Origin of the sequence: Pseudomonas sp. A25(2017) (assembly GCF_002001065.1) — a bacterium.
Taxonomy (GTDB): Bacteria; Pseudomonadota; Gammaproteobacteria; order Pseudomonadales; family Pseudomonadaceae; genus Aquipseudomonas; species Aquipseudomonas kilonensis.
This window is the reverse complement of sequence record NZ_MUOA01000061.1, coordinates 1-57,671: the sequence shown is the minus strand read 5'-3', so window position 1 is coordinate 57,671 and position 57,671 is coordinate 1. Positions and strand designations below refer to the sequence as shown.

Annotated in this window: 33 protein-coding genes and 1 pseudogene (1 of these 34 running past the window's edge); 13 read left to right on the top strand and 21 right to left on the bottom strand. The window is 59.6% G+C overall.

Translation table 11 applies throughout. The annotated features are described in order from the left end of the window. The 4 genes in view from bcsA to bcsC are tightly spaced (at most 4 nt apart) and all read left to right on the top strand, a layout consistent with a single transcriptional unit that may run on beyond the window. On the top strand, window positions 1–584 hold the end of the coding sequence (bcsA, locus tag B0E42_RS13940; protein WP_018612959.1) for a UDP-forming cellulose synthase catalytic subunit. Its footprint begins 2,011 nt before the window's first position; only the last 584 of its 2,595 coding nucleotides appear in the window; its start codon lies off the left edge, out of view; its stop codon occupies window positions 582–584. After that, complete coding sequence (gene bcsB, locus B0E42_RS13935; RefSeq protein WP_077506668.1) at window positions 581–2,863, top strand: cellulose biosynthesis cyclic di-GMP-binding regulatory protein BcsB; 2,283 nt, start codon at window positions 581–583, stop codon at window positions 2,861–2,863. Before bcsA ends, bcsB begins: the two co-directional genes overlap by 4 nt. Window positions 2,864–2,867: 4 nt before the next feature. Next, window positions 2,868–3,983: a cellulose synthase complex periplasmic endoglucanase BcsZ gene (gene bcsZ, locus B0E42_RS13930; protein ID WP_077506667.1), complete on the top strand. Its 1,116-nt coding sequence runs from the start codon at window positions 2,868–2,870 to the stop codon at window positions 3,981–3,983. Next, window positions 3,971–7,447, top strand: a complete 3,477-nt coding sequence (gene bcsC / locus B0E42_RS13925; protein ID WP_077506666.1) for a cellulose synthase complex outer membrane protein BcsC — start codon at window positions 3,971–3,973, stop codon at window positions 7,445–7,447. The genes bcsZ and bcsC overlap by 13 nt, the downstream gene beginning before the upstream one ends. Before the next feature lie 40 nt (window positions 7,448–7,487). Here the strand turns inward: bcsC and leuA are convergent, their stop codons facing one another. From leuA to B0E42_RS13865, 11 genes and pseudogenes are all read right to left on the bottom strand, one after another. After that, window positions 7,488–9,182, bottom strand: coding sequence for a 2-isopropylmalate synthase (gene leuA / locus B0E42_RS13920; RefSeq protein ID WP_077506665.1), 1,695 nt, complete (start codon window positions 9,180–9,182; stop codon window positions 7,488–7,490). Window positions 9,183–9,408: 226 nt separating this feature from the next. Beyond that, a complete protein-coding gene (locus tag B0E42_RS13915; RefSeq protein WP_077506664.1) occupies window positions 9,409–10,344 on the bottom strand; it encodes an AraC family transcriptional regulator in 936 nt (311 codons plus the stop codon). A 21-nt stretch (window positions 10,345–10,365) separates the two neighbouring features. Further along, complete coding sequence (locus B0E42_RS13910) at window positions 10,366–11,199, bottom strand: oxidoreductase (protein ID WP_077506663.1); 834 nt, start codon at window positions 11,197–11,199, stop codon at window positions 10,366–10,368. A gap of 99 nt (window positions 11,200–11,298) precedes the next feature. Next, a complete protein-coding gene (locus B0E42_RS13905; protein ID WP_077506662.1) occupies window positions 11,299–12,780 on the bottom strand; it encodes a hypothetical protein in 1,482 nt (493 codons plus the stop codon). Window positions 12,781–12,830: 50 nt separating this feature from the next. Further along, a pseudogene (locus tag B0E42_RS13900) lies at window positions 12,831–13,250 on the bottom strand (NYN domain-containing protein); the annotation flags it as partial. Window positions 13,251–13,450: 200 nt separating this feature from the next. After that, on the bottom strand, window positions 13,451–13,993 hold the full coding sequence (locus B0E42_RS13895) for a hypothetical protein (protein ID WP_174599578.1): 543 nt from the start codon (window positions 13,991–13,993) through the stop codon (window positions 13,451–13,453). Between the two features lie 211 nt (window positions 13,994–14,204). After that, window positions 14,205–15,239, bottom strand: a complete 1,035-nt coding sequence (locus tag B0E42_RS13890; protein ID WP_053185574.1) for a hypothetical protein — start codon at window positions 15,237–15,239, stop codon at window positions 14,205–14,207. Window positions 15,240–15,755: 516 nt separating this feature from the next. Further along, window positions 15,756–16,058, bottom strand: coding sequence for an immunity protein YezG family protein (locus tag B0E42_RS13880; RefSeq protein WP_053185568.1), 303 nt, complete (start codon window positions 16,056–16,058; stop codon window positions 15,756–15,758). After that, on the bottom strand, window positions 16,048–25,452 hold the full coding sequence (locus tag B0E42_RS13875) for a hemagglutinin repeat-containing protein (RefSeq protein ID WP_256578305.1): 9,405 nt from the start codon (window positions 25,450–25,452) through the stop codon (window positions 16,048–16,050). The genes B0E42_RS13880 and B0E42_RS13875 overlap by 11 nt, the downstream gene beginning before the upstream one ends. A 24-nt stretch (window positions 25,453–25,476) precedes the next feature. Beyond that, window positions 25,477–27,183 carry a ShlB/FhaC/HecB family hemolysin secretion/activation protein gene (locus tag B0E42_RS13870; RefSeq protein WP_077506661.1) on the bottom strand — a complete coding sequence of 569 codons (1,707 nt, stop codon included), beginning with the start codon at window positions 27,181–27,183 and terminating at the stop codon, window positions 25,477–25,479. A gap of 254 nt (window positions 27,184–27,437) precedes the next feature. Beyond that, window positions 27,438–28,058: a hypothetical protein gene (locus B0E42_RS13865; RefSeq protein ID WP_077506660.1), complete on the bottom strand. Its 621-nt coding sequence runs from the start codon at window positions 28,056–28,058 to the stop codon at window positions 27,438–27,440. Between the two features lie 370 nt (window positions 28,059–28,428). Here B0E42_RS13865 and katG point away from each other — a divergent pair, with 370 nt between their 5' ends. Further along, the gene (gene katG, locus B0E42_RS13860; RefSeq protein ID WP_077506659.1) at window positions 28,429–30,693 is read left to right on the top strand and encodes a catalase/peroxidase HPI; all 2,265 of its coding nucleotides are present in this window, start codon (window positions 28,429–28,431) and stop codon (window positions 30,691–30,693) included. Window positions 30,694–30,790: 97 nt separating this feature from the next. Here katG and B0E42_RS13855 read toward each other — a convergent pair whose 3' ends face one another. Further along, a complete protein-coding gene (locus tag B0E42_RS13855; RefSeq protein ID WP_077506658.1) occupies window positions 30,791–31,624 on the bottom strand; it encodes a phosphatase PAP2 family protein in 834 nt (277 codons plus the stop codon). A gap of 8 nt (window positions 31,625–31,632) precedes the next feature. Then, window positions 31,633–32,340 carry a histidine phosphatase family protein gene (locus B0E42_RS13850; protein WP_077506657.1) on the bottom strand — a complete coding sequence of 236 codons (708 nt, stop codon included), beginning with the start codon at window positions 32,338–32,340 and terminating at the stop codon, window positions 31,633–31,635. Window positions 32,341–32,641: 301 nt separating this feature from the next. Between B0E42_RS13850 and B0E42_RS13845 the strand changes: the two genes are divergently transcribed. Genes B0E42_RS13845 through B0E42_RS13825 form a run of 6 tightly spaced genes read left to right on the top strand, consistent with a single transcriptional unit; the run spans window position 32,642 to window position 48,426 of the window. After that, window positions 32,642–34,561, top strand: coding sequence for a methyl-accepting chemotaxis protein (locus tag B0E42_RS13845; protein WP_077506656.1), 1,920 nt, complete (start codon window positions 32,642–32,644; stop codon window positions 34,559–34,561). Window positions 34,562–34,586: 25 nt separating this feature from the next. Further along, on the top strand, window positions 34,587–37,319 hold the full coding sequence (locus tag B0E42_RS13840; RefSeq protein ID WP_256578303.1) for a Tc toxin subunit A: 2,733 nt from the start codon (window positions 34,587–34,589) through the stop codon (window positions 37,317–37,319). 30 nt (window positions 37,320–37,349) lie between these two features. After that, complete coding sequence (locus B0E42_RS13835) at window positions 37,350–41,153, top strand: neuraminidase-like domain-containing protein (RefSeq protein WP_077506654.1); 3,804 nt, start codon at window positions 37,350–37,352, stop codon at window positions 41,151–41,153. Then, window positions 41,150–45,616, top strand: coding sequence for a SpvB/TcaC N-terminal domain-containing protein (locus tag B0E42_RS13830; RefSeq protein ID WP_077506653.1), 4,467 nt, complete (start codon window positions 41,150–41,152; stop codon window positions 45,614–45,616). Before B0E42_RS13835 ends, B0E42_RS13830 begins: the two co-directional genes overlap by 4 nt. Then, window positions 45,613–46,188, top strand: coding sequence for a hypothetical protein (locus B0E42_RS31490; protein WP_256578302.1), 576 nt, complete (start codon window positions 45,613–45,615; stop codon window positions 46,186–46,188). Before B0E42_RS13830 ends, B0E42_RS31490 begins: the two co-directional genes overlap by 4 nt. A 9-nt stretch (window positions 46,189–46,197) precedes the next feature. Continuing rightward, window positions 46,198–48,426, top strand: coding sequence for an RHS repeat-associated core domain-containing protein (locus B0E42_RS13825; RefSeq protein WP_256578301.1), 2,229 nt, complete (start codon window positions 46,198–46,200; stop codon window positions 48,424–48,426). A 109-nt stretch (window positions 48,427–48,535) separates the two neighbouring features. On the opposite strand, the gene B0E42_RS31485 is transcribed toward B0E42_RS13825, so the two are convergent. From B0E42_RS31485 to B0E42_RS13800, 5 genes are all read right to left on the bottom strand, one after another. Next, window positions 48,536–48,775 (bottom strand): plasmid stabilization protein, encoded by a 240-nt coding sequence (locus B0E42_RS31485; RefSeq protein ID WP_077506652.1) that lies wholly within the window; start codon window positions 48,773–48,775, stop codon window positions 48,536–48,538. Window positions 48,776–48,849: 74 nt separating this feature from the next. After that, window positions 48,850–49,218 carry a glyoxalase superfamily protein gene (locus tag B0E42_RS13815; RefSeq protein WP_077506651.1) on the bottom strand — a complete coding sequence of 123 codons (369 nt, stop codon included), beginning with the start codon at window positions 49,216–49,218 and terminating at the stop codon, window positions 48,850–48,852. Between the two features lie 124 nt (window positions 49,219–49,342). After that, entirely contained in the window at window positions 49,343–50,815 is a 1,473-nt protein-coding gene (locus B0E42_RS13810; protein ID WP_077506650.1) for an amidohydrolase family protein, read from the bottom strand. Between the two features lies 1 nt (window position 50,816). Continuing rightward, window positions 50,817–51,677, bottom strand: coding sequence for a MurR/RpiR family transcriptional regulator (locus B0E42_RS13805; protein ID WP_018613046.1), 861 nt, complete (start codon window positions 51,675–51,677; stop codon window positions 50,817–50,819). Window positions 51,678–51,704: 27 nt separating this feature from the next. Next, a complete protein-coding gene (locus tag B0E42_RS13800) occupies window positions 51,705–53,054 on the bottom strand; it encodes a gluconate:H+ symporter (protein ID WP_018613047.1) in 1,350 nt (449 codons plus the stop codon). A gap of 367 nt (window positions 53,055–53,421) precedes the next feature. Between B0E42_RS13800 and B0E42_RS13795 the strand changes: the two genes are divergently transcribed. After that, complete coding sequence (locus B0E42_RS13795; RefSeq protein WP_018613049.1) at window positions 53,422–54,867, top strand: SulP family inorganic anion transporter; 1,446 nt, start codon at window positions 53,422–53,424, stop codon at window positions 54,865–54,867. A gap of 124 nt (window positions 54,868–54,991) precedes the next feature. Here B0E42_RS13795 and B0E42_RS13790 read toward each other — a convergent pair whose 3' ends face one another. Both B0E42_RS13790 and B0E42_RS13785 read right to left on the bottom strand, forming a co-directional pair. Beyond that, window positions 54,992–55,903: a LysR family transcriptional regulator gene (locus B0E42_RS13790; protein WP_077506649.1), complete on the bottom strand. Its 912-nt coding sequence runs from the start codon at window positions 55,901–55,903 to the stop codon at window positions 54,992–54,994. Window positions 55,904–56,098: 195 nt separating this feature from the next. After that, on the bottom strand, window positions 56,099–56,689 hold the full coding sequence (locus B0E42_RS13785; RefSeq protein ID WP_077506648.1) for an NAD(P)H-dependent oxidoreductase: 591 nt from the start codon (window positions 56,687–56,689) through the stop codon (window positions 56,099–56,101). A gap of 199 nt (window positions 56,690–56,888) precedes the next feature. On the opposite strand from B0E42_RS13785, the gene B0E42_RS13780 reads away from it, so the two are divergent. Further along, window positions 56,889–57,203, top strand: coding sequence for a putative quinol monooxygenase (locus B0E42_RS13780; RefSeq protein ID WP_024617827.1), 315 nt, complete (start codon window positions 56,889–56,891; stop codon window positions 57,201–57,203). On the opposite strand, the gene B0E42_RS13775 is transcribed toward B0E42_RS13780, so the two are convergent. Continuing rightward, a partial coding sequence (locus B0E42_RS13775) for a TSUP family transporter (RefSeq protein ID WP_168188521.1) occupies window positions 57,193–57,671 on the bottom strand: 479 nt, incomplete at its 5' end. The genes B0E42_RS13780 and B0E42_RS13775 overlap by 11 nt on opposite strands.

The window sequence follows — 57,671 nt, the reverse complement described above, 5'->3', positions numbered from 1 at the left end:
ACAACCTGCTGATCATCGGGGGCGCCATGGCGGTCGCCGCTGAAGTACGCCAGGTTCGCCAGACCCACCGGGTATACGTCAAGTTGCCCGCTGCAGTGCGCCTTGAGAATGGTCACTGTTATCCAGGCATGTTGCAGGACTATTGCGACGGTGGCGCAGGCATCCAGCTCGACACCCCACAGTCGCTGGCGGTGGGTGGGAGCATCTCGCTGATGATGCAGCGCGGCACCCGTGAATTCGTGTTCCCGGGCTACATCAGCCGCAGCCACAAGCACTTCATCGGTATCAGCTTCACCGGCCTCAATGCACAACAGAATGTCGATTTTGTGCAGTGCACGTTTGCCCGCGCCGACGCGTGGCTCAACTGGGGCGAGAAATTCACCCCGGATCGCCCGCTGCACAGTTTTGTGGACGTTCTCAAACTGGGCGGTACCGGTTACTACCGCCTCTACGAATACCTGCCTGCCTGGATCCGCCGCATCGCCGGCCCGCCGTTGCGAATATCGCGCTGGCTGGCCAGTTTTCTGCCGCGCATGCCGGCAGTTGCCCCAACTCTCAACTCTCGATCAGTGAGCGCACCATGAGCCGCTACTTCAGCAAAACCCTTGTTGCCAGTCTGGCGCTCCTGGCCACCGTTTGTGCCCAGGCCGCCACCGCACTAGCGCCGGCCGCGCCAGCCGCGGTCAGCAACGTACCAAGCTGGAACACCGCGTACAGCTTCGAACAGCTGGGCCGTCCCGCCGACAGCCTATTGCTGGGCATCCACAATAGCGACCAGATCGAGTTCAGCCTGCGTCGTGATCGTATTGCCAGTGACGCGAAACTGCAGCTGGAGTACACGCCATCGCCTTCGCTGCAGCCACAGATCTCGCATTTACGTGTGTATCTCAACGACGTGCTGATGAGCGTTGTACCGATCGAAAAGGACCAATTGGGTAAGAGGGTCAACCAATCGGTAGCCCTGGACCCGCGACTGATTTCGGACTTCAACCGCGTACGCTTGGAGTTCGTCGGCCACTACACCGATGTCTGCGAAGATCCGGCCAACAGCACGCTATGGCTGAACGTTGCGCGCAGCAGCCAGATCCAATTGCAGGAGCAGGCACTCACACTCAAGAACGACCTGGCCTATTTTCCGATGCCTTTCTTCGACACTCGGGGCCAGGACAAGCCGGTCCTGAATGTGGTCTTGGCCGATGCGCCGACCTTGGGCGAGCAGCGTGCAGCCGGGATCCTGGTGTCCTATTTCGGCAGCCTGGCCGCTTGGCGTGGTGCGCAGTTCCCGGTTCTGTTCGACCATCTGCCGCCGGCCGATGAACACCATCGCGCCAAGTCGGCCATTGTCTTTGCCACCAACGATCATCGTCCGTCCTTTCTGGCTGACACAGACAAGTTCCCGGCCGTGGATGCACCCGTTGTACAGATGATCGACAACCCGCAGGATCCCTACAGTAAAGTGTTGCTGGTATTGGGTCGCAATGAAGATGACCTGGCTGTAGCGGCCCGCGCCCTGGCCTTGGGCGCAGGCGCGTTCCGAGGCTCGAGCGTGACGGTCAACAAGGTCGAGCAGCTCAAGCCTCGGGTGCCTTATGACGCGCCGAACTGGATGCGCACGGACCGCTCGGTACGTTTCGCCGAGTTGATCAAGTACCCCGAGCAGCTTCAGGCCAACGGGCTGCAGCCACGGCCCATCACGGTGGACGTGAATCTGCCGCCTGACCTGTTCGTCTGGCGTAACCAAGGGATTGGGCTGCAAACCAAGTTCCGTTACACGCCACCGTCGGTCAACGACGAATCGCGCTTGAGCATCAGCCTGAACAACCAGTTCATCACCAGCCTGGCGCTGCAAAGCAAGACCGACAGCCGCCTGGAGGAGCTGCGCCTGGCGGTGTTGTCCAACGAGTCGGCTAACCACAGCGACAAGTTGCTGGTGCCAGCGCTGAAGATTGGCGACCGTAACACCCTGCGTTTCGACTTCAACTTCGCCAGCACCTTTGGCAGTGCCCAGCGCGACCGTTGCCAGACTTCGCTGCCGGTGAACAACCAGGCCGTGATTGATGAAGAGTCGACCATCGACCTGTCCGGTTACTATCACTACATCGCCATGCCCGACCTGCGCGCCCTTGCCCGAAGCGGTTTTCCATACAGCCGTATGGCTGACCTGTCGCAAACCCTGGTGATGGTGCCGACCCACAGCAGTGCTGTGCAACTGAGTACGGTGTTCGAGACCATCGCCGGAATCTCTGCGCGCTCAGGCCTGCCAGCGTTTGGCCTGCGGCTGTCGGACAACTGGGACGACGCCAAGGCGGATGTCGATCTGCTGGTGTTCGGCGCCATGGCGCCGGGCGTGGGCGATGGTGCCGATGCCAATCTGGTGCTGAACAAGACGCGTGCCTGGCTACTCAAACCGTCCCACGAACAGAGCGGCAAGTCGACCCGCGCCGGTCAGTTCAGCGATGAACGCGACCTGGGTGCCAACCGCATCGACGTCAGCGCCCAGGCACCGATCGCCGCCATCGTTGGCTTGCAGTCGCCGTATCACCCACAGCGCAGCATCGTGGCCTTGCTGGCGAGCGATGACGCCGATTACCAACTGCTGCGCGACACCCTGGGCGACGTGGGAAAAATGGACGCCGTTGCCGGTTCCGTGGCGCTGATCCGCAGCAGTGGCGTAGACAGCAGTTGGGTGGGCCAGCAGTACTTCGTCGGCCACCTTCCGTGGTGGCTGCTGCTCTGGTACCAATTGTCCGAGCACCCGATCCTGCTAGCGGTCATGGCCACCATCAGTGTGCTGCTGACGGCATTCCTGCTGTGGCGCGCACTCCGTTGGGCTGCCCGTCGTCGCCTGGCTGGTCAGGAGTAGTCGGGTGAAAGCTTTCTTCGCGCTGGCCTTGGCCGCGTTGATCGTAGCGCCTGGCGTTGCCGGTGCTACTGAATGCGCTTGGCCGGCCTGGCAGAATTTTCGTCAGGCGATGCTCAGCTCGGACGGACGGGTCATTGACCACTCCTCGGAGCAGTTGATCTCCACGTCCGAAGGACAGAGCTACGGGCTGTTTTTCGCCCTGCTGGGCAATGACCGCGATAGCTTCGCCAAAGTGCTGCGCTGGACTCAGGACAACCTGGCCGGCGGAGACCTTAACCGGCAGCTTCCGGCATGGCAGTGGGGGCGCGACAACGCTGGCCGCTGGCAGGTACTGGATAGCAATAACGCCACCGATGCCGACTTGTGGATCGCCTATAGCCTGCTGGAAGCCGGGCGCCTGTGGCATCAACCGGATTACCTGGCCTTGGGCCGCAGCCTGCTCTGGCGCAGTGCGGCACAAAGCCTGCGCAAGCTACCAGGCCTGGGCCTGATGCTGTTGCCCGGCGACTCCGGATTCGAAAACGCCGAGGGTTGGCGCCTGAATGCCAGCTATCTGCCGCCGCAATTGCTGGCACGCTTCGCCCTCGAAGCACCGATCTGGGCGGAGCTGGCCAGCAACACCGAGCGTCTGCTGATCGAAAGTTCACCCAAGGGCCTGGTACCCGACTGGCAACTGTGGAAACCCGGGCAGGGTTGGGCCGTGGACAGTCAGAAAGGCAGCGTTGGTAGCTATGACGCCATTCGTGTCTACCTCTGGCTGGGCATGCTGGACAAGGATACCCCCGGGCGCACCCGGTTGATCGAACACTTCAAACCCATGCTGGACCTGACTGCGCGGCGGGGCCACGTTCCGGAAAAAGTCGACACACTCACCGGTCTTGACAATGGCGCCGGCCCGGTTGGTTTCAGTGCTGCATTGCTGCCCTTGCTGGCTGCCAGCCCGGACAGCGTGGCGGCCCTCAAGACCCAACGCCAACGCCTGCAACAACAGCCGCCCTTGGCAGATGCCTATTACAACCAATCGCTGACGCTGTTCGGGCAGGGCTGGGACCAACAACGTTATCGCTTCGATAAGAACGGACGCCTCGTGCCAAACTGGATTGCCGCATGCAAAAAATGATCGGTTTCGGGCTGCTGCTGAGCAGCGTTTATGGGGTCGCCCTGGGCGAGCCTCTCAGCCCGCCCGACCAGCAGCAATGGCTGCTGGAGCAGGTCCGCATTGGTGAGGCGCTGTACCGCGAAGACCTGGTCCATGACTCGCTGGCTCGTCTGGAGCTGATCGCCCCGGACAATGCGCAGGTGAAAGTTGTCGAAGTCCGCCAGGCACTGCTGCAAAAAAATCAACCGGAAGCCGAACGCCTGGTCGCCCAACTGCGCCAACAGGCGCCAGGCACGGCGGCCCTGCGTCAGGCCGAGAGCTTGCTGAAAAGGCACGGTGCCGACGGTCAACGGGCCCTGCAGGAGGCGCGCCTGCTGGCCGTCGCCGGCCGCTTTGAAGACGCAATCAAGGCCTATCGACAGTTGTTCGGCGATGACATGCCGGACTTTGCCACGGCTCTGGAATATCTGAATGTGCGTAGCGGCATCAAGGCCGAGCGCCCTGTCGTGATCGAGCAGTTGCGCGAACTGGACCGGCAGTACCCCGGCAATGCCTCGCTGCGCCAAACCTTGGCCGGCCTGCTGTTTGCCGAAAAGCGTGATCCTGAGGCGCTGGACGTCCTGCATCAATTGGCTGGCGATCCGAACGCCAGCGACAACGCTGCCGAGCGCGAATACAACTATTGGCTCGAACAACCGGTAGGGCCCGAAACCGCGCAGGGCTGGCGAGTGTTTCTGAAGCTCTATCCCAATACCAGCTTGCGCCATGACGCGACTAAACAGTTGCAAGAGCAGGAGCAATACCTGGCTGATCCGGCCTGGCAGGCCGGAGTCAAAGGCAAGGCATTGCTTGAGGCCGGCAACAACGTCGGCGCTGAAGCCAGTTTGCGTCGGGCGATCAAACGTTACCCGCAAGACTCCAGCCTGCTCGGTTCGCTGGGTGTTTCGCTGATGCGCCAGAACAGGCACGAAGCGGCATACCACGCTTTCGTCAAAGCCTCGTCCATCGAGCAAGACACCTTCTGGATGACCAAATGGCAGGATCTCAAGGCTGCCAACTATCAGTGGATGCTGCTGCAAAAGGGTGATGAAGCCCTTGAGCGAAAGGATTATCCCGTTGCAAAAAAATGGTACCGGCAGGCGAACCGAGCCAAGCCAAACGACCCGGCGCCGCTGATCGGCTTGTCCTACGTTGCCCAGGGCGAATCCGATGACATCACCGCAGAAGCCTTGCTGGTGCGTGCGCGCAAGCTCGATCCGAGCAATGCAAGCACGGTGCGTGCGATGGTCCGCCTGTACCAGTCGCAATCACCGGAAAAGGCCGAGCACTACCTCGACAGCCTGACGCCCAAGGAACAGCAAGAGTTCCAAAGCGTGCGTCGGGAACTGACGCTGGATCGCCTCAATGCGCAGGCCGATGGCGCTACCCGGCGCAGCGATTGGGCACAGGTGACGGTAGCCTTGAGCAAGGCTCGCGTGCTGGACCCGGACAATCCCTGGTTGGTGTACCGCTTGGCCAATGCCCAACGCGAACTTGGTCTCAATGCCGAGGCCGATCAAAGCTTCCACGGGCTGTTACAACGTCGGGGCCAGAACGCCGACGCGCGCTATGCCCACGGCCTGTTTCTGGCCAATGCCGAGCGTGACGGCGATGCCATGGGCACTCTGCAACAGATCCCCCGTGCCGCCTGGAGCGACAACATGAACGCGCTGTGGGCTCGTCTGCAGCGTCGCCAGTTGCTCGCGAAGGCTCGAGCGCTACGCGACGGCGGTCATGAGGCCCAGGCCGAAGCGCTGCTGATGCGCGCGCCGACCACTGACGACTACCTGACCCTGGCCGACTGGGCGCAGCAGCGTGGCGACCTGGTACAGGCCGAAAGCCGCTATCGCAAGGTGCTGACCAGCGTGCCGAAAAATGCCGAGGCCCAACTCGGCCTGAGCGAAGTGCTGATCGCCAGCGGTCAACCGAACGCCGCCAAGGTCAGTCTTATGGCCGTGTCGGCGCCGGTACCGACGGATGTGTCGTTTCAGCGCCGGCTGGCCAATGCCTGGGCGTCGCTGGGCGACAAGACGCGTGCGAACGCGCTGTTCGCGCAGTTGCTCAAGACCCCGCAAAGTGATCCGTTGGTCTATCGGGATGCGGCGCGTCTGCTGTCCCGAGAAGAGCCGCAGCGGGCCCTGGATGACTATGCGCGCAGCATGGGCGCGGCAAGGATGATCGAACCGCCACAGGCCGAACCGCGCGACAACCGCGCCATGACCTTGGCCAGCCGTGCCAGCGACAGCGATGACTGGTTGAAGCGCAGCATCCGCAGCGACGTCGACGAGCTGTACCAAAAGCAGAATCCGACGGTGAACCTGTACCACGACCTCGCCTGGCGCACCGACAACAGTTCCTCGGGGGTCTCGGACCTGACCACCCAAACCACCATCCTGCGCATCGACGCGCCGGTGGCGCAAGGGCAGGGCTTTGTCCAGGCTGAAGACATCAATCTGGATGTCAGCAATTTTTCCAGCAGCGACCGGTTCGGCTTGTGCGCGGTGGTGGTGAATGGCTGTACCAGCGCTTCGCAGAGCGTGCGCGGCACCCAGCTGGGCATGGGCTGGCACGATGATCGATGGGCCTTCGACCTTGGCCACACGCCACAAGAATTCACCGTGTCGAACTGGGTGGGCGGTGTCACCTACAGCGGCGACTGGAGCAGCCTGGACTATCGCCTAACGGCATCGCGACGCCCCCTGACCAACTCACTGGTGTCGTATGCCGGTGCGGTCGATCCGGTCACCGGAACCCAGTGGGGCGGCGTCACCGCCAACGGCTTCACCTTGGGCCTGAGCCATGACCGAGGCGCCAAGGATGGCGTGTGGGCAAGCCTGAGCAGTCATTGGTTAGTGGGGCAGAACGTTGAGAACAACCAACGGCGCACAGCCATGGGCGGTTACTACTATCGCCTGGTGGAACGTGCCGACGAACGTCTGCGCACTGGCCTGACCCTGATGTACATGGGCTTCGACAAGGACTTGAGCGAAGACACACTCGGCCAGGGCGGCTACTACAGCCCACAGCAGTACTACTCGGTCAGCGTGCCGGTGAACTACGCCTGGCGTAACGCTGACTGGTCGGCCCTGCTCGAAAGCTCAGTGGGTTGGTCGTTCGCGAAAATCGACGGCTCTGATTTCTACCCCAAAGACAATCGCGAAGCTGATCTGCAGAGCCTGCTGGCGCAATCGAACAAGACGCTGGTGGACAACCCGTCCCTGACCAAGAGTGGCAGTAGCAGCAACGGCTACAATTTACGTGTCCAGGGCCTCGTGGAGCGTCGCCTTTCCGATAACCTGGTCCTGGGCGCCGGCATCACCTGGCAGCACAGCGAAGGCTACGCCCCAAGCCGGGCCTTGCTTTACTTGCGCTACACATTTGACCCTTGGCAAGGCAACCTGCCGCTACCGGTGGAGCCGATCTCGCCTTATGCGGATATGCGCTAGAGCGCCACAGCAGCGGCGCCGGGCTGTACACGCAACCCTGTCAGCAAGGCACCGCAGCGCGCATCACGCTGAGCAGCCCCAGGCGTGCTGCGTGATTGACGGCGCTTGTCACCGCCTTGAGCGACGCCAACAAGCTACTGCCGTCGCGCGCGGCGCCGAATAGCAGCCGGTTATTCACGCGAATCTCGACATAGGCCAGTGCTTCGGCCTGAGCCCCATCGCGAGCAGCGTGCTCATGATAATCGGCGATATCGAAGTGAACGCCACGCTGGGCAAATGCATCGACCAGCGCCGCCAGCGGACCGTTGCCCTCACCGCTGAGGTCGAACTGGGTGCCACCCATGTCGAGCACGCCCTCCAGGTAAGTCACGGCGCCTTCGCTGACCAATTTAGGCTGCAACAACGTGTAGGGCTTGCCCTCCTCCAGATAATGCCGGGTAAAGCACGCAAGGATCATCTCGCTACTGATCTCCTGGCCCGATCCATCCGCCTCTTGCTGGACCAGGGTGCTGAACTCCATCTGCAACCGGCGCGGCATCACGACCCCATGCTGTTCCAGCAGATAGGCCACGCCGCCTTTGCCGGATTGGCTATTGACGCGAATGACCGCCTCATAACTGCGCCCCATATCCGCCGGATCAATAGGCAGATAAGGCACTTCCCAGAAGCCATCGGGATTGGCCTGGCGCACTGCAAAGCCTTTCTTGATCGCGTCCTGATGCGACCCTGAAAAGGCCGTGAACACCAGCTCGCCCGCATAAGGATGGCGAGGATGCGTGGGCAACTGATTACAGTATTCCACCTCGCGCTGGACGTGGAGGATGTCCGAGAAATCCAGCTGCGGATCGATACCGCTGGTGTAGAGATTCATGGCCAGGGTGAGGATATCGACATTGCCGGTTCGCTCACCGTTACCAAACAGCGTGCCCTCGACCCGTTCGGCACCGGCCAGGCAGGCCTGCTCGGCGGTGGAAACCCCGGTGCCCCGGTCATTGTGCGGATGGACGCTGATGATCACGCTGTCACGACGGCTGAAATGCCGGCAAAACCATTCGATCTGATCGGCGAAGACATTGGCCGTGGAGACTTCGACGGTCGTCGGCAGGTTCAGGATCATCTTGTTGGAAGGCGTTGGTGCGAAGACGTCCGTCACCGCCTCGCAGACTTGCAATGCGAAATCCAACTCGGTGAAACAAAAAGTCTCGGGGGAATACTGGAAGGTCCACTGCGTCTCGGAATTGTCGTCCATGTGCTGTTTGATTTCGCGAGTGGCCTGTGTGGCAATCTCGATGCACCCGGCGCGGTCAACACCGAATACCACGTCTCGAAACACCGGTGCGGTCGCGTTGTACACATGCACGATAGCGCGGGGAACGCCCTTCAATGCCTCAAACGTGCGCTCGATGAGATGGCTGCGGGCTTGCGTCATGACCTGAATCGTCACGTCATCGGGAATCGCACCGGTTTCGATAAGTTCGCGCACGTAATCAAAATCGGTCTGCGAAGCGGCTGGAAAGCCTACTTCGATTTCCTTGAAACCGACCTTGACCAACAGGTCGAAGAAACGACGCTTGCGTTCGGCATTCATCGGCTCGATCAAGGCCTGATTGCCATCGCGCATATCGACGCTGCACCAGCTAGGCGCAACGGACTGGACCCGGCCGGGCCATGTGCGGTCCGGCAGATCCACGGTGGTGAAATGTCGATATTTGCTGGAAGGATCCTTCAGCATCATGGCGTTTATCCTTTTTGATACGTCCATAGGTGGGCAGGCTCGGCATCTGACGCCACCGAACATTGGATCCAATCATAAATGAACATAACTTGAGGCAAATTGCGTAGTCACATCAACAGAATGAGAAAACAACAATAAATAACCAATAAGATTTAATACTGCGGTTACTTATGCTCAATCTATAAATTTTTGAACAATTTCATCCCCGGCAGGATCCAGCCCACCGCTAATGCGACGAAACATAAACAGACGGCTCAGCAGGCGCCGGCAACGCATAAGTCGCCTTCATCCATTCAATCTCCGCCTGAGGTGTTCGCCCGAACATCCGCTTGAACTCGCGGCTGAATTGCGAGGCGCTTTCGTAGCCGACGTTGAACGCCGCCGTCGAGGCGCTCATGGTGCTGCGCAGCATCAGTAATCGCGCCTGGTGCAGGCGTGTCGATTTCAAGTACTGCATGGGCGTGGAGTCCGTCACGCTGCGAAAGTGCAGGTGAAAGTTGGGGATGCTCATGTTGGCTTCGTGGGCGAGCGTTTCGACGTCCAGGTGCTCGTGGTAGCAGCTGTGGATCTTGCGGATCGCCCGGGTGATCTTGCCGAAGTGCCCCTGGCGACTGAGCGCGGCGCGCATCGAGCCGCCCTGCTCGCCGGTCAGGATCCGGTAGTAGATTTCCCGTACCAGTGACGGCCCGAGTATTTGCGCTTCGCCCGGGCGACTCATGGCTTCCAGCAAACGCAGCGTCGAGCTGCGCAGCAAATCGTCCATGGGCGAGGCGTACATACCTTTGGGTTGGGCATCGCTGGGGCCGAGGGTCTCGTCCACTTGCAGCATCAACTCGCTGGCCAGTTGTAAGTCGAGGCGCATGTAGACCGCCAGCATGGGCTCAGCTTCGGTGGCGTCGGTCTCCATGGTGAACGGAACCGGGACAGACACCACCAGGTAGTGCTGGGCGTCATACACGTAGACGTCCTCACCCAGATAACCGCGCTTGCGCCCCTGGCACAGGATCACGATACCGGGCTCATACAACACCGGCGTGCGCGTCAGCGGCCGGTTCGAACGCAGAAAACGGATGTCCTCCAACGCGCTGAGGTTGTAGCCCTCGACCGGCGCAAGCTGTTCCATCAAATGCACCATGCGCGAGGTGTTTGAGGCCTGAGTCATTGATGCCCCTTTGCTGGCCGCTCAACCGTCGGTCGAACGGGTCAGCGCTTCCCATTGATCGATCTCACTGGCCGCACGACTGAGTTTGTCGCGCACCAGGTTCAGTGCATCGCTGCCCAACAACACATGCGCAGGAGGCGTCGGGCTGGCAATGATCTGCAACATCGCTTGCGCCGCTTTCCGAGGATCGCCCAGTTGCTTGCCGCTTTTTTCCACGCGCGCTTTACGTATCGGATCGAAACTGGCGTCGTAGTCGGCAATGCTCCGCGCCGTACGCTGCATCGAACGCCCCGCCCAGTCGGTGCGAAACGAACCAGGCGCCACCGCGGTCACGAAGATGTTGAACGGTAGCAGCTCCTTGCTCAGCGTATCGGAGAAGCCTTCGAGGGCAAACTTGCTCGCGCAGTAATAGGAAATGCCCGGCATGGTAATCGTGCCGCCCATGGAAGTGATATTGAGGATATGACCGGCACGGCGCTGGCGAAAATACGGCACGAAGGCCTTGGTCACCGCCACCGCGCCAAACACGTTGACGTCGAACTGGCGACGCATCTCCTCCAGCGGCGATTCTTCGAAGATGCCTTCATGGCCGTAGCCGGCATTGTTGACCAGGACATCGACCGGGCCGTAAGTGGTTTCTATCTCCGCCACCGCGCTATCGATTCGGTCGAACTCGGTGACATCCAGGATCACGCCATGGGCACGCTCCGTGGAAAGTGCTTCGAAGGCCTGCAACGCCGCCTCACTGCGCACAGTGCCGATGACACGGTGGCCTGCTGCGAGCGCCTCTTGCGCCAGGGCGATGCCCAAGCCACTGCTCACGCCAGTGATGAAGAGGTTTTTTCTGTTGTGCATGGTGAACTCCAATGGATAAACAGGAGGCCATGGTAACGATCGAAAAATGACCCACCTATGCCGGTTTGCCTTGGGGCATTGCCTATTCCTATCAGCGCGTCAGATGCCCGGACCTGTCACGTGGGCTGGCAACCCGGCCAAGCGGTCCCAACCGTTTGCATCGATCCCGACGCAGTTGGGCAACCACAGTGTTTGCAGCGGAAGCTGCTCCAATACAGGCACCACGGCCGACGTGATCCGCGATTCCCCTGGATCAGCCCCGAGTGTCAGGTCCCGCAGCGGCATGCCGGCAAGATGGGCCACCCCGGCGTCAGTCAGCCAAGGGCTGTCATACAAACCCAGGCGCTGCAGGGGCAGGTCTCGCAAACAAACCAGGTCGGCATCGCGCAGGTTCAGGCCGCTTATTTCAAGTTGCTCCAACGGTAGTCCCAACTCGGTGAGCTTGCGCAAAACCTTACCGTCGACACCCTGGCAAAAGCTCAGGTTGAGCCGCTTCAGCGGCAGGCCGACCAGTTGTTTCAGCTCCTTCCAAGTGATGTCGTTCAAGGACAGCTCCAGGGACTCCAACGCCAACCCGCGCAGATCACTCAACGTACTGGCGCAGACGCCCTGCACATCGGAGAGTCCCAATCGCTTGAGCGGAAAGCCGTGCAGTACATCGAGCCGCTCGATCACTTGGCGTAGGCACTTGAGGTCCAGCTCCGCGAGCGGCATTCCCTCCAGCACTTCAAGATCGTCTTCGCAGATGAACGCAGAGTGCAGCGAGAGACTTTCCAGGGGCAGGCCCCGAATCGCCTGCAACACGCTCTCGCTTGCATAACAGTCATCCAGACTCAACGAGCGCAATCCCGTCAGGTCGCGAAGCCAGGACGGATCATCCAGGATCGCGCCGCTGCCACTGAGGGACAACTGTTCAAGGGGATGACTTGCCAAGTGCGCCATGCCACGGGACGTCAGCTCGCCCACGCGTTGCAAGGTCAGGGAGCGCAGCTTGAGGCGAGACAGTGCACGAAGGCCGTCGTCGGTCATCTCATCGCAACGGTTCAACGACAGTTCCTGCAACGGGCTGTCGCTCAGTTGACGGAGGAAACTGTCATCGAAGTCCTCGCCGTAGGTTTGCAACTTCAGCCGACGCAAGCGTGCGGGCGACGGGAGGCAATTGGCGTTATCGTCGCGGGAAAAATTACTGACCTCCAAGGTTTCGAGAGCATTGGCGGGCAAACGTTGCCACATCTGCGGGCCGCAGATGAACCTCGGGCTGTTGAGCACCAGCGTGCGCAAGGGCAGCCCGGCCAAGGCGTCACACCACTGCGGCTCAGCGTTGTTCAACTCCAGACGGTCGACCGGCAGGCCACGCAGTTGCGACAGCCATGGACCGGGGCGATTTGTATGGGCTGTGGTGTTCAGTTGAGCCATGACCACGTTAGCCGCCGGATCGCCCAGGCCCGCCGCGACGCGCAAACCTTCCAGTGACGCCTCCCCGGTATCGAGCAGATCGCGATAGAGCGAAGCGCGTGTGGTGGTGTCATCGGGGTTGGCGGCGAGTTGGGTGATCAGAGCGTTGCGGTTGGGGGTTGGCACGGTTTACTAATCCAAATTGAGCGAGCGCTGGGTGTGCTGCGAAACGGGGTTCATCTGCCTGTTGTTTGTGGGTGCACAGCGCCCTGAGATATCAATCCAGGATCAGGTTCCAGATCACCAGCAACGGCAATCTCAACATTCTCATATAGCTGCGCCGCACTCTTCGTCCGAGCATCCCACCAGTCGGGCCGAGTGGTAACCGATTGGCCGGTGACATCTCTAATGAGACGGACGATATCGAAAGAGCGAAGGCCATCTACGTGCTCGCTTAAGCTCCCAGTCGTATTGGCCCACATCGGATCAAGTACGAAATCGATTCCCTTCATCCTCGCCAGTTTCGCAGCCGGCACAAAATCTGAATCACCAGCGACCAAAACGATGACATCAGTGAGCTTTTCAAGGGCGAGAGTCGTGATGTCCATGCCTAACTTGGTATCGACAGTCTTCTGTTCGACTTTGTAATGGAAATCGCAAAAATGGGGACAGATTTATTTATAAATCGAGCAAAACCAACAAGCCTGCCCACTCTGCACTCCGCAAAATAAACCTTCCCCTTTTTGCTCCCTTTTTGCTGCGAAGTGAGGAGGCTGCCTAGATGATTCCCAGATTTATTTTAGAGTCTAGGAAACAAAAAAACCTCCCCTTTTCTCCATTATATCTGTGGAAAGTATCAGGCGTCGCCCCTGAGCCCCCTCGTATCTGTTGCATCGTCACGATATACAAGGAGACTGCCCTTGGGCCAGCTACCTACCCAGCCACACGGCCACCCACCGCTTAAATAAGCGGAAAATATTCCCTCAAAAAAATTATTAGTCTTACCTTGAACAGCTCGACTATACAGACAGCACTTTAGATCCGAGACAACATCATCCAATAGTTCTCTATGCTTCGGGGAGAGCTGCTTTTGAACTGAGTGACTCAACTCACCCAAAAGTTCGGATAGTTTAATATCCATCTCAGTATATTTTTCGCCCCAACCGTAAACAACATCCCAAACCTCACTCATTTTCTCAGATCTTAAGTCAGCCCAAGTGAAAAATTCTTCCCCATAGACCTGACCCCAAGCATATTTTTTTGCCGTTGCAAGATCAGAAATTTCGGCATTCCCCAAAACAACTTGATTGACAGACCTCAAGAGCAACCGATTTTTTACAAAGCCAATAACTTCATTTACCAGATTGCTATTTTCACCCAACTCTACTTCCCTAACCATTTCAACCACACCTCTGTCTTAGCGCCGTCGACGTTGCGGACAGCGAAAAAGGGGACGGATTTATTTAATAACTGAGCAAGCAAATAAATTCGTCCCCTTTCTCCTACATGAATTACTCTCCTTAGGTATATAGATACAGAATTAGCAACAAAAACAAACGAAAATATTATGGAGGACCACATCCTCATATAAACGCATCTCAAATCTTAAGTCAGAAACTGAAACGGTCCTCAAATACTGTCTGCCCCCCAATTCTGACGACACATTGCCGTGCCACCTCGACGGGTACTACCTTGCCTAAAACCGGCATCATGGCCTTGTAGAACACCTTGTCACAGGCTTCATCTTTACTAAACGGTTGGGCTCTGCCCTCAGCGTCCGCAGTAATGTGGCAGCCCGCGACTAAATCAGCTGGCAGGTCTTTAAAGGCGACAGGCTTTTGAGTAGTGCCCGCCTGCGCCTCGATCATTTCATTGCAACCACCGGTTACGGCCCCTTCCTTAACGGTTTTTACAAAAGCAACGCGCTCGTAATCGGTACCGCTGAAAACAGTCTGGTCGTTGACGCTAACGCGATACTGCGAAGGCTGGAGCATGATGGACTTGATGCAAAACTGTGTTGTGACCGGCTGATTATTCACCGAGGCCGTTGCCGACTTGCAGCCCGGGACTGCGTTGGCGAAGCCACCGTTTTGCGCGCTACCTACGACAGGAATACGCTCCTGAGGCTGCGTGATGTCATAGGCGTTCAGTTCACAGCCCCCACCCACAAACTGGAGTTCCACCAGATAAACCTTGCCTTTCTCCGGCGTGAAAATGGTGCTGATCGGACCGCAACGATAACCGCGGTTGATACTTTCGCCAGTGGCGTAACCCGATACCTCGAATGGCTGATCGGGATCAGCTTGCACTTCCAACTGAGGAAAATGCTTCAAGGTCGCGCTGTGGGCCGTTTCGTTGAGCTTGGCAATCCAGCCGAACACTTTGCCGCGACCGGAATCCACCACTGTCCCCTGCACATCCATACGCCGGTCTGGGTCCGTCGCTCGCCTGATTGCAAATTCCACAGGGACGACATTGCCCGTCGCTTTCATGATCACCTTGGCGTGCTGGGCGTCTACGGTCACTTTGTTTTGGTGCAGTTGGATGCCGTCGTTGAGCACGGTGGGGGAAGAGTCTCTGACGTTGGATTTACAGCCTGGCAACGTCAGGATCAGGCTCAACATTAGTAGTGATGCTTTCTTCATGAGTAACTCCAAGTACATCCTAAAAAATTATAGATCTGGAGAAAAGTGGACAGTTTTTTTAAAACCGAGAGAATTCAATAAACTCGCCCCTCAGCACCTTATAAAATAAATCCGTCCCCTTTTTCCTTTTTCTCTCACTCCCCCCGCCCGGAGATAAAAGACTTAACGTAGTCCCAACGAGTAACAACCCAGTACAATGCAAATATCCATGACAGAGGGAACCCGAGCCAAATAAAAACCCAACTTGAATCAGTCTGAAACAACAGTGAAATTAACACTGCAACTATCATCGCAAGAAAAGTACTCACCCCCCACACGATAGCCAACAATGAAAAAGCCAGCACCACCACACTAATAAATCTGTTTCCTCTCATTCGCGGTCTCATTAGGAAAAAGGGGACGGAAAAAAAAGGGGACCGATTTATTTATCAACGTACAAACCAATAAGCCTGCTCACCTCATAAAATAAATCTGTCCCCTTTCGATCCCTTTTTGCTGGTATCGTGCATTTAAGCGTCAGTAATTAAATTTCGTTTTCACCTCACCCTCACGGCGATAGGATATTGCGAAAGAAAGCCATTCCTCACCTCGCGCCTTGCCCTCTGCCCTCAACTCCTTTATTAGCCTATACAGTTTTGCACTATTAAAATCGGTATCAGCATCGGTTACTTCAACACCATCTTTCTCAACAGTCAGCACCGACTCCATATACCCTTCACCCACCTCAACCTCATAACAGAAATAGTCATAACCAAAAACTATTCCAGATTCAATCAAAGAAAATATTTCCTTCACAATTTCTAAATCTTTAGTAACCATTACTCACCTCTGGAATTTTGCCAGCTTCATTTTCAAAGGATACCGTTCGACTTTTACCATCGATAGTATAGGTCAACTCCATAGTATCCGGCCTTAGCGAAGCTGGATTTTCACGCTTAAATTTTATAAACGTTGGCCCTATAGTTTTTGATGGATCATTCAACGCCTCACGCATCCTGTTTTCATAATAAACTTTATATGCCGAACTGTTAAAGTTTCTATCTTGAGGAAACAAATTATAACCATCACAGGTGCCACCCTGACTACACGCTTGAGCATGCCCACCAACGTCCGTTTCGCGCCCTTCCTTACCTGCAGCCGTCTGCCTCGAATCCCTTGGGACTTTGACATTAGCGGGCGTAAACGTCAGCTCTTCTACCATGCCATGACTATTCGTAACGAAGGCGTCGCCATTATCTAGCTCATACCGAGTATTAGGGCTCCTGGCCTTTGGATTATTAAGTATTTCGTAAGTGGGCGACCCTTTGACTGACTGGCTGGTATCCACCTTCACGACAGGATGCGAAGCATTCGACTCAGTTACACTATCGCCGGCATTCGGTTTCGATCCGTCAGGCGTTACCGGCGGTTGATCGTTTTTCGACCCCGCCTCTACCCACCCCTTCGACGGTGTATCCCCAAACTCCTTAGCCCAATCCGGATGTTTCGGATCAATCTCCAGCCCGTCGGTCCCCTTCGTTATATTATCCGAAGGCCCCTTACCAACAATGCCAATGACCTTACCCGCCGCAGACCCGGCCGCGTTCCCGGCAGTCCCCAAGGCGATATTTAGCAGCGTCGTTGCGCCACGAACGTACACATCTCCAGACTGTTTATCCCGGCCCTGCTCGTGGCGAAGCTTGAAGAGATTATCGCTAGTCTCCAGTTCAGCCTTATCTTTGCCACTGAGTTCGCTTGCAATCGATTTCGATATTGAATCTTTTGCCGCAGCGATTTTGTCGCCAAACAGCTTGTCGACCACCACGTTCCCGGCGAGACCGACCGCCATTTTGGCGGGTCCCATGACTGCCTGAATCCCCAAGCCCAAGAGCTGAGCTTGTTCTACTGGAAGACCGTCCAAGTACGTCTGCAACCGCGCAGTTTCTTGCAGCAGCTTTCTACCTGGCGTGTCCACCTGCACGTCTTCGACCTTCCTCCACTTCAAGGTGCCATCGGTATCCGTATACCAAGCAAGAGTACGAGGCTTTTTCTCCGAATTATTTGATACACAGCCCCCCTTGGCATCGCAGCTTTCTTGCAGCTTGGCAAATTCTGCAAATCTCTTCGCGAAGCTTTGGATAGCGATTACGTCATCCGGCTTCAGCCCCTTGATATCCCCTGCATCCTTACCATTGCGAACAAGATTTTTCGCAATACTCAGCGCAACCTCATCCCCCAACGCAGCCCTCGCGGAAGCAGGCACCTCATCAATTGAAACCCGTTGCGCCTGGATGTTGGTCCAGATCTGCTTGGTGGCCTGCACCGGCCCACTAACCAGCTTGAGTGCGTCCTCATACGCTTTCAGGCTGCTGTCGGGGTAGCTTTTGATGCTGTTCTTCCAAGCCTGCACCGTCCCAGAGGGATCCATCACCGCGTCCACCGAGGACTTGGTGACGTACAAGTCGGTCCGAGATTCATCATCCTTGGTGATTTCGTAGGCCTTGCTCACATCCCGATTGAGCCCAGCCGTCGAATCAGCCCCGGTTTTAGAGTCATTGCGCACCACGACTTCACCGGCCCCAACGGTGGCGCGGACGGTCTGCTGACGATCCTTCTCATACTCCCAACCGCTGATGCTCCAACCGTTTTTATCTTTCTCGCCTTTACCAACCTGACTGCTGTCTTGGGCGCCGCTGCCACCCTGGGAGTAGCTGCCACCCACGTTCAGGTAATAGCCATGTTCCTTATCTTTACCGGCGATATCACTGAAGCCCAGGGTTCCGGTGTCCAGTTTGAGGTTGCCGTTATCGGCAGCGATCAAGGCACCGTCCAGCTGGGTGTGATCCTCGGTGCGGATGTCGACCTTGTTTTTACCGGTGATGCTGGTCTGCTGCTCGACCCAATTGGTCTCACCGGTTGTCTGTCCATACCCCACAGAGCCACTGACGCCAGCCCCTGGACCAAAGGTCGCTGTGACGCTGAGGTCGAACTCTTTGCCTTTGACTTCGCCGGTGTCAGGCACCGAGGAGACGTTCAGGTCGCCGCCGACACGGCCAACGACCTCATCGCCGCGCAGGGTGGCACCGCTGATGTTGGTGTCTTTGCCACTGGTGAAGCCCAGACGGTTGCCCGCGTAGAGGTAGGCTTCTTGCTGTCGGTTACCTTCCCGATCAAGATTGCCCTTGCCGATGTTCACGCTGACGTAGACGCCTACGCCTTGAGAGCCGAACGTCAGGCCCGCCTCGCCACCACCGTTGTGTCGATTGCTCTCACTGTCGCTGGCATTCTGCGCCGACCTGATGTTCAGCTCATTACCAGCATCGAGCGCAATATCTCGCCCAGCCTTGACCTGAGTGCCTACCAGGTTGATGTCGTGGCGGGCGTCCACGTTGACATCCCTTCCAGCGGCAACCTGAGTGGCCGTCGAACTGCCGTGAACGCCATCCTCGGTGGCAACACCGTAGCTGCCGCCGGCGCCTAGCTTGAAGCCACCACTGGTGCCGCCATGAATCCCACTCCAGCTTTGGCGATCAGTGCTTTCCTGGCTGACACTGCCCTTCGCCACATCCAGCGTGACGTCGCGACCTTTGACGTTGATATCCCGCCCGGCCTTTAGCTGACCGCCTTTGACCGTGACGTCGTTGCCGGCATTGAGATTCAGGTCGTTGCCCGCATCGAACGTCGACGCGCGATTGGTCTGCTCAATGACCTGCTGGTTACTGGTTTGCGTGCTGTTGCCGAATTTGACGTCGACGGTCGGTCCATTGACGAATTGGGCGACGGCATCGACGCCTTTTAGGGTGCTGGACGTCTTACTGACGCCGTTCTCCCCTTTCCCGGCACCACTGACCGCATCCTTGGTGTTGCCGTAGTTATGATTGAACGAAATACCAAGCCCATTACGACTGGCTTCGCGCTCCTGCTCGGTCAGTTGGGTTTCACGCGCAGCATCCACATTGATATTGCGTCCTGCCGTGAAGCCTATGTCGCGGCTGGCACGCAGATCGGAACCCGTCTGGTTGATATCGCGCTGAGCGTTGATGGCAACATCTTGCCCTGCACTGATCTGGCTAGCGGCAGCGGTTTGCTGTTCCAGACGATTCTTGTTCTTGAGGCTATCGGCACCTGCGAAGAAATTGATGCCATTAGCATCCGAAGAAACACCGATCCCAGCCTGCTTGTTCTTTTCCCAATCCCGCTCGGAACGACTGTTCTGCGCGGCCAGAACATTCACATCACGTCCGGCATTCAAGCTGACATTGCGCCCAGCATCGATACCACTACCCACCAGGTTGATGTCACGCTCAGCCTGCAGGGTCGCGTCGCGATCCGCCGTCACCTGACTGCCCACGCTGGTGCTGCTCTGCGCGATCCGGCCCGACTCTTTGGCAGAGGAGAACGACAGGAAGCCACCCGAGACCGAGAGCCCGGTTTTCTTCTTGTATTGCTCGCTATGGCTGTAAGCGGTGTCATTGGCCGCGACGAGGTTGATGTCGCCGCTATCCTTGACCAAGCCCGCACGCAGTTCCACGTCATTACCAGCGGTGGTTTCGCTGGCGCGCAAACGCAAGTCGTTGCCCGCGACCAGCACCACATCATTGCCTGCTTCCAGCTCGCTGGCCACTTGGGAGGCCGTGGTTTTCAGCTCGCTTTTGCCGCTCTTGGACAAGCCGAGGAAACCCGATTTGGTTTTCTTGCTATAGGAGCCGTGTTCTTCGATACCCGAGAGCACCGCCACATCACCAGTGGCACCCACCACCAAATCATTGCCGGCGTTCAACTGGCTGCCGATCACCGTGACGTTGCGGCCGCCATCCAGCGTGACACCGCCACCGGCGGCCTGGCTGGTATTGACCGTCAGGTCTTGCCCCGCCTCAACCACCGACGCGACGTTGGTGCTGTCATAACTTTCCCGTTGTTCGCTTTTACTGCGGCCAAAGGAGCCTTTGCTTTTCTTCGAGTAGAACTCTGCGGTTTCGTCCGTTGCGGACAGCAGACTGATGTCGCGCGTGGCGTCGAGCGCAACGTCCTTGGCCCCTTTCAGTTGACTGGCGACGAGACTCAGGTCTTGCCCTGCCTTGGCGCTGAGGTCCCCACCCGACTGGATAACCGAAGACTGCTGACGCACCAGGTCGCTGCTGCTTTTGACTTTTTTGCTCTGGGACGAGCGATGGCTTTCGTTGGCGGCAGACGTGATCGCGATATCGCGCCCGGCAGTCAGCGCCAGGGTGCTCTGGGCGATGACGTTGCTGGCAACGACCCGCAGGTCCTGCCCGGCCGTCACCTTCATCTCCCGGCCCGCAGTAGCGCTGGAACCATTTTGGGTAATGGTTTGGTCCCGGTGCCTGCTCCCCATCGTGTTGCTGTCCACCTGCTCGGCGGAGGTGATGTTTACATCACGCACCGCCTGCAAGCCCATGTCATTGCCGCTCTTGAGCACGCCCCCCTTGTTGGCGATATCCCGTCCTGCACCCATCGTCAGGTCATGACTCGCCTCAATCCGCGCCGCGTTGTCAGCAAATTCGCGTTGCTCAGTCTTGTAACCAGTGCCGCTGGCATGCCGGGTAATGGTTCGCTCATTGGTCAAATCACCAGCGACGGCAACAACACTGACATCCCGCCCAGCAATAACCCCACCCGCCCGGTTAGTCAGGTTATTACTCGCCAACGCATCCAGCCGACCACCCGCTTCCATCAACCCACTGTTGACCAAGCTGTCGCCCGCCGTCGCCCTCAGGTTGCTGGACGCACGCAAGGTGCCCGCATTGTTCAGGTTCTTACCCGCAATCAGGCTGACGTCTGAGCCCTGAATCAGCGCACCATTCGGCGCCAGACGATGGTTGGCCTGGGCCAGATAAAGCACCGGCACCAGCACCTGTTGATTATTCACCGTCCGGTTTTCCATCCAGACGATGTCATGGGTCAGGGCCGCAACCTGTTCGGCGCTCAGGCTGACGCCCAGGGACAGGTTGAGACTGTCCTTGCTGGCGATGGCGTTGTTCATCAGGTACTTGAACATGCCGTCGTCGGAGTTCTGGCCGTCGAGGAAGCGTTGGCCGGTGCGGGCGATCACCGCCTGTTGGATCAGGCGTTGTTCGTAGAAGCCGTCGCCCAGGCGTTTGGCGGCGGTGTCCGGGTCGTAGCCCAGGTTTGTCAGCAGGTAATCGGAGCTCATGAACCGGCGCATGTCGGTCAGCGCCGGGTTGGTCTCGATCAGGTACTTTTGCGGGTTGGCCTGGAACGAGCGGTCCGGCAGGCCACGCACTTGCGTCAGGCCCGTGCTCTGGGTCGGCGTGGTGGAGCCGTCGCCGCTCATGCGGAACAGGCCGTTTTGCCCGGTGGGCAAGTCAAACCCCGGCAAGGACAGCGGATCGACTTGTTGCTGGGTCAGGCTCGGGGGTAGCTGCCGATTGACGCTGATACGGGTCGAGAAGGCGTTGTCAGCCTGGGTGTCGGTGCGCGGGCCAGCGCCAACGTAGTTGTAGCCGCCACGCACGACGCCGCTGTTGAGGTCGCCCTGGGTAGGAATGTCGACGGCACCACCGGCCTGAATAATCGCAGCATAGGTTTGGCTGTCGGTGGTGGTTGTCTGAGTACGGAACTGCGGCACCTCACGCTCGGTTCTGCCGATAAAATGGCTCATCGCCGCCTCAAGACCGCTCAGGTCGTTGGCGTTGTAGCCTGGGCTCTGCAACCAGTATTTGTTGGTGAAGTCATTGGCGTCTGCGCGCCAGCTACCCGGGCGGCGCGTTCGAGCGGACATGAAGGTGCGCGAGGTTTCAATCTCGCCGGTCTCGATGCCGATGTTGTTCAAGCTGACGAGGTTGGCGGTCAATGCACCGCCGACGCCGATGCTGCTGCTTCGGTTGGTCAGGGTGTCGCCCTGGATATTCAGGTTGCCGCCGGTGGTGATGCTGGAGGCAGCGCTGGCCGCGGTGACTTCGAACTTGTCGCGCTGGACGATCTGCCAGACGTGGTTTTCCTTGCCACCGCTGCAATCACCGGCGTTGACCCCTTCGATACAAGCCACTTCCCTGATCGAGGCGGTGTAGATGCCTGCATCGTTGGTGGTCAAGACCTCACGGACGTTGTCGATGGTGCTGGCCGCCAGGCGCATGCTGCCGCCGCTTTGCAGCGTGCCAGAGCTGTTGAGGATGCGGCCGGCACGGGTGCCGAGGCCGTCGCGATCGATGCTCAGATCACCCAGGCTGTAGATATCGGCATAGCGGTTGGTCAGGCTATTGACGCGCAGGCTGGTATTGCCGCCGCTGAAGATCAAACCGTGCTCGTTGAGCAGGTCGCCGGTCGATACACCGAGCGCGCCGGCACTGCCCAGCGTGCCGTAGTTGTTGATCGTGGCGGCCGTGACGCTCAGGTCCGCCGCCGAGGTCAGCCGACCGTAGCTGTTGAGGACGCCATCGACCACGACGGTTGTGTTGCCACCGCCAGCGATACTGCCGTTTTGCTCCAGACTGATCAGCGCGGCCTTCAGGCCCAAGGTGCCGAGACTGCTCAAGCGACCGTTGCCTGTATAGGCGCCGGTCAGTTGCAGGTCGATCGCACCATCGCTGCCGATCAGGCCGTCGACGCGCCAGTTGCTGCCGCGGCCCACCATGCTGTCGGTACTGAGCAGTTGGCCGGTGGCGGTCTGGGTCAACTGGTCGACATTCACGACCAGGTGCCCGGCCTGGATCGCCGTGTTGTTGGTCCAGCGATCAGCCGTCACCGTCAGGTTGCCGTAGGTCACCAGCTGACCGCCGGCCTGCCCCAGGTTGGCTTGGCTGATGCCGAACAATCCCAGGCCAGTGTGCAGCAGCTTGCCACCCACGTTCTGGACGCTGCCGGTGTTGAAGCCCACATCATTACTGGCGGTTTCCAGGGTGCCGTCGTTGTTATCGAACAGGCCACCGATCTTGAACACCGTGGTGCTGTTCTGGCCCAGGGTGCGCAGTTGGCCTTTCTGGTTGCTCAGGCTGGCGGCCAGAATGTCCAGGCTGTCCTGGCTTTCGATGATGCCGGCGTTGTTGTTCAGCGCACCCGAAAGGTCAAAGTCGATACCACTGGCGCTGACCTGCCCGCCGCCGCTGCTGTCCATGTCCCGGCCAGTGATCCAGACCTTGCCCGTGGCGTATATCCCGCCGTTGCGATTGTTGATATCCGCCGTCGCGTTGGTGACCACGACATCGCCGGCTTGCGCAGCGATGCGTCCGCCGTCGTTGAACAGCCCAGCCAAGGCTCGGATGTTGAGTCCTTGAGCCTGGATCGTGCCGCCCTGGCGGTTCACGTCATAGCCGTTTTTCAGCACACCGGTGGCCCGTGCCTCCAGCGCCGCCTTGACGCTGGACAGCACGCCGCCACGGTTGTCCAGGTTGGTGGCAAAGACACTCAGCTTGGCGTCCTTGGCGATGATGCTGCCGCCCTGGTTATCGATGTCGCCGGATACATCCACGGTGACCAGGCCCTCGCCTTGCAGCGTGCCCTTGGCGTTATTCAGACTGGCAGCATCGAACTCGACCTCGGCAGCACGGCTGGCGAGCAGGCCTTTTTCGGCGTTGTTGACCGCGCCGGTGGCGCTGACCAGCAGCTTGCCATTGGCGGCGACGGTGCCTTTGTTGCTGTTGTCCAGGCTGGCGGTGCGCACGGTCATGACGCCTTGGCTGGATAGCTCGCCGCCCCGGTTATTGATCGCGCCGGTGTTAGTGATGTCGAGGTTCTTGCCGGCCATGACCAGGCCGGTCAGGTTGTCCAGGCTGTCGAGGACCAGGGTCGCGCTGTTCAGGCTCGACAGTTCACCTGCATTGTTTTCCAGATGGCCCAGGTTGGCCGTCAGCAGGCCCTGGCTATTGATCAGGCCGCCCTGGCTGTTGAGGACTTGATCGGCGCGCAGATGCAGTTCGGTGTTACCCAGGATCCGGCCTTTATTGCGGTTATCCACAACGTTGCCGGTGACGGTGGTCTTGCCCTGCCCACTGAGCGTGCCGCCCTGGTTATTCAGCGCAGCGGTGGTCGTGACATTCAGGTCGCGGCTGGCGATGACGGTTTTGCCGGCGTTGTTCAACTGCTTGGCGGTGAGGGTGACATCACCCGTGGTATTGCGGCTGTTATCGGCGTTGACCCCGGCCTCGATAATGCCGTTGTTGCTCAGTGTGCCACCGCTGTCCAGATGAACGTTGTCGCGGGCTACCAGGTTGTTCTGGCTGATCAGGTCGCCCTGGGTCTTCACGTCCAGGCGGCTACCGGCGTACACCTGACCACGGGTTTCCAGGCTTTTGGCGTCGATGACGATGGCGCCGGCAGCAGCCGTCTGCGCCATGCTCAAATGACCATTGGCATCGAGCTGAATATCCCCCCCACTGGCAACCATCTTGCCGTCCAGCTTCACACCAACCCCCGCCTCGGTGCCCACCAGTTTGATCGCGCCGGCGTACATACCACCCAACGCCGACGAGTCGATAGCCAGTTCTGGTTTCGCACTGCCGTCATCGGCACGGGCAGTGGCGTTCAGGGTATTGGCGTTGACGTCATTGCGCCCAGCCACGATGGTCAGGTTCTTGGCCTGGATCTCGGCATTGATCTTGGCGCTGCGAGTGATGATTTCGAAGCGGTCGACGTTGTTCGCGTTCAGGCCCGCGCCTTCAATCGCAACGCTGCCCTGGTCCACCTGATAGCGGCCCACCTGGCCGTTTTCGATGATCGGCTTACCCGTGGTCAGGGTCGCCTTCGGGGTATTGATAAACCCGCAGCCATTACAGGTGATGCCGTAGGGGTTGGCGACGATGACGTGGGCCGACTGCCCCGCCACTTCGGTGTAGCCGCGCAATTGGCTGGGGTTGCCGCCGTTGACTTCGTTGAGGATGACTTTCGCGGCGGTGCCCTTGAGGTTCGGGTTGCCAAGGATGATCCCGCCCAGTTGCGTGGACTGGGCGGGTTTGGTGGCGTTGTTGAGGATCACGCCGTTACTGCCGACGTTGTAGTCCTTGAACCGGTTGTGGGACAGGCCGCTGCCGTTGGGCTTGGCGATGTTGACCACCGGCACGCCGTTGCCGGCCTTGCCGAGGCTGGTGCCTGGCGCGCTGACCACGATGCCGTCCGCCTGGGCCCACATCGGCTGCCAGAACATGACGTTTGCCAATAGGAACGCCAGGCCACGCTTGGGCATGCCCCAGAAGGCGTCGCGGGTTTGCAGGGCAGTGGAAGGCTGGCGGGCCAGGAAGGCGTATTGGCGGTCGTCCATGATCAGGTCTCGTTGCAGCAGAAATTAGATAGATACATCCACGCGGAAGTAGATCGGCGCTTCGCGCTCGGTCAGGGCATCCGGACGTTCCAGGGAGTGGGCGAAGGTCACGCTGGCGCTCAGGTGCTCACCGCGGGCGAACAACTCCAGCGAGTTGCTCGACATGCGCCCGTGCTCGCTACCGTTGTAGCGATTGCCACGAATCACGCCCTGGTCATAACCGAGGCTGGTGCCGTATTCAGCGAACACCGGGCGCATCCACTCCAGTGTCACCGGACGACTCCAACGCAAGTCGTTGCGCCAGTAGCCGCCGCTGTCGCCGGACAATGTCTGGTCCTTGTAGCCGCGAATCGACGACAGGCCGCCCAGACTCATGCGCTGCGAGCTGAACAACGCATCCTCGCTGCGCTGGCCGGTCATCAGGCTGCTGAAACTGAAGGATTCGCCACCCAGTTCAAAGGGTTGCAGGTAGCTGAGGGTGGCGGTGTATTTGCGATAGCGCGCATCCGGCAGCCCGGGGCCAGGGTCGTCATCGCCCTGGGCATCGAGGGCGCCGATGCCCTCTTGCAGGCCCAGGTCGAGGTTGACGAAGGCATTGCCAACCCGTCGCCCATGGTTGATGCCGAACTGCGCCTCGCTGATGCGATTGCTGCTCTCGGCGAGTTTGCTGTCTTCGATGAAGTTGTTGGTGCGCAGGTACGCCAGGCCAGTATTGAGGGAGGTCTTGCTCACCGCGTCGCGATGGACCACCCGCTCCAGGAGCACTTGATGGTTCTGGCTGTCGCCGCTCTGCTTGAAATTGAAGCCGTTGGCCTGGCCCAGCGTGCGGTACTCACTTTGGCTGTAGGTGTAACTCAGGTTCCACCAGCCAAACGGCAGGTTGTAATAGAGCATGGCGTTGCGCGAGGTTTTCTGGTGATCGCTGACGGCATCGTGGCCGCCGCGCAAGGCCAGTTGGTCAGCCAGGCCCAGGGGACTGTCCCAGTCCAGGGAGGCGCCCCATTGCTGCTCGCCGGTGCTTTTTTGGCCGTCGTTATGTCGTGACAGGCCGGCGCGCCAAGGTTTTTGCGGGGTGTTATTGACCAACACTTCACTGCCGCCGATGTTCTGTCCCGGCGTCAGTTCCATTCGGGCACTGTTGGACGGCAAACGGTTCAGTTGATCGACCATCTGCTCGATCTCACGCAGGTTGAGCAGCTCACCCGGCTTGCCAGGAAAGCTCATTGCCAGTTCCCGCTCGGAGAGACCGCTGCCTTCGGCTCCCTTCAGCCCCTCCAGGCGGCCCTCGACGACCAGCACTTGCAGGTGACCGCTGGACAGGTCCTGTTGCGGCAAGTAGGCGCGACTGGTGACCAGGCCCTTTTCCAAGTAGTAATCGGTGATGACCTTGAGCAACTGGTTAAGCTGCGGCACGCCCAGGCATTGGTTGAGGAAGGGCTTGAGCAGGCGCTGGCGCTCGCCCTCGGACAAGGCATCGGCGCCCTTGAGCTCGATGGTCTTGATCGGGAAACAACGGGTATCGACAGGTGCCGTGGGCTGGGCCGGCTTCGCTTCCTTGCCGGGCAGGTCCTTGAGCTCTTCAAGGCGTCGGCGCTGCTCTTGGAGCAGGCGATCCTGACGCTCACGGATCAGGTCCGTATCGCCGGGGGTTGGCGCGGCGACAGCAATGTTCATCGCCAGAAAACACAGCGACGCAACGACTAGCCTAGTCCCTAAGGCAAATACGGACATGTTCGATCCCTCGATACAGAAATGACAGCAGGCATGCACAGCAATGCTGCGCACACCAGACCCTGCATATCGCTTTCGGTTCAAGAGAGCGGAAACTTTCTACGCAAAAAAGAGACGCGTCTCACAGACGGCGTCGACAATCACAGCGAAAAAACACTTCGTAACGCCCGAGCCGGCCAGTAACGCAGTTCACTTAGGCAGTCGGAAACCTGTGGCGAGGGAGCTTGCTCCCTCGCCACAGGTTCATCGTTTTCTTAAGTGAGCGCGCCTTTGCCGCTTCCCGCTCGCGAATCAAGGCTTTTAACCCCGTTGCCAAGCAAGGTGGGCGACTGCCCAGTGATCTCGCCCAGCAGCGTCGTCACGGCGTTGCCTTCGACCATGCCTCGCGCCTGAAGAAGGTCCGCCACCGCACACACAGCCGGCCAATAACGGTGCACCAGGCAACTGCAACGAGCGATGGCCTGGGATTGGGCATCGAGCAGTTTGCGCGGTGGTAGCAGGCTGATCAATTCCTGCCCCCGGTCCAGGTCACCCCGACCACTGCCCCTGATCAGCCGATCGGATCGGCGGTGCCGGTAGACCGCTTCGGCCACCGGCCCCGCGAAGCAATGGAGCAGGTCCCGCTCAATGGCATCGACCATCGAGGGCAGGTATTCAGCGATCCCCGGGGCTTCGAAGGCCGGGCGCGAGACAAGGTAGTCAGCTTCCACCAACCCTTCTGCGTATTGCGGGTTGCCGCGCAGGTCGAACAGAGGTCCCGTGCAGGCTTCAGCCTTGGTACGCACGGTGATGCGTTTTATCGGTTGGCCGTTCCACCAAAAGGCCAGGGCATGACCCGCTTCGTGGAAGGCCGTGCTGCGCGGGCATTTGTTCATTATTGGGTCCGTCACGGCAGGCGCTGTTCATATCATCTGCCTCACTGCGGGGCCCCGGTAAAAGATTATCCCTATCGACCGTTAATACTGCGCCTATTAGCTATCTGGCAAAGGGGGACTAGCCTGAATTCAGGCTGGTGTAATCCGGCCCGTGAAACCTGACAAAGAGATACGAAGCGTTCAGAAACGTACTGGGCTTGCCGTGGGCCACCGAATGGGTAACCAGACCTCTCGTGTGTTGCCGTGTGGCCGCACACGATCAGTTGAGCGAACTGTGAGCCCTGCGCCCTGAGTCATTTATTTCGCCTGTCGCTATTCGAAGCCCGGCCGGGCTCGATAGCTGGATGAATACGACCAAAGGTAGCTTCTCATGGGAAACGAATCGAAATGCCCGTTCAATCACGCCGCTGGCGGTGGTACGACGAACCGCGACTGGTGGCCGAACCAGCTGAATCTGAAGATCTTGCACCAGCACTCCTCGCTGTCCGATCCCATGGGCGAGGATTTCAACTATGCCCAAGCGTTCAAGCGCCTGGACTTCCAGGCCTTGAAACAAGACCTGAATGCACTGATGACCGACTCGCAAGACTGGTGGCCGGCAGACTTCGGCCACTATGGACCGCTGTTTGTCCGCATGGCCTGGCACAGTGCAGGCACCTACCGCACCGGTGACGGGCGCGGTGGGGCGGGTTCCGGCCAGCAGCGCTTTGCTCCGCTCAACAGTTGGCCAGACAACGTCAGCCTCGACAAGGCACGTCGGCTGCTGTGGCCGATCAAGCAGAAGTATGGTCGCAATATCTCCTGGGCTGACCTGATCGTCCTCACCGGCAACGTCGCGCTGGAGTCCATGGGCTTCAAGACCTTCGGTTTTTCCGGAGGCCGCGCCGATGTCTGGGAGCCGGATGAAGACGTCTACTGGGGTTCCGAAAACAAATGGCTGGGGGGCGATGTTCGCTACGCCAAGCCCGACAAAGCCGCCATGCAAGACCCCGGCGAGGGCCAATTGGTGGCCGAGCCTGGCAACGAAGAAAGCCGCACCGACGAGGGGCGCAACCTGGAGAACCCGCTGGCCGCCGTGCAGATGGGGCTGATCTACGTCAACCCGGAAGGCCCCGAGGGCCAGCCGGACCCGGTCGCTGCCGGGGTGGACATCCGCGAAACCTTCGCCCGCATGGCCATGAACGACGAGGAAACCGTGGCATTGATTGCTGGCGGCCACGCCTTCGGCAAGACCCACGGCGCAGGCCCTGCGGACAACGTCGGTGCCGAGCCCGAAGCCGCTGGCCTGGAGCTGCAAGGCCTGGGCTGGAAGAGCACCTTCGGCACCGGTAAAGGCGCCGACACCATCACCAGTGGCCTGGAAGTCACCTGGACCACCACCCCCACCCGCTGGAGCAATAACTACCTGGAGAACCTGTTCGGTTTCGAGTGGGAACTGACCAAGAGCCCGGCAGGCGCGCACCAATGGACGCCGAAAAACGCTGCAGGCGCGGGCATCATCCCCGATGCCCATGACCCGGCCAAACGGCGCAACCCCACGATGCTGACCACCGACCTGGCGCTGCGCTTCGACCCGATCTACGAGAAAATTTCCCGGCGCTTCCTGGCCAACCCCGACCAGTTGTCCGACGCCTTCGCCCGCGCCTGGTTCAAGCTGATCCACCGCGACATGGGCCCGCTCTCACGCTACCTCGGCCCGGAACTGCCCAACGAAGAACTGCTGTGGCAAGACCCTATCCCGGCGGTCGACCATCCGCTGGTCAACGACAGCGACATCGCCGCCCTCAAAGGCAAGCTACTGGCCTCGGGCCTGTCGGTTTCACAGCTTGTGTCTACGGCGTGGGCCGCGGCTTCCACCTTCCGTGGTTCCGACAAACGCGGCGGCGCCAACGGTGGCCGCCTGCGCCTGGCCCCACAAAAGGATTGGGCAGCCAACCAGCCAGAGCAACTGGCCAAGGTGCTGGCGACCCTCGAAGGGGTCCGGAATGAGTTCAACGCCGCCCAGTCCGGCGGCAAAAAAATCTCCCTGGCAGACCTGATCGTGCTGGCCGGCAGCGCCGGTATTGAACAAGCCGCGAAAAATGCCGGGCTCAGCGTGACGGTACCGTTCACGCCGGGACGCATGGACGCGAGCCAGGAGCAGACGGACGTCGAGTCGTTCGGTTTTCTCGAGCCCATCGCCGATGGCTTTCGCAACTACCTCAAGGGCCGGTACCGCGTGTCCGCCGAGGCACTGCTGATCGACAAGGCCCAACTGCTGACCCTCAGCGCCCCACAAATGACGGCGCTGATCGGCGGTCTGCGGGTGCTGGACACCAACGTCGGCCACATCGCGCACGGTGTCTTTACCCAACGGCCCGGGACGTTGACCAATGACTTCTTCGTCAACCTGCTCGACATGGGCGTGGAATGGAAAGCCCTTTCCGATACCCAGGAAACCTTCGAGGCCCGCGACCGCAAGACCGGCCAGGTCAAATGGACCGGCACCCGTGTCGACCTGGTCTTCGGTTCCAACGCCCAGCTACGGGCCTTGGCCGAAGTCTATGCCAGCCCGGATGCCCAGGAGCAGTTCGTCAAGGACTTCATCGCGGCGTGGGTCAAGGTGATGAACCTGGATCGGTTTGATCTCAGGTGAGCGGCGTACGAGAGCATGAGGTCTGGCAAGAAGGCGACCTCATGAACTTTTCTTCACCCCACGCCCCCGCGTGATTGGGTACAGTCGCCTCGCTCATTCAAGAAACTAAGGTTTTAGCCCGCTCTCCCAGCGGGCTTTTTTTTGCCTGGCATTCAGGTTGCTCCAAAGCCGCCCGCCCATAAAACAGCAACGCCATCAGCCAACAACTCAACCAGACAAAAATCCCCGCCCAGAACGTGTGGGACATGTAATGCCAACCCTGCAGGACCCGCGTCGTACCGTAGACAAACCCCAAGGCCAGCGCCCCGTGCATCAGGGCTTTCGAATGACGCCAACGGTAGCGGCGGGCGACGAAATACAACGCCAGCATCGTAAAGCCGCCGGACGCATGACCGCCGGGCCAGCAGCGACCGTCACCGGCGACTTTCAGCAGGTCGAAATTCTGGAACCATTCCTTGTGCTCGATCTTGCCGGCGTATTGGGTGGTTTCCACCGGGCAGTACACGCTGGTGTGGCCCTTGAGGTAATGGATCACCCCGCTGCTGAGGGAAAAGGCGAAGACCACGTAGAGAAAGTCGCGCCGATGCTTGTGGGCAAAACGCAACGGCGCGGCCAACCGGGTTTTCTCCAACAGGCGAAGCAATCCCGGGCGCTTTTGCGGCTTGAAGATCGGCCAGACAAACGACAACAGCGCCCCGATAATCGCCGCCTCGCCGGTCCAGTTCGGGATGATCCTGGCCCACTTATGGGTGATTTGCTCGAACAGCCGCACGTGCTCCAACGCAAAGACCTGGTGCAGCGGGTCGTAGAATAAATTGCTGAAGGCGATGTCGATGCGAGTCATGTCGAACAGCAAAAACACCACCACGGCGCAGACCAGGGGAATTCCAAGATTGAGCCCGTAGAAACGGGCGCGAGCAGACATCAGCATGGGCGGTCCTAATCGTGGGAAAGGTTACTGAAAGCCGCCGAACGCCAGTCAGAGGCTTCGATAAAACCGAGCAACTGCGGTGCTTGTGGCTGGGCGGTGGAGACGAACAGCGAAGCGCCGTAGCCAAACGTCGAGGTGGGCCGGTGGAGCGCGGTTTCCAATGCCTGCATGCATTCGCTGTGGGTGACCAGGATCAGATTGCGCCCGGCGACTTTGTGGGCCAGGGCATTGCGCAGAAGGTCGTGGCGGCAATTGATCAGCCAGTCGTCGCCAGCACTCACCTTGTTGAACATGTAGCCCGCCGTCTGGGCCGCACGGACCAGAGGGCTGTTGTAGAGATCGGCGTTGTCCAGGCCCAGTTGCTCGAACCGGGCGCCGAGGCCCACCGCAACGGCACGGGCCCGGTCAGTGATGCCTTCGCGATCATTCAGGCACGCGGCCTTGGCGTGATCGCAGCGCTCGACATGACGCACCAGCACGATCATCTCGCCCTTGGCCCAGCCATCGGCCAAGGCCCGGGCGCCGGCAACATTGCCATGGGCCAGGTCCGGTATCGCCGCCGGGCTGAGCAGCCAGAGGGTCAATGGAATGACCAGCAGCGCCGAAGCCAGCACGACCACAGCGTTTCGGTAACGGGCAAAGCGCCGCGTATCGATCGAGCGCCTCAGGCCGAAAAGGCTCAGTCTCAGTTCCACATCAAGCCGCCCCGACGGCATCCACCCAGTCATTCGATGGCGCGACAGTAGAGAGGCCGACGTAGGCAGGCGGTGAAAGCGATGTGAAAAAAAGCTTGGTGTGGGAGCAAAGCTTGCTCGCGAAACAGACACCTCGATTCTGTGGCAGACCGCATCGCCTTCATCGCGGGCAAGCCTTGCTCCCACAGATACTCGGAAAAAAACTTTCAGATCCAGGACCAGCGGCCGATACAGCCCTGTTACATGCTCTTGCTGGCTCTTAACAACAACAATCTTCCAGCGTACCGACGATCAAGCAGCACAACGTTCCTGGAGGAATTTGATGAACAGCTGGTTTGGCAACATTAGCGTCAACATGAAATTGGGCCTGGGCTTCGGTCTGGTGCTGGTACTGACCTGCCTGCTGGCCCTGACCAGTTGGACCAGCCTGGGCGGGCTGATCGACCGTAGCAACTGGATGAGCGACATCACCCAGCTCAACGCCGGCCTGACCAAGCTTCGGGTCACGCGCCTGCAATACATGCTGACCAACGGTGACGAGACCGCCGCCCAAAACGTGCAGACCACTCTCGATAGTTTTGTGACACAACAGAACGCCCTGCTCAGCAGCTTCAAGAGCCCGGAAAACGTCAAGTTGCTCAAGGAGCAGAGCGCAGTCATCAGCGCCTACCAGGTGTCCCTGAACAAAATGCGCAGCGCCTACCGCACGGGCAACACCGCCCGCGATGCCATGGGTGCGAACGCCGAGATCGCCTACAAGCTGATCGAGACCCTGGATTCGGACGTGCGGAAAATGGCCCCCGGCGATGAGCGTTTCGCCCAGTTCCAGGCCATCACCCAGGCCAAGCAGGACTTCATGCTGGCCCGCTATGAAGTGCGCGGCTACACCGCCAATAGCAATGCCGACACCGAACGCAAGGCCGTCACCCAGCTGGACGCCGCCATCACGTCGCTCAAGCCGCTGAACGAGCACTTCTCCAGCACCCGCCAGGATGAACTGCGCCAACTGGAAAACGCCCTCACCCAATACCGCAGCGCCGTGCAGGCCTTCAAGCTGGCCACCGCCGACGCGGTACAGGCACGCAAGGAAATGACTGAACAGGGCGCGTCAATCGTGGCGTTGAGCGAGCGGCTGTACCAAATCCAACTCGACCGCCGCGACGCCGAAAGCGCCGAGGCGCGCACCCTGCAACTGATCAGCACCCTGCTGGCGTTGCTGGTCGGCGTCATTGCCGCCGTCATCATCACGCGCCAGATCACCGGCCCGCTGCGCGAAACCCTGGCCGTGGTCGAACGCATTGCCAGCGGCGACCTGTCGCACACAGTCATCGTCACTCGCCGCGATGAACTGGGCGTGCTGCAACAAGGCATCGCGCGCATGGGCGTAACCCTGCGCGACCTGATCAGCGGCATCCGTGACGGCGTGACCCAGATCGCCAGCGCCGCCGAAGAGCTGTCCGCCGTGACCGAGCAGACCAGCGCCGGGGTCAACAGCCAGAAAATCGAGACCGATCAGGTCGCGACCGCCATGCATGAAATGACCGCCACGGTGCAGGAAGTGGCCCGCAACGCCGAAGAAGCCTCCCAGGCCGCGGCCGCCGCCGACGGCGAAGCCCGTGCCGGTGACAAGGTGGTCAGCGAAGCCATCGCCCAGATCGAGCGCCTGGCCAGCGAAGTGGCGCGCTCCACCGACGCCATGACCGTGCTGCAACAGGAAAGCGACAAGATCGGCAGCGTCATGGACGTGATCAAGGCCGTGGCCGAGCAGACCAACCTGCTGGCGCTCAACGCAGCGATCGAAGCGGCACGCGCCGGTGAAGCCGGACGTGGTTTTGCCGTGGTGGCCGACGAAGTCCGTGGCCTGGCCCAGCGCACGCAGAAATCCACCGAAGAAATCGAAGGCCTGGTGGCCGGCCTGCAGAACGGTACCCAGCAAGTGGCGGCCGTGATGAACAACAGCCGCAACCTCACCGACAGCAGCGTGGCCCTGACCCGCAAGGCCGGCGCGTCACTGGGGAACATCACCCGCACGGTGTCGAACATCCAGTCGATGAACCAGCAGATCGCCGCGGCCGCCGAACAGCAAAGCGCCGTGGCCGAGGAGATCAGCCGCAGCATCATCAACGTGCGCGACGTGTCCGAACAGACCGCCGCCGCCAGCGAAGAAACCGCCGCCTCCAGTGTGGAACTGGCACGGTTGGGGAATCAGTTGCAGATGCTGGTCAGCCACTTCCGCGTCTGACGCCCTACGCACTGTGGGAGCGAGCTTGCTCGCGAAGGCGGTGGTTCAGTCAACTTCAATGCTGACTGATCCGACGCCATCGCGAGCAAGCTCGCTCCCACAGGGTTTGCATCAGCGCAGCCCCACGAATCGCTCTTTCGTACACATCTCCCGCCCACGTCCTACCGTCTTTTTTTGCGTACTGCTGTACGGTTTTCTCCTGACAAGAACATTCCGTTCGAACAGGAGAGGCACCTACATGGACGCAGACAACGGCTCTCTGTTGCACACGCTCGTTGCCTCGCCAATTGGCGAGGACGCTGCAAAAACCGATTTCAAGACCGCCCTGCAGCGAATGGGGCTGACATCGGTATTCGACATCCTGCGCCTGGGCAAGACGCAGTTCGCCCAGGCGCTCGCCAGGCACTGCGATGCAGATGCCGGACAGGCCTACGACAATGCGTCGAGCCACGCTCGACAGATCAGCCGCTTGTACCTGGAGCATCAACTCTGCTCCAGCGACACCAAGCCCCGTGTGCGACGCAGCCTGGGCTCAGACCCGACATCCGGGCCGATCAGCTATCAAGCACTGTTCCAGGAAAACTGGGATCAGTTTTGCAAGGACGGTGACATCGCCGCGATCGACTCGCCCGTGGCCTACCTGCGTGCGCTGTACCTGTTTGCCAGGCAGTTGGAAAACAGCTCCACCCACGCTCGCAAGATCCCCCTGGAGAAACGTCGACCGGACCTCAACACGCTGATGCTCGACCCACACAGTGCCTTGGTTGCACGCCCGATGCTCAACATCGTCAACGACACGTTGCGCAGCCATATCGAGGCCGGTCTCGATGACGGCACAACCGTCCATCAGGCCTTGGCCGACGCACACTATCCCTTTTCACTGCCCTATGATCTTCACCACCATCAATGCCTGCTTGGCTTGGGCGCAGGTAAACCCGCCCTGGGTGAAGTCAATTATCGGATCAGCCTGAAACTGCCGTTTTGCCAGGACGGCTCAACGTATGGACACGTTTCGCAATCGCCTGTCGAAGCGCAAAAACTGCTTTCAGGGTTCAGTCCGGCGCAGCAGGCACTCTTGCTCGCACCGCTCGCTTCGGGCTCCGATTTCGAGGCCTTGAAAAAAGCCTACGGCACTGAAAATGTCGGGCGCCTGGGTGATTTCACATTCTTCAAGGAGCGCACCGGGCTGACGACGGAACAGGTTGAGCAGCTACTGGAACATGGCAGATACAGCCCTTGTATCTCGCCCCATAACCCACCCTCGACGCGTGTTCGCCAGGGCGCCGCTTACATCAACGGACCCAATGCTTCAGATGCCCTGACACTTGACCCACCAGGGTTCGGTAACAAGTCCTACGAACGTTTTGATCGCATTCAGCGGATGGTTCGACTGCAGCAATGGACCGGCATTCCCTTTACCGAACTGGATACGCTGATCGTCAATGCCCTGCATTCGGAAGGCAACACCGCAATGACGCTCAGCACTAATACCTTGCGGGCACTTGGGGTCTATCAGTACATGAAGCGGCGCCATGGCATCACCCCTGAGGAGTTTGCCTCGCTGTTGTACGACATGCCGACCGGCGCTTGCGCAGAACGGGTTCCGTTGTTTGACCAGGTATTCAATCGCACCCGCTTGCTCGAGCGCCCTGCGTGGAAGCAGGCGACGGACCTCGATACCGCAGACCTCAAAACACTCAGCTATCTCGGTGCGGGTCTGGGGCTTGCCCTCACAGAAGACGCGCTGTTGCTGCTTGTGAAACAGACTAAAAAGTACCTGCCTCTGAAAAACGATTTGCCGACGATCTCTTCGCTCTACCGCCAGGCCCGTATCGCACGGATGTTTGGCCTGTCGCCTCTTGAGTGCACGGAACTGGCTCGGCTACTGGGTGGGGATACGTTCTGCCGGGCATTGGTGACGGGAGCACTGGACACCACGCACCCCGACATTCTCGACGTATTGATGGCGATGGATTGGGCGGTGGACTGGCTCAAGCAAAACCATCTCGATGTGCTGCAGTGGTGTCGCCTGTTCGAGACTGTCGGGCCCGATTTGCCGTTGAATCAGAAACTGGAAGAGCGATTAGCCGTACTGCGAGAGCACGCCCAGTCCACCAGCGACTATCAATGCCTGGTGGAAACGCTGCTACACGATTCGGCTGACGTGTCCGCCGAATCGTGTAGCAGCGTGATGAAAATGGCCGGCACGAATGCCACAGACATGGTCGAGGCCATCATCGCCACTGTCGGCAAAACTCCGCCATTGCTGGCACACGTGCTTCGTACCGCGCAAGCCTGCCAGAAATTGCATCTGAGCAGCAGCACGCTACAGGTGTTAATGGACCATCCCACGTGGTTAGCCTCGAACAGTTCAGGGACGCTTACACCTCAAACGCTGTATTTGCTCGAACGGTTCAATCATTGCGCGCGCCATCAGGCGCAGTCAGAAGAAAACCTGTTGCATTACTTGCAGCTCGCCAACCAAGACCTACCGCAACATTCAGTAGAGACAGTCAACGGCCTGCTGGCCCACCTGCTGGGCTGGAGCATCGAGCAAGTGAGTTGCCTGACAGCGCTGCTGACGCCCAAACGCGCCACCACGATGCAAGCCGTGGATTGGGTCATGCGTTGCCAGGCGTGTTGCTTGAGCACGGGCCTGTCGGCAAGCCAACTGCTCATGGCCGCCACACTCAATAACGACAGCCTGACGCAGGACTGGAAAATCGTCGGTGAAGGACTGATCGCTGCGTGCCATTGAGGCGAACATTTTTTTATTCAAGGATTGAATATGACCGTTGCCATGAAGAAGCAGCTGGATGAAAGCCTGCGCGATGCGCAGTTGGCGTTCTACCTGGACAAAGTCGTGCCCGACAATGGCCTGACCGGGACGGCTCGGCTCAAGACGGCCCAGGACCTCTACGAATATTGGTTACTGGACGTGCTGGTCAGCCAGGATGTGCCCACCACGCCTGTGGCGTGCGCCATTGCCAGTCTTCAGCAATACATCAACCGTATCCTGATGAATATGGAGCCCGGCTACGAGCGGGCAAGCATCACGCCGGAGCACCTGCAAACGTGGCGCAACGAGATGCATCAATACGCTATCTGGGCGGCTCATCAAAAGCTGCTTTATTTTCCCGCAAGTTATCTGGACCCCGTCCTGAGGAACAACAAGAGCGACAATTTCCAGCAGTTGGAAAACGACCTCAACCAGAACCGGATCCAGGCCGACGCCGTTCAATCGGCGGTCATGGCCTACCTGACCCGATTCGAAGAAATGGCCAACCTGAATATTCTCAACGGCTACATCGATGGCGAGGACTTCGCCAACAGCACCTACTATTTCATTGCCAAGTCACGCACCGAAAACACCTACTTCTGGCGCTCGTTGGACATGGGGCAACGTCCGGTCGCCGACACGCCCCCTCTACCACCCGCTACCGCGCCAAAATTCGACGGGCCGGCTCCGTTCGCCTGGTCGGATTGGGAAAAAGCCGACGTGCCTATTCCCGAAACCGCAGTTGAACATTCGATCCGGCCCGTGCGCTTCAACAACCGTCTGTTTATCGTATGGGCAGAATGCATACACCAAGATCCGACGGCCTCTAGCACTGATTCCGCACATGTCTCTGCCGAGCAAGCAGGTAGGAGCCATCCACTATTGCGCTTGAGCTTCTGTTTCAAAAAACAGAATGGAAACTGGAGCGCGCCGCGAATCGGTCTGCAGGGTTATTGCGAGGACAAGGCGTTTGCCGGCAAGAACATTAACGCTATCAAACCATTATTGTGCACCGTCGCAGAGCATCATATTACTGTCTGGCAGGACCTGCTTTTTCTATCCTTGGGGGCCAAGGCCGATAAGCAGCCTGCGTCCGGCGACAATTGTATTTTCCTTCGAACCGCTTGCATCAATAAGGACCTTAGCATCCAGCCTTACTTGTCGGACCCGCCCCCCCAAAAAACGGAATTAGATCTAAAGCTGCTCAACGAAATGCTCCGAAAAAAACTCCTGGACGCTAACGATAGACGTATTCAAACCAATGCCGCTCTCAGGCGCCTTCCGATTACCCATGAAAACAACGAGATCAACGCCTTTCTGCCTGCGACCCTGTACTTCCTTCCTCTGGAGAGCGTCCCCCAAATCACTGAAAAGTCGCTAGGCGGCCAAGGAACGGTCCAGTACTTGGATTTTTCCCTATCCGCTTTTCGTGGCAGACCGAGCCAGCCGATCAGGTTGAACACCGCCTTCGCCGCAGAACTGATCCGCCGTACAGAGAACGGTCTGGATGAGCTGTTCGACTGGACGACACAACACTTGTCTGAGCCCGTCATACCCGACGCCCCCAACAACAATATGGATTTCCATGGTCCCTACGGCCGTTACTTCACCGAGCTGTTCCTCTACTTGCCTTGGTTGGTCGCCCATCGCTTGAACGCCGAACAGCGTTATGAAGAAGCCGAACGCTGGTTGCGCCGCCTCTTCGATCCAGGTCGCGGCAAAGAAAACTGCTGGAGGGCCCTTCCCTTACTCGATAGCAGCACGCCTTCGTATGCCGACCAGGCGCCCCACGACCCTCATCAGATCTCGCTCAGTCATCCGGCGCACTTTCGCAAGGCGCTGTACTTCCTGTACCTCGACATCCTGATCAATCGAGGTGACGCCGCCTACCGCGAGCTGACCCCCGACGGCCTCAGCGAGGCAAAGCTGTGGTACGTGCGGGTACTGGATCTGTTGGGGCCACGCCCGACCGTTCAATCAGTCGATCATTGGGTAAACATCAACCTGAAAACGTTGGGCGAAACGACCAGTGACGACTTACGCACATTTGAACGATCACTCGCCCGCTCCCAACCCTCATTGCCCGTTCGCGGGGGCAGTCTGCACGCGTCCTGGCCAGCCATCGACAGCCCGCACTTGCGCCTGCCGTTCAACCCGCAGTTGCTCCAGTGCTGGGACATTGCTGAAAGCCGCCTGTACAACTTGCGGCACAACCTCGACATCGCCGGCAAGCCGCTGCATCTGCCGGTATTTGCCGTGCCGCTGGACCCTCGCGTATTGCTCAGCCCCGCTGTATTGAATACTTCGAACCATACGGTTCAAGGATTGCCAACCACATCTGTCCCGCACTATCGGTTCTCGGTCATGCACAGCCAGGCCTTGAGCGCAGTGGAAAGCCTCAGCCAATTTGGCGCCACGCTGCTGTCGCTGGTCGAGCGCAAGGAGCAGGCACAGTTACAAGAGCTACAGCAGCAGCAAGCCTGGAACCTGGCGAAGATCTCGGTCGACCTGCAACGCCAGGCCTTGAATATCGATCGTCAGAACCGCCAGGCGCTGCTCGCAAGCCAAGCAATTGCGCAAAACCGCTCCACCCATTACAAAAAACTGTTGGACGATGGCCTTAGCAACAAGGAAATAAGCGTCAGTTGGTTCAACGTATCCAGCGGCACGATGGAGGCCGCTGCAATGGCCTTCCAAGTCGCAGCTGCTGGGCTGATGCTGGTTCCAAACGTCGCGGGCTTCAGCTTTGGCGGCAGCCGTTGGGAGGGGCCGGCGCTCGCGGCCTCTGCGGCCGCCCATAGCAGCGCGATCATAACCCGCACGATAGCGGCCGACCTCGACCGTCAGGCCATATTCGATCGCCGCCGGGAAGATTGGCAACACGCCTATGATCAATCACAGCTCGAGCTGACCCAGATTGACGCACAACTGGCGCAATCCACCGAGCAGGAAACCGCCACTCGCCTGCAACTGCGCCTGGCCGAATCAACCCTGAGCCAAACCAAGACCCATTACGATTTTCTCAGCAAGCGCTTTACCAAAGCACAGCTGTACCAATGGCTGAACAGCCAGTTTGCCGCACTCTATCGCCAGGCCTACGACACTACGCTCTCCCTGTGTTTGGCCGCCGAGCACTGTTGGCAATACGAAATTGGCGATTGCGACACGCGATTCATTCAGCCAGGCGTATGGAACACCACTTATCGAGGGCTCGGAGCAGGCGAGCAATTGAAACTCAGCCTGTTGAACATGCAGGCCGGATATCTACGCCGTAGCGAGCGAGAACTGGAGATCCGCAAGACGATTTCATTGCGTCAATTGAAGGACCAGACCGCAACCTCGACGATCAACGAGCCATGGCTGGACATGCATGCCGCACTGAAGAAAGGTCAATGCGACTTCGAGCTGCCCCACGACCTGTTCGAGAATGATTACAAGGGTCAGAAGCACTACTTGCGGCGGATCAAAACCATCAGCGTTTCCTTGCCGACCGTTGTTGGTCCTTACGAAAACATCCGGGCCACGCTGACCCAGACCTCTAGCAAGGTGTACATGTCCGCCGATGCCAAGGGTCGGGTCATGGAGAACCTGCGCGCCAACCAACAGATCGCCCTGTCCACCGGCGTCGACGACAACGGTCTGTTCACCCTGACCTTCAACGATGAGCGCTACCTGCCATTTGAATACACCGGTGCGGTTTCCAAATGGCAACTGACATTCCCGAACCCCGAGGCACAAAGGGACATGCTCGAGTCGCTGACCGACATCATCGTACACGTGAGCTATACCGCCAGGGTCGGGGGTGCGCAATGAACGAGCAACCCGCATTGCCGGTTACCGCGCCGGCCTTGCCCAAAGGCGGCGGTGCCATCCAGAGCATTGGTAAGGGGTGGGGAAACGTCGGTGCCCACGGCACAGCTTCCTATGAAGTTGCATTGCCGATTTCCCCCGGACGCGGCTTTGCTCCGGCCTTGTCCCTGAGCTACAGCAGCTCAGCCGGCAACGGCGTGTTCGGTATCGGCTGGGGGCTGTCGCTGCCTTGTGTGGCGCGACGCACCAGCAAGGGCGTGCCTGCCTATAACGACGACGATGAAATCGTCGGCCCCAGCGGCGTGGTCTGGTTGCCCGAACACGGCACTCGGCCAACCCGAGTCAATCGCTACAACGGCCTGGACCTGGGCACGACCTACACGGTGACGCGTCACCTGCCAAGAATCGAAAGCAGCTTCGACCGGATTGAACATTGGTCATCGGATGGAGATATACCGGGTTTCTGGCTCGTGCACGGGGCCGATGGCAGCCTGCATGTCTACGGGAAAAATCCCGAGTCGCGACGAACCGATCCCCAGGACGCAAGCCGGGTAGGTGAGTGGCTGCTGGAGGAAAGCCTGAATGCACATGGTGAGCACATTCAATATGTGTACGCGGGAAATGGCGGAGCCCAACGCTATTTGAGCCATGTGCGTTACGGCAATGTGAAGGCCGACACCCGCCTTTACGCTTGGAAAACAGATCCGCCCACACAGGGCCAATGGCACTTCGAGTTGGTGTTCGACTACGGTGAGCGAAGCACCGAATACGAGAAAAAACCACGCTATGAAGCACTGCAACCGCAAAAACGTAGCGATGGGTTTTCCACCTTTGCCTACGGTTTCGAACTGCGCACCGATCGCCTATGTCGCCAGGTGTTGATGTTCCATCGCTTTCCCGAAGCGCTGGGCGCCGATCCTGTTCTCGTGCGACGTCTGCTGCTTGATTACCGCCAGACGCTCCTGGGCTATAACTTCTTGAGCGCAGCGCATGACCAAGCGTTCGGCGACGGAACAGTTCCTCAAAGCCGTCCCCCCATGGAGTTTTACTACAGCGGATTCAAAGGCCTGTTCGATAAGCCCGCCTGGAAACACGTTGAGAACATGGCAGGGTTCAGCGACGAACAAGGTTTCCAATGGGTGGATTTGTACGGCGAAGGTTTGCCCGGCCTGCTCCATCGAAGCGATGCAGGCTGGCGTTACCGTGAGCCCATGCGAGCTAAAGCCAAGACGGATGAAGTGGCTTACGACCAGGGGAAAGCGCTGCCTGGGATTCCCGTCGCCGACACCGCGAAGACACTGCAGCAAACGCTCAGTGATCTCACAGGTGACGGTCGACTGGACTGGATCATCGCCCAACCGGGGCTTAGCGGCTTTTTTTCCCTGGGCGCTGATAGGAAATGGTCGGACTTCGCGACATTCCAGGCGTTTCCGGCAGAGTTCTTCAACTCAAAAGGGCATCTGGCCGACTTGATGGGCGAAGGCCTCAGCGACCTTGCCCTGATCGGCCCCCGCAGCGTTCGCTTGTATGCCAACCAGCGCGAGCGGGGGTTCGCTGCCGCCCGAGAAGTTCCTCGCCACGACGATGACGATGCCTTGCCGGTATTCAACGGGTCGCCTTGCGAACTGGTGGCTTTCAGCGATCTGCTCGGTAGCGGCCAGCAGCATCTGGTGCGCATTCGCCACGACGAAGTGAAGTGCTGGCCAAATCTTGGCCACGGGCGATTCGGCAAAGGCATCGTGATGGATTTTCCAGGCCTCGCCTACCCCACCTTCGATGCCTCGCGCATCCGTCTCGCAGACCTGGATGGTTCCGGTGCCACCGACCTGATCTATCTGCAAGCGGATCGAGCGCTGATCTTCATGAACCGCTGCGGCAATGGCTTCGCTCCCGCGATTACGCTGCTCTGGCCAACTGGCCTGCGCTACGACAACTTATGCCAGGTGAGCATCGTCGACCTACTAGGGCTGGGTTGCTCCAGCCTGGTGTTGAGCGTGCCGCATCTAACCCCGGCGCAACATTGGCGCTACGACTTTGTCGAGGAAAAGCCGTATCTGCTCACCGGCACCAACAACAACATGGGCGCCGCCAGCCGCATTGCTTATCGCAGCTCGGCCCAGGAATGGCTGGACGAGAAAGCGGCAAGGGTCATAACCAAGGAGTCCCTTGCCTGCCACGTACCGTTGCCCCTGCACCTGGTGTCGCGCCAGGTCCAGCGGGATGAGATCACCGGGAATCGCCTGACCCAGTGTTTTTCCTATCGCCAAGGTTATTACGACGGCGCCGAACGGGAATTCCGTGGCTTCGGCTTGCTGATACAAACCGACAATGAAACCTACCCCAACGATGCCGATTCGCCAGGCTTCACAGAGCCTTGTTTGAAAAAAACCTGGTTTCATACCGGCCAGGCAGTGGACATGGACCGAAGCGACTATCACGGCACCGATTCGCAAGCCAAGGCGTTGGGTAAAGCCTTGCTGTGCCGATACAAAGATGACAATAGCGAGGACGAGCTGATTGGGGCGACAGACGAAGCGACCAGGCTTGAAATGTGCCGCGTCCTGAGCGGTCATTTACTGCGCAGCGAGACGTACGCAGGGGGCAACGACAAGACGCTGTATTCAGTCCAGGAACACCGTTATCGGATCCGTCTACAACAGGCGCCCCAGGGCCCGCGGCGCTATGCCGCCCTGTTGCCGCTGCCGCTGGAATCCATCAGCTACCAATACGAAGGCCAGGACGACGACCCCCGGTGCCAGCACACGATCAACTTGCAGCATGATCGGTACGGTGCCGTGATCCACAGCGTGATCATCCATTACGCCCGACGCAAAACGCCAGAAGATACCGCACCGTTCAGCGATCCAGACCCACAACAATGGTGGCGGGATGCTCATGACCCAGCGCAACAGTTCTACTACCTGACGCAAACTCGCGCCGAATTCATCAACCTGCAAACGCCTCAAGAATGGCGCCTGGGTTTACCTTATCGCCAACGGACCAACGCGTTGAAACGACCCAAGGCGCCTGAAGACGGAGGGCTGGCACCGGAGGGTATTAATTATGAAAAGCTCACCGAACGCGTCGGAAAACCCAGTTGGGCGACCCAAGCCGTTCTCACCGACCTTTCTATAACACGCTACAAAAAAGCTTCTGCCAACGAAACGCTGCCGGACGGCAACGCCAGCTTCGAAGCCCTGGTCGACCATCTGGAAACCGCCGAGCTGGACGAAACCGCCCTGCAAGCCTTCCATCTATTGCCATCGGCCTCTCAACCCGACGACAACATGCTCACGGAGCTTGGCTATCACTCCATGGCTGAGTTCCTGGCCACAGGCACGCCAGCCGGCAAGCTCTGGTCAGTCAAGAGTGGCTTCGCGACCTACGCCGGTTTGGAAGGTTTCTACAAAACCAAGACCGTGCAGCCGAGCGACAGCCAAGGCGTGACCAAGATCAGCTACGACCCATACACGTGCTTCGTTACCGGGTTCGAACTGCCCGATGGCGCTATGACCAAGGCGCAATACGATTACCGTAGCTTCCTGCCCCAATGGGTCAAAGACCCCAACGGTAACGTGCAGGAAGGTCTTGCCGATGCCTTCGGCCAGGTACTGGCCAGCACCTTTTACGGCGACGAGAACAACAACCCTGTCGGTTTCAAACCGATCGCAGCGTTCAACCCATCGCCTAAAAGTCCGGCAGAAGCGATCGCACAGGGCAAGGATGCTTTGCAGGACGCCGCCACCGCGACCTATTACGCGCCATTCAGTTGGATGGGAAACGTATCGGCGGCGGCCTTGCAGGACACCGACTGGCTAGAGCGCTGTGTGAGCAACGGTGACGTACTGCCAACCGGGCCTATTCGCGCTTCGGCTCGCGCCCGGCTGTCGAAACTCGAGGTAGTTCCTGCCGACGATAGAAAACTGAAACGCGAAATTCGTACGTCTAAACGTGAGCCGATACACATCGCCACACTGGTCGCCGATCGTTACCCCGATGACGAGCAGAAACAAATCCGTATCGCCATGACGTGCTTCGATGGCTTTGGTCGCCAGTTGCAAAGTAAGCAGCAGGTCGAATCAGGCAGGGCTTACATCGTGGATGCCAAGGGTGAACTGACACTCGAGGGCGACAAGCCGCAGGAACAGATCACCGCAACGCGCTGGCGTGTCAGCGAACGGGTGGAATACAACAGCAAGGGATTGGCGATCCGGATCTACCGCCCCTATTTTGCCGATCAACACCGCTACATCAACGATAAATCCTTTCGGCGGTTCGGCCATTGCGACCAGCAGTTTTACGATGCCTTGGGCCGTCCCACCCACGCCCTTCTCGCCAAACAGAATGGACTTTCCTGGATGCGTCGGCAGACCCGTCATCCTTGGTACACCGTGGAGGAGGACGAAAACGATACGCTGGAAGAAGTCATGGCCGAACATGCCACGACAGCGGGAGGTGAGGCATGAGCGCGCGCCTTCATCACAAGACTCCCACCCTCAACGTCGTCGACGGCCGCGGCCTGCCGGTGCGCCAGGTGGCTTACTGCCGAGGCAAGGAAGGCGAAAAAGCCCAGACGCGCGCCAACCGGCAAGAGCACAACGTCGCCGGACGGTTGATCGCCCAGCGCGACCCTCGGTTCGCCAACGCAACTGACGCCAATCTTGCGAGCGTCTACAGCCTGTCCGGCAAACCATTGCGAGTAAAAAGCGTCGATGCCGGATGGCGCCTGAACCTGCCTGGCGACGCCGGACAGATCCTGCACAGTTGGGATCAACGAGGAAATCACTGGCAATCGACCTACGACAACCAACTGAGACTGACCACCGTCGAGGAACAAGCCGCAGGCCAAGCACTGCGCAAAGTAGAGTGCCTGGGCTACGGCGACAGTTCGCAGGAATCGACGAGGCTCAATCGTTGCGGCGCGCTCATCCGCCACGATGACAGCGCGGGCACGCTGATCGTTGACGAATATGCGTTATGCGGTAAACCGCGCAGCCAGACAAGGCACTTTCTGAGCGAGACGGCACAACCTGACTGACCAACCGACGTGAAAGATCGCAATGGTCTGTTTGAAGAGGGAGAAGGCTACAAAACGAGTTGGTCCTACGACGCTCTAGGGCAAATTATCCAGCAGACCGACGCCGCCCGACACGAACAGCACCACGCCTTCGATGTCGCGGGCCAACTCAAATCCGTGAGCCTGAAAATCAAAGGCACCGAGGCAAAAAAAACCATCGTCAAAGACCTCGTCTACAACGCATTCGGCCAGGTCGAGTCGCAAACCGCCGGCAATGGCGTGACGAGTCGCGCGGTGTTCGATCCGGCCAGCGGGCGGCTGACCTCGCTCAGCGCATCGGCGCCTGGCAAAACCTTGCAAGACCTCCACTACACCTACGACGCCGTGGGGAACGTGACTCAACTTAGCGACAACGTCCAACCTGAGCGATTCAACAGCAATCAACGGGTTAAACCCGTCAGCACCTTCACCTACGACAGCCTCTACCAGTTGACCAGCGCCACGGGGCGTGAGGCCGCCGGGCTGGCGGCGCCCCCCGGCCTTCCCACCGCCGGTACGATTTCATTCGACCCCACGCAACTATTCAACTTTACCGAGCAATACACGTACGACGACGGCGGCAACCTGACCGAACTGCGTCATGTACGCGAAGGGAATAACTACACCCGCACCTTGAATGTCGCCGCAGCCAGCAATCGCCTCGTGTCTTGGAGCCAGGGCGACGACACCACGACCAGAATAACAATGAGCTTCGATGCCAACGGCAACCTTCAGGCCCTATGCCCGGGCCAGGCACTGGAATGGAATAGCCGCAACCAGCTCGACAGTGTGGTGCAGGTCAAGCGTGAAGGCAGTTCCGACGACATTGAACGCTATAGCTACGACAGCAGCGGTCAACGCGTGCGCAAGGTCAAGACGACCCATACCGCGGCGATGACCCTCACTGGCGAAGTCCGCTACTTGCCAGGCCTCGAAATCCGCACCCGTCATAACGAGCACCTGGAGGTCATCACCCTGCAAGCCGGACGCTGCAGCGTGCGTTATCTGCATTGGACCAAAGGTCGACCCTCCAAGATCGCGACCAACCAACTGCGCTACAGCCTCGATGACCATTTGGGCTCCAGCTCACTGGAGCTCGACGATCAGGCCGACCTGATCAGCCAGGAAAGTTACCTGCCCTACGGAGGAACCGCGTGGGTGGCATCCCGTTCGGCCGTGGAAGCCGACTACCGGACCATTCGCTACTCCGGCAAAGAACGCGATGCCAGCGGGTTGTATTACTACGGACATCGGTATTACGCACCGTGGTTGCAACGCTGGATCAGTCCCGACCCGGCGGGGGCGGTTGATGGGTTGAACTTGTATTGCATGGTCGGGAACAACCCGATGAGGTATGTCGATCACCAAGGGTTGGTACTCACCGATGCTCAGGGGAAGGAAATCGACCCTGTCGAATGGACGAAACAGGATGGGGAGGAACGCTCGAAAAAAATGCTGACGCCACCATCTCCAGCGAAGAAGGGCAAACAAGGCCCTGAAGAAGACCCCGATGCCAGCCCCAGCTTTAGCAAGACGAAACGCAAGGATCTGGTCGTCCACTCCTTTGGCGTAGTTTTGGATCGCAATGGCGATAACCATGCGGGCCTCAACGAGTACTACAACCTCACCGGCCCAAAATCCGGCCCAACGGGATACCGTGGCGTGGTCAAGGAGTATGACGGCACCGCCCAAAGCGAGCGGTTCTACCTGAGTTTCGGAAGCTACCAGATCGGCAATACAGCTGACTACCTGGCTGACCTGGGCGAACGGTTCCGCGCGGCGAAAGATGATCCAGCCCATAAATTCGAACTGGACCCTGAGGTGCTGAAGCTCGAACCGACGCTGAGCAGGACGGTCGAGGGCATGTACGAACTCCAGCAACCCACCCAGGAGCTCATCGCCAGGCACATCGAGAAATCCAACGGCATCATTCCCGTACGCACCGGAGGGCCAGGGGCTCATGGAGAAGTCCGCCTGCTCAACTCAATCGTGGCGCTCTTTCCGGGTCAAACTGAAAGGGTGCTGTCGAATACGCATCTGTACACCCAAAAACTGGCCGGTGTTGAACAACCGGAGCCTTTCATTGCCTGCTTCAACTGCAGCGGCATTATCCCCGAAGAGGTCAACATCCCGACCGGTCGTAACCTTAGAAACTATGGGCTGTACAACTTTCACGTATCGGAAATAAATCGACTCGGGCTTTCTGGCAATTCGTCTTGACTGGGCGTCTTGATGCAAAGCTTGATCGGTTCATATCGGGTCCATGAACCGAGCATTGACGGCCATGCCCTGGGTTCCAGGGTATGGCCTGAACACTATGCGTGATCGATCAGGTCCGACCCGTCGTCGCTCTCTCTTGCCGCGAAGGCAGATCGAGCTCAACCCCACCGCTAGCGCTGAATCTGTTTCGGATCCGGCTGCCAAGCCCCCTTGCTTGATTCAAAGAGGCCAACGCCTGTCCCAGGATCAAGCGAGCCTCCGTCTCCATCGAGTGCCCATTATGGGCAGCGGCTATCCGCAGTTGTTCTTTGATCTGGTTGTCAAGGTTTCGAATCGTGATGCTGGCCATGATGCCTCCTGCAGTCGATGAAATCGCTGATGAAGGCTAACACCCTAGGCCATCAAAATCTGCGCAGTGGCGACTCACACGTTAATCGCATTGGTAAACACCAACCGATTCCCAAATGGATCACTGATCGCCATGTCCTGGCTTCCCCAGGGCATGGCCTGGATCTGGGGGTGGGCGTAGCGGTATTGCTTGGCCAGTAATTGCTGCTGGAAGGCTTCCAGCTCATCGGTCTCGATCCGCAACGCCGAGCCTGGTGTGCAATCGCCATGGTGTTCGGACAGGTGCAGCACGCAGTCGCCGCGGGAGACTTGCAGGTACAGCGGGAAGTCGTCACCGAAGCGATGTTGCCAATCGACGGTAAAGCCCAGGAAGTCGACATAGAACACCAACGCCTTGGCTTCATCGAAGATCCGCAGGATTGGGGTGGTTTTACCGAAGCTCATGGGTTGCTCCCTGGCTGAAAAGACCCAGTTTAGATGGGTTGATCCCATTGCTTCGGCCTTGAACCGGGGTTCTTTAGTGTCGCAGTGCCGTTGTTGTGACGCCAATTAACACAATATCAGCCACTTACACGTCATTCGATAGACCAAATCCCTGGCGCAGATCGCCCTCGCGCGCCAGGAATCGACCTTCCCGTCGCCCGTTTGCCTGCCCTTCGCGATAGCTCAAGCCCCCATTGACCCACACGCCATCAATCCCTTCGGCAGCTCGTTGAGGTTCGTTGAAATCAGCCACGTCGCGAATGGTTTTGGGATTGAACAACACCAAGTCCGCCCAATGGCCTTCACGAATTTCGCCCCGTTGCTTGAGGCCGAAGCGCGCCGCCGAAAGGCCGGTCATTTTGTGCACGGCGGTGTGCAACGGAAAAAGCCCGACGTCACGACTGAAATGCCCCAGTACCCGTGGGAAAGCGCCCCACAAGCGTGGATGGGGAAACGGGTCTTCTGGCAAACCGTCGGAGCCGACCATGGACAACGGATGGGCGAGGATCCGTCGTACGTCGCCCTCATCCATGCCGTAGTACACCGCGCCGGCCGGTTGCAGGCGCCGGGCCGCCTCCAGCAGCGACACGTCCCAATCGTTGGCGATGTCGGCCAGGTCGCGACCGCCCATGTGCGGATGCGGTGTCGACCAGGTGATGGTGATGCGATGGGCATCGGTCACCTGCTTGAGATCCAGGGTCGAAGAGCTGGCCGCATAGGGATAGCAATCACAGCCGACCGGGTGGGTCTGCGCCGCGTTCTCCAACGCCGCGAGCACCTGCGGGCTTCGTCCCCAATTACCGGCGCCCGCGCATTTGAGGTGGGAAATGATCACCGGGCTTTGGGCGTGTCGGCCAATCTGGAAGGCCTCGTCCATGGCTTCGAGCACCGGTTCGAATTCGCTGCGCAGGTGGGTGGTGTAGACCGCACCGAACGCGGCCAACTCTTCGCTCAGTTGCATGACTTCGTCGGTGGACGCCGAAAACGCGTTGGCGTAGGCCAGGCCGGTGGACAACCCCAGGGCACCGGCCTCCAGGCTTTCGCGCAATTGCCGACGCATGGCGGCGATTTCTCCCACCGAGGCGGTGCGCAACAAATCGTCCATGTGATTGCTGCGCAACGCCGTGTGCCCGACCAACGCAGCCACGTTGACCGCCGGTGTGGCGGCCTCTACTGCACCGCGATAATCCATAAAGCGCGGGTAGGCGAACGCCTGGGCCGTGCCGAGCAGGTTCATCGGGTCCGGTGGATCGCCCCGCAGGCTCACCGGCGAAGCGCTGATGCCGCAGTTGCCGACGATGACGGTGGTCACGCCCTGGCTGAGCTTGGGCAGCATCTGCGGTTGGCGAATGACCACCGTGTCGTCGTGGGTGTGCACATCGATGAAGCCTGGCGCGAGCACGCGACCGGCGGCATCGATGTCTTCAACCGCGCGGGCATCGCGCAAGTCGCCGATGCGTTCGATGCGACTGGCGCGAATGGCGACGTCGGCGCGGTAGCCAGGCGTGTCGCTGCCATCGATGACCAGCGCATTGCGGATAAGCGTGTCGTACAGCATGTCAGTCTCCCAGCGGCAAGTGATCGTCGCCGCCGCGGTAATCGTCCAGGGCGAGTTTGACCCGCCGCAGGCGCTCTTGATTGTCTTCAGGGTGGGCCAGCGCCAGCTCGGTGGCCAGCACATCAATGGCCAGCAGCATGCCGTAGCGCGCCGCCGTGGGTTTGTAGATGAACGAGGTTTCAGCGCCTTGCAGGGGCAGCACGCAGTCGGCCAGTTGGGCCAGTGGCGAGTCGGCACGGGTGATGGCCAGGATCGCCGCGCCATAGCTGCGGGCCAATTCAACGGCACTCAACAGCTCCGGCGTGATACCGGTCAGCGAACAGGCAATGACCAGATGTTGGTCGCTCAACGAGGTGGCGGTGATGCGCATCATCACCGGGTCGCGACAGGCGGCAATCGGGTAGCCAAAACGCACCAGCCGCACCTGCAACTCCTCGCCGCACAGCGCCGACCAGCCCCCGAGGCCGAACGCATGGATCATCCGCGCCTTGCCGATCATCCGCACGGCATCGCCGAACCGCGACTCTTCGAACGCCGACAAATGCTGGCGCAGGGTCGCTTCGATATCGCCGACGATCTGTCCATAAAACGCCGATTGCTCCGGCGCGCCAGCCGGGTCGAGGAAACGGCTGCCGACACCGCTGGCCTGGGCCAGTTGCAGGCGCAAGTCCCGCAGGTCGCGGCACCCGACCGTGCGAGCGAACCGCGACAGCGTAGCGCTGCTGACTTCCGCCCGTTGGGCCAGTTCATCGAGGCTGGCGGAGGCGGCAAAGCCCACGTCGTCGAGCATCAGCCGAGCGATTCGGCCTTCGCCGGCGCTGAAGGAATCCTGCCGGGAGCGGATCTGGTAGAGGATGTCCATGGCGGCTCCTGTTGGGTGGCGTTGCGCTCAAAGCAAGCGTGAAAGCCCGAGGGTCAAGGCGAACGCGACCACGGAGATCAGCGTTTCGAGCACGGTCCAGGTCTTGAAGGTTTGGGTGACGGTCATATTGAAGTATTCCTTGATCAGCCAGAAGCCGCCGTCGTTGACGTGGGAAAAGATAACCGACCCGGCGCCGGTCGCCAGCACCAGCAACTCGGGGTGTGGATAACCCAGGCCAATCGCCACGGGCGCGACGATGCCCGAGGCGGTGGTCATTGCCACGGTGGCCGACCCTGTGGCGACGCGCATCAGTGCGGCGAACAGCCAGCCCATGACCAGCGGTGACAGCTGGAATTCCTGGGCCAGGCCGACGATCTGTTGCGTGACCCCGGCGTCCACCAAAATCCGGTTCAAACCGCCGCCGGCGCCCACCAGCAAGGTGATGCTGGCGGTCGGTGCCAGGCATTCGTTAGTGAACTTGAGGATCGATTCACGGTTGAAGCCCTGGGCCAGGCCGAGGGTCCAGAAGCTGAGGATGGTCGCTAGCAGCAAGGCGATCACCGAGTTGCCGATGAACAACAGGAACTGGTTGAAACCGCTGCCCGGCGTGGAAATCAGGTTGGCCCAGCCGCCGATCAGCATCAGGATCACCGGCAGGAGAATGGTCCCCAGGGTCACGCCGAAGCCCGGCAGATTCGCGCGCGGCTCACGGTCGAGGAATTGTCGCTCCAACGGGTTTTCAGCCGGCAGCTGGATGCGTGGCACGATGAATTTGGCGTACAGCGGGCCGGCGATGATCGCGGTGGGAATGCCGATCAGGATCGCGTACAGCAAGGTCTGCCCCACCGAAGCCTGGAAGGCCTGCACCGCCAGCATCGCCGCCGGATGCGGCGGCACCAAAGCATGCACCACCGACAGCCCGGCGACCATCGGCAGCCCCACCATCAGGATCGACACGCCCACACGCCGGGCGATGGTGAAGGCGATGGGCACCAGCAGCACGAAACCGACTTCGAAGAACAACGGCAGCCCGACCAGGAAGGCAATGCACACCATCGCCCAATGAGCGTTGCGCTCGCCGAAGCGTTCGATCAACGTCTGCGCCATCCGCTCGGCGCCGCCAGACTCGGCCATCATCTTGCCGAGCATCGTGCCCAGGGCCACCACCAGCGCAATGTGCCCCAGCGTCTTGCCGACACCCGCCTCGTACGCCCCCACCACACCCGAGGGCGGCATCCCGGCCAGCAACGCCAGGCCAATGGACACCAGGGTAATCACAATGAACGGATTGAGCCGGTAACGGGCGATCAGAACGATCAACGCAATGATCGCGATGGCCGCGTAGACCAGGAGCCAATAACCGAAAGCAGGGGCCATGCGTTACTCCTCGAATGGGGTCACGTCGATGTGTTGTGAAACTCATAAATCATTTCGACGGAGAATCTTCAAACCCACTGAAAGTAATTTTCGCGCACAGATAAAATTTGTCGCTGACGGACATCGCGACACGGCGTTGATGAAAATTCAGCGCAAGACTTTCATCGCTCCCTGTGGCGAGGGGATTTATCCCCGCTGGGCTGCGAAGCAGCCCCAAAAGCAATAGGGCCGCTGCGCGCCCCAGCGGGGATAAATCCCCTCGCCACAGACGGCTGGCCGCCCCGCACTCAATTCCGTACCATCCGCCCCTGTTTTTTGCACCACTCCCCGGCAGCCGACTCTCCACCGGCGCCCAGTCAGGTAAATCATGAAATCAGCACGTCTTCGCGCCGACGCCCTCGCCGGCCTCACCACTTCTTTCGCCTTGCTCCCCGAATGCATCGCCTTCGCCCTGGTGGCCCACCTCAACCCGCTGATGGGGCTCTACGGCGCGTTCATCCTCTGCACGCTGACCGCCCTGTTCGGCGGCCGGCCAGGCATGGTGTCGGGGGCGGCGGGGTCAATGGCCGTGGTCATCATCGCGCTGGTGGTGCAGCACGGCGTGCAATACCTGTTGGCCACCGTGCTGCTGGGCGGGCTGTTCATGATGGCCTTCGGGCTGTTGCGGTTGGGCAAGCTGGTGCGCATGGTCCCGCACCCGGTGATGCTCGGCTTCGTCAACGGCCTGGCGATTGTCATTGCGCTGGCCCAACTGGAGCATTTCAAGCAGGGTGAAACCTGGCTCAGCGGCAGCCCGCTGTATCTGATGGCCGGCCTGGTAGCACTGACCATGGCCATCGTCTACCTGCTGCCGCGGCTGACCCGCAGCGTGCCGCCGGCCCTGGTGGCGATCCTCGGTATCGGCCTGGCGGTCTACCTGCTCGGCCTGCCCACCCGAACGCTGGGCGACATGGCCCATATCGCCGGCGGCTTGCCCGCCTTCGCCTGGCCCGATCTTCCCTGGAACCTGGAGACCCTGCAGATCGTCATGCCCTACGCGGTGATCATGGCAATGGTCGGTTTGCTGGAAACCCTGCTGACCCTGAACCTGACCGACGAAATCACCCAGAGCCGCGGTTATCCGGACCGTGAATGCGTGGCGCTGGGCGCAGCCAACATCGCCTCCGGGCTGTTCGGCGGCATGGGCGGCTGCGCCATGATCGGCCAGACGGTGATCAACCTCAGCTCGGGTGGGCGCGGACGGTTATCGGGCGTGGTGGCCGGGGTGATGGTGTTGCTGTTCGTGTTGTTCCTGTCGCCGCTGATCGAGCGCATCCCGCTGGCTGCGCTGGTGGGCGTGATGTTCGTGGTTGCGCAGCAGACCTTCGCCTGGGCCTCGCTGCGGGTGATCAACAAGGTGCCGAAGAGCGATGTGTTGGCGATCATCGCGGTGACCATCATTACGGTGTTCACCGACCTGGCGGTGGCCGTGCTCTGCGGCATCGTCATCGCGGCGCTCAACTTCGCCTGGCAACAGGCCCGGGAGCTGTACGCCGATACGCACCAGGAAGCCGACGGCAGCAAACTCTATCGCCTGCACGGCACGCTGTTCTTCGCCTCGACGACACCGTTCCTCAACCAGTTCGACCCGGCCAACGACCCGGCCCTGGTGACCCTCGATTGCCGTCACTTGCGCTTCGTCGACTACTCGGCCGTCGCCGCACTCAAGACCCTGCGCGAACGCTACAGCAAAGCCGGCAAGCACCTGCGTGTGTTCCACCTGTCCGAGCGTTGCAAGCAAATGCTCAAGCGCGCCGGCGTGCAGCACGACTGACAACATGCCAACACACACCCTGTGGGAGCGAGCTTGCTCGCGATAGCGGTGGGTCAGCTAACTTCAATATCGACTGACCCGACGCCATCGCGAGCAAGCTCGCTCCCACAGGGATAGGGGGTTATCAGCCCTTGAACTCCCGCGAGGCGTAGCCGGCGAGCTTGTCCTGGATGAAGTCCAGGAAGCACTGGATGCGCAGGGCCAGTTGCGAGTTGCGGTAATACACGGCATTGATCGGCTGGCGGTATCCGCTGTTGGCATCGGCCAGCAGCACCTTCAGCCGACCGGTGTGGATGTCTTCGCGGGTCATGAAGTCCGACAGGCAGGCAATGCCCTGCCCCTGCAGCGCCAAGTGGCGCACGGTCTCGCCGCTGGACGCGCTGATGGCGGGCTGGATCGGCCAACGATCTCCGTGTACGTGGCGCAGTGGCCACTGGTTGAGGCCCTCGTTCTGGGCAAACCCCAGCAGCGCATGGCCTGCCAGTTCGGCGACGCTTGAAGGCGTGCCGTGCTGCTTCAGATAAGCGGGGCTGGCCAGGATGTGCAACGGGCTGCAACCCAGGGCGCGGGCGTGGAGCGTCGAGTCGGTGAGGGTGCCGATGCGGATGGCGATGTCGGTGCTTTGCTCCAGCAGGTCGATGATCAGGTCGTTGCTGTTGAGTTCGAGCAGGATGTCCGGGTAGAGCCTGCGGAACTCTTCGATGTGCGGGACGATGGCATGCAGCATGAACGGCGAGGCCGCGTTGATGCGCAACCGGCCTGCGGGGTTCTTCTGGCGGGATGACAGGCGCTCTTCCAGCTCGTCCATCTGGTCGAGGATGCCTTTGGCCTGCTCGAAGAAATACTTGCCCTCCTCGGTCAGGTCCATGCGCCGCGTGGTGCGGTTGATCAGCGTGGTGTCGAGCTTGGCCTCCAGCCGCGACAACGTGCGGCTGACCGCCGACGGCGTCTGCCCGACCTGCTCGGCGGCGGCGGAGATGGATCCGCACTCGATCACGCAGATGAAAATCTGCAATTCGTCGGATCTGGCTTTCACGTATCCCCCTGTCGACTGATCTCTCTTGTGGCGAGGGGATTTATCCTCGCGATGTGGGAGCAAAGCTTGCTCGCGATGAAGGCGCCGCGGTCTTTCGGGGATCGAGAGGTCTGTTTCGCGAGCAAGCTTTGCTCCCACAGCGCAGGTTTACCCACCCGCCACAGGATAGTATCGGGATGTGAGGTAAAAGACAGGTCACGCCTTCAGACCGAACACCTCGCGCAAATGCTGTTCATACCGCGCCACATCCCCTTCGATGTTCGGGCGCTTCATCACGTCCACGCACAGGAAGGTTGGCAGGCCGGTCATGCCGAGGAACTGGTTGGCCTTGTGGAACGGGAAGTACACCGCATCCACGCCCTTGGCCTCGAAGAAGTCGGTCGGGTCGTCGAAGGCTTGCTGCGGGGCGTTCCAGGTCAGCGACAACATGTACTGCTTGCCCTGGATCAGGCCACCGCTGCCGTATTTCTGCGAGGCATCGGAACGGGTCCGACCGTCGCTGGCGTAGAGGCTGCCGTGGCCTTCGGTGAAGACTTCGTCGATGTATTTCTTCACGGTCCAGGGCGCGCCCATCCACCAACCTGGCATCTGGTAAATGATCACGTCGGCCCAAAGGAACTTGGCGACTTCCTCCTTGATGTCGTAGCCGCCGTCGATGAAGGTGGTTTGCACATCAAAACCGCCACGGTCCAACACACTGACCGCCGTGTCGTGGAGGGTGGCGTTGTAGCGACCGTCGGAGTGAGCGAATTGTTTGCCGCCGTTGAGCAACAGGACTTTTTTCATGGGAGCCTCATCGGGTTCCACGGCATGGCCGTCAAAGGGCCGCTGCATGGAAAGGTTGAAAATGATGGCGGCAGAATAACGATGAGTTTCATGGGGAATAAGCAGCCCAACGGCAAAACTGATTTGACCTATACGCACGAATGAACGACCGATTGTTGCCTTAGACTTCGAGACCTCTTTTATCTCAGGAGCCACCTCGATGAGCGAACTGCACGGTTTCATCCTGCACGCCAAGACCCGTCCGGAAAAAGCCGAAGCCTTCGAAGCGCTGTTCCGCGCCTACGTCGAACCAAGCCGCGCCGAACCCGGCTGCATCGAATATCACATGCTGCGGGACCAGCAGGATCCGACGCTGTTTATCTTCTATGAGATCTGGGCATCCCAGGCGCACCTGGAGGTGCACTCGAACCTGCCGCACATGCAGCAGTTCTTCGAGCAACGCATGGATTATCTGGAGCGCGACTTCGACATCCGCCGCGTCGACATGCTCAGCCCGTCCTCGGCTAGCCGCTGATCAGCAGATGGCCGCCGAGCACGCCGAGGCCGACAAAAAACACCCGTTTGAACAACACGGCGCTGATCCGCTGGCGCAACCATTGCCCCAGCCACATCCCCAGCAGCGCCGGTGCCAACGCCAGCAACGAAGCGCTCAATTCGTCCCCTCCCAGTGCGCCGCGCCACAACAGGCCGGCGGCAAGGGCCAGGGTAGAAACGGTGAATGACAGACCCAAGGCCTGTACCAGTTCGTCCTTGCTCAGGCCCAGCGCTTGCAGATAGGGCACCGCCGGAATGACGAATACGCCAGTGGCGGAAGTGATGAGGCCGGTGAGCAACCCGCAGAGCGGAGCGATCCACGGCTCGGCACGGGCGCCGACCCGCAACGTTGGCAGCAACAGCCCGCTCAGCGCATACAGCACGAGCGCCCCGCCCAAGGCCCGCACCACCCAGGCCCCACCCGTCATGCCGAGCCACAGCGTACCGA

What these genes read in the sequence shown, in the direction of transcription:
- katG (WP_077506659.1), top strand. Translation starts at nt 28,429, where the DNA reads ATGGGAAACGAATCGAAATGCCCGTTCAATCACGCCGCTGGCGGTGGT.
- B0E42_RS31485 (WP_077506652.1), bottom strand. Translation starts at nt 48,775, where the DNA reads ATGGCCAGCATCACGATTCGAAACCTTGACAACCAGATCAAAGAACAA.
- B0E42_RS13865 (WP_077506660.1), bottom strand. Translation starts at nt 28,058, where the DNA reads ATGAACAAATGCCCGCGCAGCACGGCCTTCCACGAAGCGGGTCATGCC.
- B0E42_RS13830 (WP_077506653.1), top strand. Translation starts at nt 41,150, where the DNA reads ATGAACGAGCAACCCGCATTGCCGGTTACCGCGCCGGCCTTGCCCAAA.
- B0E42_RS13870 (WP_077506661.1), bottom strand. Translation starts at nt 27,183, where the DNA reads ATGTCCGTATTTGCCTTAGGGACTAGGCTAGTCGTTGCGTCGCTGTGT.
- B0E42_RS13835 (WP_077506654.1), top strand. Translation starts at nt 37,350, where the DNA reads ATGACCGTTGCCATGAAGAAGCAGCTGGATGAAAGCCTGCGCGATGCG.
- B0E42_RS13850 (WP_077506657.1), bottom strand. Translation starts at nt 32,340, where the DNA reads ATGCCGTCGGGGCGGCTTGATGTGGAACTGAGACTGAGCCTTTTCGGC.
- B0E42_RS13805 (WP_018613046.1), bottom strand. Translation starts at nt 51,677, where the DNA reads ATGGACATCCTCTACCAGATCCGCTCCCGGCAGGATTCCTTCAGCGCC.
- B0E42_RS13915 (WP_077506664.1), bottom strand. Translation starts at nt 10,344, where the DNA reads ATGACTCAGGCCTCAAACACCTCGCGCATGGTGCATTTGATGGAACAG.
- B0E42_RS13785 (WP_077506648.1), bottom strand. Translation starts at nt 56,689, where the DNA reads ATGAAAAAAGTCCTGTTGCTCAACGGCGGCAAACAATTCGCTCACTCC.
- B0E42_RS13880 (WP_053185568.1), bottom strand. Translation starts at nt 16,058, where the DNA reads ATGGTTACTAAAGATTTAGAAATTGTGAAGGAAATATTTTCTTTGATT.
- B0E42_RS31490 (WP_256578302.1), top strand. Translation starts at nt 45,613, where the DNA reads ATGAGCGCGCGCCTTCATCACAAGACTCCCACCCTCAACGTCGTCGAC.
- B0E42_RS13795 (WP_018613049.1), top strand. Translation starts at nt 53,422, where the DNA reads ATGAAATCAGCACGTCTTCGCGCCGACGCCCTCGCCGGCCTCACCACT.
- B0E42_RS13810 (WP_077506650.1), bottom strand. Translation starts at nt 50,815, where the DNA reads ATGCTGTACGACACGCTTATCCGCAATGCGCTGGTCATCGATGGCAGC.
- B0E42_RS13800 (WP_018613047.1), bottom strand. Translation starts at nt 53,054, where the DNA reads ATGGCCCCTGCTTTCGGTTATTGGCTCCTGGTCTACGCGGCCATCGCG.
- B0E42_RS13890 (WP_053185574.1), bottom strand. Translation starts at nt 15,239, where the DNA reads ATGAAGAAAGCATCACTACTAATGTTGAGCCTGATCCTGACGTTGCCA.
- leuA (WP_077506665.1), bottom strand. Translation starts at nt 9,182, where the DNA reads ATGATGCTGAAGGATCCTTCCAGCAAATATCGACATTTCACCACCGTG.
- bcsC (WP_077506666.1), top strand. Translation starts at nt 3,971, where the DNA reads ATGCAAAAAATGATCGGTTTCGGGCTGCTGCTGAGCAGCGTTTATGGG.
- B0E42_RS13910 (WP_077506663.1), bottom strand. Translation starts at nt 11,199, where the DNA reads ATGCACAACAGAAAAAACCTCTTCATCACTGGCGTGAGCAGTGGCTTG.
- bcsB (WP_077506668.1), top strand. Translation starts at nt 581, where the DNA reads ATGAGCCGCTACTTCAGCAAAACCCTTGTTGCCAGTCTGGCGCTCCTG.
- B0E42_RS13845 (WP_077506656.1), top strand. Translation starts at nt 32,642, where the DNA reads ATGAACAGCTGGTTTGGCAACATTAGCGTCAACATGAAATTGGGCCTG.
- B0E42_RS13780 (WP_024617827.1), top strand. Translation starts at nt 56,889, where the DNA reads ATGAGCGAACTGCACGGTTTCATCCTGCACGCCAAGACCCGTCCGGAA.
- B0E42_RS13875 (WP_256578305.1), bottom strand. Translation starts at nt 25,452, where the DNA reads ATGGACGACCGCCAATACGCCTTCCTGGCCCGCCAGCCTTCCACTGCC.
- B0E42_RS13815 (WP_077506651.1), bottom strand. Translation starts at nt 49,218, where the DNA reads ATGAGCTTCGGTAAAACCACCCCAATCCTGCGGATCTTCGATGAAGCC.
- B0E42_RS13895 (WP_174599578.1), bottom strand. Translation starts at nt 13,993, where the DNA reads ATGGTTAGGGAAGTAGAGTTGGGTGAAAATAGCAATCTGGTAAATGAA.
- B0E42_RS13855 (WP_077506658.1), bottom strand. Translation starts at nt 31,624, where the DNA reads ATGCTGATGTCTGCTCGCGCCCGTTTCTACGGGCTCAATCTTGGAATT.